General features: G+C 43.4%; 43 protein-coding genes, 1 tRNA gene and 1 pseudogene (1 of these 45 only partly in view). 33 read left to right on the top strand and 12 right to left on the bottom strand.

Annotated elements, in window-relative coordinates; translation table 11 throughout:
- Window positions 1-759: 759 nt before the first annotated feature.
- The gene (locus LQV63_RS07360; protein WP_233696202.1) at window positions 760-1,446 is read right to left on the bottom strand and encodes a DUF1266 domain-containing protein; all 687 of its coding nucleotides are present in this window, start codon (window positions 1,444-1,446) and stop codon (window positions 760-762) included.
- Window positions 1,447-1,910: 464 nt separating this feature from the next.
- On the bottom strand, window positions 1,911-2,192 hold the full coding sequence (locus LQV63_RS07355; RefSeq protein WP_233696201.1) for a hypothetical protein: 282 nt from the start codon (window positions 2,190-2,192) through the stop codon (window positions 1,911-1,913).
- A gap of 351 nt (window positions 2,193-2,543) precedes the next feature.
- Here LQV63_RS07355 and rsgA point away from each other — a divergent pair, with 351 nt between their 5' ends.
- The 3 genes and pseudogenes from rsgA to LQV63_RS31995 form a co-directional block, all read left to right on the top strand.
- Complete coding sequence (rsgA, locus tag LQV63_RS07350) at window positions 2,544-3,617, top strand: ribosome small subunit-dependent GTPase A (RefSeq protein WP_233696200.1); 1,074 nt, start codon at window positions 2,544-2,546, stop codon at window positions 3,615-3,617.
- Window positions 3,614-4,630 (top strand): aminoglycoside phosphotransferase family protein, encoded by a 1,017-nt coding sequence (locus LQV63_RS07345; protein ID WP_233696199.1) that lies wholly within the window; start codon window positions 3,614-3,616, stop codon window positions 4,628-4,630. The genes rsgA and LQV63_RS07345 overlap by 4 nt, the downstream gene beginning before the upstream one ends.
- Window positions 4,631-5,206: 576 nt before the next feature.
- Window positions 5,207-5,329, top strand: a pseudogene (locus tag LQV63_RS31995) (IS66 family transposase); the annotation flags it as partial.
- Between the two features lie 262 nt (window positions 5,330-5,591).
- On the opposite strand, the gene LQV63_RS07335 reads toward LQV63_RS31995, so the two are convergent.
- Window positions 5,592-7,793 (bottom strand): NPCBM/NEW2 domain-containing protein, encoded by a 2,202-nt coding sequence (locus tag LQV63_RS07335; protein ID WP_233696198.1) that lies wholly within the window; start codon window positions 7,791-7,793, stop codon window positions 5,592-5,594.
- 1,127 nt (window positions 7,794-8,920) lie between these two features.
- Here LQV63_RS07335 and LQV63_RS07330 point away from each other — a divergent pair.
- The 3 genes from LQV63_RS07330 to LQV63_RS07320 all read left to right on the top strand — a co-directional run bounded on the left by LQV63_RS07330 (window position 8,921) and on the right by LQV63_RS07320 (window position 12,733).
- Window positions 8,921-10,564: a sensor histidine kinase gene (locus tag LQV63_RS07330; RefSeq protein WP_267933923.1), complete on the top strand. Its 1,644-nt coding sequence runs from the start codon at window positions 8,921-8,923 to the stop codon at window positions 10,562-10,564.
- Window positions 10,561-11,307, top strand: a complete 747-nt coding sequence (locus LQV63_RS07325; RefSeq protein ID WP_019423390.1) for a LytR/AlgR family response regulator transcription factor — start codon at window positions 10,561-10,563, stop codon at window positions 11,305-11,307. Before LQV63_RS07330 ends, LQV63_RS07325 begins: the two co-directional genes overlap by 4 nt.
- 160 nt (window positions 11,308-11,467) lie before the next feature.
- Window positions 11,468-12,733, top strand: coding sequence for an L-lactate MFS transporter (locus tag LQV63_RS07320; RefSeq protein WP_233696197.1), 1,266 nt, complete (start codon window positions 11,468-11,470; stop codon window positions 12,731-12,733).
- A gap of 330 nt (window positions 12,734-13,063) precedes the next feature.
- On the opposite strand, the gene LQV63_RS07315 is transcribed toward LQV63_RS07320, so the two are convergent.
- Entirely contained in the window at window positions 13,064-13,846 is a 783-nt protein-coding gene (locus LQV63_RS07315) for a copper amine oxidase N-terminal domain-containing protein (RefSeq protein ID WP_233696196.1), read from the bottom strand.
- A gap of 899 nt (window positions 13,847-14,745) precedes the next feature.
- Between LQV63_RS07315 and LQV63_RS07310 the strand changes: the two genes are divergently transcribed.
- Window positions 14,746-15,540, top strand: a complete 795-nt coding sequence (locus LQV63_RS07310) for a MerR family transcriptional regulator (RefSeq protein ID WP_233696195.1) — start codon at window positions 14,746-14,748, stop codon at window positions 15,538-15,540.
- 110 nt (window positions 15,541-15,650) lie between these two features.
- Complete coding sequence (locus LQV63_RS07305; RefSeq protein ID WP_233696194.1) at window positions 15,651-16,478, top strand: CPBP family intramembrane glutamic endopeptidase; 828 nt, start codon at window positions 15,651-15,653, stop codon at window positions 16,476-16,478.
- Between the two features lie 316 nt (window positions 16,479-16,794).
- On the opposite strand, the gene LQV63_RS07300 is transcribed toward LQV63_RS07305, so the two are convergent.
- The 3 genes from LQV63_RS07300 to LQV63_RS31990 all read right to left on the bottom strand — a co-directional run bounded on the left by LQV63_RS07300 (window position 16,795) and on the right by LQV63_RS31990 (window position 18,485).
- Entirely contained in the window at window positions 16,795-17,724 is a 930-nt protein-coding gene (locus tag LQV63_RS07300) for an MBL fold metallo-hydrolase (RefSeq protein WP_233696193.1), read from the bottom strand.
- Between the two features lie 178 nt (window positions 17,725-17,902).
- Window positions 17,903-18,148 (bottom strand): DsbA family protein, encoded by a 246-nt coding sequence (locus tag LQV63_RS07295; RefSeq protein ID WP_233696192.1) that lies wholly within the window; start codon window positions 18,146-18,148, stop codon window positions 17,903-17,905.
- Between the two features lie 175 nt (window positions 18,149-18,323).
- A complete protein-coding gene (locus LQV63_RS31990; RefSeq protein WP_407672896.1) occupies window positions 18,324-18,485 on the bottom strand; it encodes an Rrf2 family transcriptional regulator in 162 nt (53 codons plus the stop codon).
- A gap of 209 nt (window positions 18,486-18,694) precedes the next feature.
- Here LQV63_RS31990 and LQV63_RS07285 point away from each other — a divergent pair, with 209 nt between their 5' ends.
- From LQV63_RS07285 to LQV63_RS07245, 9 genes are all read left to right on the top strand, one after another.
- A complete protein-coding gene (locus LQV63_RS07285; protein WP_233696191.1) occupies window positions 18,695-19,345 on the top strand; it encodes a TetR/AcrR family transcriptional regulator in 651 nt (216 codons plus the stop codon).
- Window positions 19,338-20,636: an MFS transporter gene (locus tag LQV63_RS07280; RefSeq protein ID WP_233696190.1), complete on the top strand. Its 1,299-nt coding sequence runs from the start codon at window positions 19,338-19,340 to the stop codon at window positions 20,634-20,636. The genes LQV63_RS07285 and LQV63_RS07280 overlap by 8 nt, the downstream gene beginning before the upstream one ends.
- Window positions 20,621-22,939 (top strand): ABC transporter permease, encoded by a 2,319-nt coding sequence (locus LQV63_RS07275; protein WP_233696189.1) that lies wholly within the window; start codon window positions 20,621-20,623, stop codon window positions 22,937-22,939. The genes LQV63_RS07280 and LQV63_RS07275 overlap by 16 nt, the downstream gene beginning before the upstream one ends.
- Window positions 22,940-22,943: 4 nt before the next feature.
- Complete coding sequence (locus LQV63_RS07270; protein WP_233696188.1) at window positions 22,944-23,702, top strand: ABC transporter ATP-binding protein; 759 nt, start codon at window positions 22,944-22,946, stop codon at window positions 23,700-23,702.
- A gap of 997 nt (window positions 23,703-24,699) precedes the next feature.
- Complete coding sequence (locus tag LQV63_RS07265) at window positions 24,700-27,168, top strand: S-layer homology domain-containing protein (RefSeq protein WP_233696187.1); 2,469 nt, start codon at window positions 24,700-24,702, stop codon at window positions 27,166-27,168.
- A 371-nt stretch (window positions 27,169-27,539) separates the two neighbouring features.
- Window positions 27,540-27,615 (top strand) — tRNA-Lys (locus LQV63_RS07260).
- 238 nt (window positions 27,616-27,853) lie between these two features.
- Window positions 27,854-29,857, top strand: coding sequence for a beta-lactamase family protein (locus tag LQV63_RS07255; protein WP_233696186.1), 2,004 nt, complete (start codon window positions 27,854-27,856; stop codon window positions 29,855-29,857).
- Window positions 29,858-29,937: 80 nt separating this feature from the next.
- Complete coding sequence (locus LQV63_RS07250) at window positions 29,938-30,633, top strand: response regulator transcription factor (protein ID WP_233696185.1); 696 nt, start codon at window positions 29,938-29,940, stop codon at window positions 30,631-30,633.
- Window positions 30,617-32,005 (top strand): HAMP domain-containing sensor histidine kinase, encoded by a 1,389-nt coding sequence (locus LQV63_RS07245; RefSeq protein ID WP_233696184.1) that lies wholly within the window; start codon window positions 30,617-30,619, stop codon window positions 32,003-32,005. The genes LQV63_RS07250 and LQV63_RS07245 overlap by 17 nt, the downstream gene beginning before the upstream one ends.
- 137 nt (window positions 32,006-32,142) lie before the next feature.
- Here the strand turns inward: LQV63_RS07245 and LQV63_RS31985 are convergent, their stop codons facing one another.
- On the bottom strand, window positions 32,143-32,310 hold the full coding sequence (locus LQV63_RS31985) for a transposase (protein ID WP_369011145.1): 168 nt from the start codon (window positions 32,308-32,310) through the stop codon (window positions 32,143-32,145).
- A gap of 327 nt (window positions 32,311-32,637) precedes the next feature.
- Between LQV63_RS31985 and LQV63_RS07240 the strand changes: the two genes are divergently transcribed.
- From LQV63_RS07240 to LQV63_RS07195, 10 genes are all read left to right on the top strand, one after another.
- On the top strand, window positions 32,638-34,182 hold the full coding sequence (locus LQV63_RS07240) for an extracellular solute-binding protein (protein WP_233696183.1): 1,545 nt from the start codon (window positions 32,638-32,640) through the stop codon (window positions 34,180-34,182).
- Window positions 34,179-35,963 carry a sensor histidine kinase gene (locus LQV63_RS07235; RefSeq protein WP_233696182.1) on the top strand — a complete coding sequence of 595 codons (1,785 nt, stop codon included), beginning with the start codon at window positions 34,179-34,181 and terminating at the stop codon, window positions 35,961-35,963. Before LQV63_RS07240 ends, LQV63_RS07235 begins: the two co-directional genes overlap by 4 nt.
- 16 nt (window positions 35,964-35,979) lie before the next feature.
- Window positions 35,980-37,563: a response regulator gene (locus LQV63_RS07230; RefSeq protein WP_233696181.1), complete on the top strand. Its 1,584-nt coding sequence runs from the start codon at window positions 35,980-35,982 to the stop codon at window positions 37,561-37,563.
- A 198-nt stretch (window positions 37,564-37,761) separates the two neighbouring features.
- Window positions 37,762-38,508 (top strand): metal ABC transporter ATP-binding protein, encoded by a 747-nt coding sequence (locus tag LQV63_RS07225; RefSeq protein ID WP_019423409.1) that lies wholly within the window; start codon window positions 37,762-37,764, stop codon window positions 38,506-38,508.
- Window positions 38,505-39,365 (top strand): metal ABC transporter permease, encoded by an 861-nt coding sequence (locus LQV63_RS07220; protein ID WP_019423410.1) that lies wholly within the window; start codon window positions 38,505-38,507, stop codon window positions 39,363-39,365. Before LQV63_RS07225 ends, LQV63_RS07220 begins: the two co-directional genes overlap by 4 nt.
- Window positions 39,366-39,431: 66 nt before the next feature.
- Window positions 39,432-40,388, top strand: coding sequence for a metal ABC transporter substrate-binding protein (locus LQV63_RS07215; protein ID WP_233696219.1), 957 nt, complete (start codon window positions 39,432-39,434; stop codon window positions 40,386-40,388).
- A gap of 156 nt (window positions 40,389-40,544) precedes the next feature.
- Complete coding sequence (locus LQV63_RS07210) at window positions 40,545-41,543, top strand: LacI family DNA-binding transcriptional regulator (RefSeq protein ID WP_233696180.1); 999 nt, start codon at window positions 40,545-40,547, stop codon at window positions 41,541-41,543.
- Between the two features lie 184 nt (window positions 41,544-41,727).
- Window positions 41,728-42,951, top strand: a complete 1,224-nt coding sequence (locus tag LQV63_RS07205; protein WP_051004537.1) for an ABC transporter substrate-binding protein — start codon at window positions 41,728-41,730, stop codon at window positions 42,949-42,951.
- A gap of 158 nt (window positions 42,952-43,109) precedes the next feature.
- Window positions 43,110-43,985, top strand: coding sequence for a carbohydrate ABC transporter permease (locus LQV63_RS07200; RefSeq protein WP_233696179.1), 876 nt, complete (start codon window positions 43,110-43,112; stop codon window positions 43,983-43,985).
- Window positions 43,985-44,821, top strand: coding sequence for a carbohydrate ABC transporter permease (locus LQV63_RS07195; protein WP_019423415.1), 837 nt, complete (start codon window positions 43,985-43,987; stop codon window positions 44,819-44,821). The genes LQV63_RS07200 and LQV63_RS07195 overlap by 1 nt, the downstream gene beginning before the upstream one ends.
- A gap of 204 nt (window positions 44,822-45,025) precedes the next feature.
- On the opposite strand, the gene LQV63_RS07190 is transcribed toward LQV63_RS07195, so the two are convergent.
- On the bottom strand, window positions 45,026-46,075 hold the full coding sequence (locus LQV63_RS07190) for a 2,3-butanediol dehydrogenase (protein WP_233696178.1): 1,050 nt from the start codon (window positions 46,073-46,075) through the stop codon (window positions 45,026-45,028).
- 235 nt (window positions 46,076-46,310) lie between these two features.
- On the opposite strand from LQV63_RS07190, the gene LQV63_RS07185 reads away from it, so the two are divergent.
- Both LQV63_RS07185 and LQV63_RS07180 read left to right on the top strand, forming a co-directional pair.
- Window positions 46,311-47,348 carry a LacI family DNA-binding transcriptional regulator gene (locus LQV63_RS07185; protein WP_019423417.1) on the top strand — a complete coding sequence of 346 codons (1,038 nt, stop codon included), beginning with the start codon at window positions 46,311-46,313 and terminating at the stop codon, window positions 47,346-47,348.
- A gap of 176 nt (window positions 47,349-47,524) precedes the next feature.
- A complete protein-coding gene (locus LQV63_RS07180) occupies window positions 47,525-48,178 on the top strand; it encodes a carboxylesterase family protein (protein WP_233696176.1) in 654 nt (217 codons plus the stop codon).
- A gap of 62 nt (window positions 48,179-48,240) precedes the next feature.
- On the opposite strand, the gene LQV63_RS07175 is transcribed toward LQV63_RS07180, so the two are convergent.
- Window positions 48,241-49,158 carry a LysR family transcriptional regulator gene (locus LQV63_RS07175; RefSeq protein WP_233696175.1) on the bottom strand — a complete coding sequence of 306 codons (918 nt, stop codon included), beginning with the start codon at window positions 49,156-49,158 and terminating at the stop codon, window positions 48,241-48,243.
- 115 nt (window positions 49,159-49,273) lie between these two features.
- Between LQV63_RS07175 and LQV63_RS07170 the strand changes: the two genes are divergently transcribed.
- The 4 genes from LQV63_RS07170 (at window position 49,274) to LQV63_RS07155 (ending at window position 52,391) form a co-directional block, all read left to right on the top strand.
- Complete coding sequence (locus LQV63_RS07170; protein WP_233696174.1) at window positions 49,274-49,696, top strand: tautomerase family protein; 423 nt, start codon at window positions 49,274-49,276, stop codon at window positions 49,694-49,696.
- On the top strand, window positions 49,693-50,433 hold the full coding sequence (locus tag LQV63_RS07165) for an SDR family NAD(P)-dependent oxidoreductase (protein ID WP_233696173.1): 741 nt from the start codon (window positions 49,693-49,695) through the stop codon (window positions 50,431-50,433). The genes LQV63_RS07170 and LQV63_RS07165 overlap by 4 nt, the downstream gene beginning before the upstream one ends.
- A 152-nt stretch (window positions 50,434-50,585) precedes the next feature.
- Window positions 50,586-51,311, top strand: a complete 726-nt coding sequence (locus LQV63_RS07160) for a thioesterase II family protein (RefSeq protein WP_267933922.1) — start codon at window positions 50,586-50,588, stop codon at window positions 51,309-51,311.
- Between the two features lie 69 nt (window positions 51,312-51,380).
- Complete coding sequence (locus tag LQV63_RS07155) at window positions 51,381-52,391, top strand: phosphotransferase family protein (protein ID WP_233696171.1); 1,011 nt, start codon at window positions 51,381-51,383, stop codon at window positions 52,389-52,391.
- Between the two features lie 58 nt (window positions 52,392-52,449).
- Here LQV63_RS07155 and LQV63_RS07150 read toward each other — a convergent pair whose 3' ends face one another.
- Window positions 52,450-53,601, bottom strand: a complete 1,152-nt coding sequence (locus LQV63_RS07150; RefSeq protein ID WP_233696170.1) for a DUF418 domain-containing protein — start codon at window positions 53,599-53,601, stop codon at window positions 52,450-52,452.
- 62 nt (window positions 53,602-53,663) lie between these two features.
- A protein-coding gene (locus LQV63_RS07145) for a hypothetical protein (protein WP_233696169.1) crosses the window boundary here: on the bottom strand, window positions 53,664-54,163 show its 3' portion. It continues 34 nt past the right edge of the window; 500 of the gene's 534 nt are visible here — the last part of the coding sequence; its start codon lies beyond the right edge, outside the window; it ends in the stop codon at window positions 53,664-53,666.

Here is a 54,163-nt window from a genome sequence, read left to right as displayed (position 1 = left end):
CCAAGGAGTCTTTTTGTTTCTCAAATCTCATATTTCTTCATTATAGGAATGCTGCCCGTTAACTTAGTCAGTAAGTTTAGATTACAACTTTTGTGTTTATCGATCTTACCTTCTCCATGCCATCTGTCAGGACTGGGATAAAGTTCTTGTCATTGGGTTTTGACAAGATCCTTATCCCATAAAATTAAAAAGCCGCGATTCCCGCGGTAATTAATGAGTTAATATTCTTGTCGCCCGACAGTTATGTCTCTGCGTCATTTTTACATTTTTCTTTCGTACTCTACTATGATTAAAGAATGGGTTATCGGAGCATAGAGAGAACTGTAAATAAGCTAATCTATGCGATAAATTGTAGGATAATTCTTCACGGTGAATCGTATCATAAGTAAGCACAAAGTCATTGTTAATTGAGGCGTCAAAGAACAATTCAATGTCCTTGACGCTTCTCTGGTCGGGATTGTCTCCAAGGAAGTGTTCACTTACACCGTTGCACCAACCGAATCAAATTACATATGGGAGTGGTTAATATTCCATCCCATTTAAGCGTCCTCTTTGACGGTAAAAAGGTGGAATTATTGTATTGGATTTTTACGGAGATTGATTCATCAAAGAAGAGACCTTTTAACGGTCTCTTCTTTGATGGCAATTCTACTACGGAGCGCCAATTAAGAAATTTCAACTCTACAGCAAATGGTCGGGTCTTGTATACCACTTGTAGACCTCATTTATAAATTAGGTGAATTTACGAAAATATCAAGATTAAAACGTATTTAATGGATACTTGTTCAAAACATATTTTTTCCCTTTTATCAATTCCTCTGCACTCAAAGCTAGTCCGTATATATCGCTTGAAAATGACACACTTCTCCCCAATAAGAAACCTACCATATAAGCTTCCCAATCAGGATAAGCTTTGCTTGACAGTTTTGCAACAGTTTGCAAATATGACATCGCTTCTTCTCTAGTAATGTAGTTAAGAAAGCAACAAGTTCTTGCTAGGAACCCAACACGCTCATAATCCCATGCTTCCATAGTCTTAAAGTTGACAATATCCTCTGGTGAGGTGAATTTAACTTTTCCTTTAGAGACGCTAAATAAAGTTTTACAACCTTCATTAAAACTATCTACGATTTCTTGTTCAATTCCTTCTGGTCTTCCTTTACTCTTAATGATTTCTAAAATAATATCATTATACTTTGTACGATGCCCTTCATTGAGTAACCATTCTATTGTTTCTTTTGCAGTTGCAGAATCTACAATTTCCCACATTTCAGCAAGACCATTTATATAAGTCTCTCTGTATTTCTCTTCAAAATTTAAAATGCTTGCTTGCGAATAAACATGATTATTGGAAACTAGCACGCTTCCAAAACACATCAATTTCTCTTCATTTTCTGGTAATTTGTTCATTTCATAGAAACTAGGTTTTCTAGAGAACCAACCCAAAATACTCACTCCTATTTACTCTTTTATAAGGATAACATTTCTTTTGCTACCAATTATTCTCTCGTAATACTTTTCATACCCAAGTAAAATTCTAACAAATTAAATTATAATACATATTTTAATTAATGCAATAAATTATAAATTTCCGTTGACTAAAATTAAACTTACACAGACCTTTATCGTATTATGTGAGCTTGTTTTTAAGTTCTAATTTTGTGCTTGATGGATGGGAAGGACCCAGTTTCCAAAAAGATGAAGATAGCAACAATCGATTTGATTGCTACTAACTCCCTCCTGCGGTAATATTCCGTTTTAGAAAGCTATAAAGTTATCGGCACAGATTGCCAAACTACAATAAGAGAAGTTCTATAAAGAAACCACTCCATTGCATTTGAAGGAATGGCTTTGTTTTTTATATGGATATATATATCATGTGGTCAAATGATGCTTTGTGTTTAGATACATTACGGTGAACCGTACCACAAGTAGGGCAAGCTTTTTGGGGTAACAAAATGTGAGGTACCTGGAGGGGGAACGGACTCCGTCATGCTGTCCTCCAGTTGGCGCTCGACCTCGTTCCTCCGGGACAACAGCCGATCCTGACGGTCTTTCAACTCGCCGAGTCGTTCGAAGAACAGGTCGTCATCGACGCCGTTTCCTTCAAACAACTTGAGGAAGCGCTCACGCTGACTTTTGATGCTCGCGAGTTCTTTATCAACGGCAGACTCGATGGAGCAGGCCGACATAATCTGCGCTGTTAGGCATTGATTTTTTTGCCAAAATAGGTTATTTTATAGACAGCTTAGCGATAAGCAAGTTCCTGACACGAAGGGAGATGTGTTTTAATGGCAACTACTTATATGGTGGTTTGGTCTTAAAACTGAATAGCAGGCATACGCGAAAAAAACGGGAAAACGCCCGTATTATTTGGTATGCCATTCAAAGTAACCTTTCGTGAATATTGCTGTTTGCAGGATACGATGAAGGTCGTATCCTTTTTGCGTCCTGATGCCGCGCGACAGCAGCTTCTTTAGAGGCTGCTTGTCCGTGGCATTTTTGCGTCCAAAAAACAACATTAAAGGAGCTAACAAAAAACCATGATGGATTTGAAAACCTATGGCTACACAGAAATAGAAGCAATTCCCGACGGATTATTGCCCGGCAGGGTGACGGAGCTTCGGCGCGAGCGCTTCACGGTCATGACCGAGCGCGGCGAAGTAACGGCGGTGCTCAAAGGAGCGTTCTATCACAGCGCGGAAACGCGCGTAGACTTTCCGTGCGTCGGTGATTTTGTCTTGCTGCACTACAACGAGAGCGGAGATTCTCTCATCGTTACGGTACTGCCCCGCCGCTCCAAGTTCTCACGCGCGGATTACTCAGGGCATGCCGCAGGCTATGCCAAAACCGTGCGGGAACAGGTCGTTGCAACCAACTTCGACTATGTGTTTATCCTTTCTTCTCTGAATTGGGATTTCAACGTTACCCGCATCATGCGGTACCTGACACAAGCCAGGCAGAGCGGCGGCCAACCGGTCGTCATTCTGACCAAGGCTGATCTCGTTGAAGATTATAATCTCCCGCTCGCAGAAGTCATGCAAACCATCCCTGATGTGCCGGTTCACGCGATCTGCAGTCATTCAGGCCTGGGGCTGAACGAACTCGATCCCTATTTGATGCCTGGTAAAACAGTCGTCTTTCTCGGCATGTCCGGCGTCGGTAAATCGTCTCTGCTCAATGCGTTGATAGAACAGGACGTAATGAAGGTTCAGGCGATCCGGGAGGTCGACAGCCGGGGGCGGCATACGACAACGCACCGTCAGCTGTTCATGCTCCCCTCCGGTACGATGGTCATCGATACGCCGGGTATGCGTGAGCTTGGGCTTTTTGATGCCGACGAAGGCATACGCGCAAGCTTTACCGATGTGGAGGAATGGTTCCCGCATTGCCGATTTACGGATTGCCGCCATCAGGCCGAGCCGGGCTGTGCCGTTCTCGCCGCGCTTGTCGACGGTTCGTTGCCGCGTGAACGGTGGGAGCATTATGTTGCCCAGCAGTATGAGAACAAGTATGTCCAGGATAAAACGAGCTACCTCATTGACATGAGGGTTCGAAACAAAACGATTGCCATGTGGAGCAAGCAAACGAAGAAAAACGGAGGATGGAAGAAATGAATATTAAATTCGAAACGCTGATCTATGCCTTAAGCCGACGGTTTAAGAAGGATATCATCTCGGCCGACTATCAAACCATGCCGTTACAGGGCGGAACTGTGGGAAATGTGTACCTGGTAACGGGGATCGCCGAAACCGCGGATGGCGAAAAACTGCCGTACCGTATTGTACTGAAAATCCAGAAGAAATGGGAGCGTTACGACGATCCGGGTTCATGGCGCCGGGAATATGATCTCTATGCGTCTGACTTGGGAGCGACGTTCTCGGATGCCCTCCGCTGGCCGACATGTTATCACGCCGAGATCAATGCCGAAGAAAATAAATTCCAGCTGTGGCTGGAATATATCGATGGCGTAACCGGTTTAGACTTGACCGGTGACATGTATGAACAGGCCGCGCTGGAGTTAGGACGCTATCAAGGCAAGCTGTATGCGGAGCAGCCCGCTGTGCTGCAGAGCCTGACCAACCTGAGCCATCCGGATCTCATGAAGAATACGTATCTGCATTACCGGTCATGGCCGGTCGTCTACGATTATATACGCTCGGAGGACTGCGAATTCCCGCAGCACGTGCGGCAAATGCTCATCGACATCGATGAGCACGCAGACGAGATACTCGCCCGCATCGAAAAATTGCCCCTCGTGCTATGCCACCGGGACTTCTGGGTGACCAACCTGATCTATGCCGACGGGAAAATCGCGCTCATCGACTGGGATACATCCGGATGGGGCTACCTGGGCGAGGATCTCGCAAGCCTGATTGCGGATGAAGCGGATATCGATCACATGGTCAAATACTACCAGCGATGTGTCCCCGCGTATTACAAAGGCTTTTCGGAGTATGCGGATGTATCCCCTATCGCCGATCATTGCGTCTACGAGCTGATCCTTCTCGTATTCGGCTACAGGCTTGTGGAGTGGTATCTTCACACAGAGGACGATGACGAGAAGACAAAGCATGTCCATACGCTCCAAAAAATCTATGAAATAAAGACCAGCCCTGCGCAGGGTTGACTCTAAAAAAGAACTCCGAAAACCCTTGAATGTAGTGGGTTTTCGGAGTTTCTTTCATTACTCCCATTCGATCGTCGCCGGCGGCTCGCTCGTGATGTCGCAGACGACGCGGGGCATTCCAGTCGGTGAATCGACAGTGAAATTGACAAACGTTTACGGCGTCACATCGGAAGCTCAGATGTACGTCATCGTTGCTGGATACTTCCTGGATTCCTTCCGACATTTTGCCTTAACTTCTTCGACTTGAGCTTCAAGGCTGCACCCCTGCAATGCTTGCTCCTCAGTGCTCACTCTGATGTGGATGACAACTCATGGCTGCGCTATCCTGCCCGTTAGCTCAATGAAGTATACATTGTAAACAATAACTTCGATGTTTTTATAATGAATCTATCATATATAAAAATAGTGGATATATACTCATAAATTGAATATAGTATCCACTATTAATAATAGTCTAATTAAAGAAAAATAAAGTATTAGACTGAGAAAATAAAGTTGTAGACTGATTGACCGTATTCCGGAAGCCCGGTTCGGCGCGATCGGCATGCCGGCGGCGGCCAGCTGCACGGCGAAGCTGCGGCTCCACAAGGGCTTCAGTTTTGCAATAAGCTCTTTGCGATTGAGTGCGAGCTGAAGGAAGCCTCGCCCGAAGAGTGTTTTACCATTCGTCAGGAACGAAGTCGCCCTGTTTTGGATGCTATTTATTGTATCTATTCGAGCAGTTCCCGCAGCTTCTCGATCCCAAAGATCCAGAAGCGCTAGACAAACTGCTGCCATGGTCATCTTCGCTACCACTAACTTGTAGGTATTTAAGGCCGATTAAAAGCAAAATAGCCCTCATCTTGATAACAAGCTGTGGACTATTTGACGTTTACTGTTAAAGTTACATATTGTCAATCAACCCTAAAACTAAAGAGAGGGAATGACCCCTCTCTTTTTGACGTGCTTTAACCTGACAATACTATTTGATAAGACGAGCATTTACCCAATCGGCATGGTCACTATTTATACCATCTCCACCATCTGTGACAATAAGTTTTAGCTCATTCTTTCCAGAAAGATTAACGTTTACCTCTTTTGGCTCTGTATTGTTATGCATTACACCACTAGAGAATACAACTTGATTGTCTACTTTAACTTGGAACTCCACAGAACCTACAAAACCTACCTCACCATCTACCCCAACTAGCGCGGCAAAGGATGTGTACTGCCCATCCAGTTTGTAGACAATTTCACTGTTAGCATGTGTGCTCAAACCTTTTGTATAGGTCTTGTTATTTAACTTTAGTGCATTTCCATCAAGACTACGATCTTTTTGGATGGTTCCCCAACCTGTTGTGGCAGAAAACCAATTAATATCGCTGAGATACGTTGTAACAGGTTGTGTTATTGGATCGGTTTCAAAGATTTTAATCTCACTTGCAGATGCAAAACCATTTGTTCCACCACCTTGAGGTACTTCAAGTCGAACATATTTAGCAAGAGTAGGTGTGAAAGTTACTGTCTTTTCTGTTTTGTCCTTTGCCCAAGTGCCTGTAGCAACCTCAGTGAAGGATACCCCATCAAGACTTGTGAGGATTTTATAATTTGTAATAATACCATTTTCTTCGCTTTGACGTGGTAAATATGTCAGCTTGTTGAAAGTTAGCGGATTTGCATATTTTGCTGTAATATTGTAAGGAAATTGATTTTGTTTATTCCATTCACTGTGCCAGATACTACTTGTATTTCCATCAAATGCATTTACTGCGGCATTATAAGCACTTGAAGTCTCTTGGCTATTTGTTGTTACCCCAATGATCCCTTTTACCTTATCCATTCCATCAGTCGGTTTAATGATGTTATAATCTGACCCAAACCAAATTGGTGCAGTTAGAAGAGGTAAACTCAATGAATTAATCTTGTTTCGTGTTTCACTTGTTGCAGACAAACCCCATTTATCAAAGAAAGGCGTCAAGTCATAGTGAGCTACTTTTGAAGTGCTTAGAATAAATGCCTGTTTTTTCTGATCATCAGTAGTTGGCAGATCAGTTTTTGCCATCTCACGATATAATCGATGTAAATCTGGGTAGAAGTTATCCCCAAAAGCAAGATTAAGTTGCCACAACATTTCTAATTTTGAATTAGAGTCTGTAAAATTCTTGGTTGGCTGATCTACAAACGTGAAAGCAGCTAAGTACTCGCCTTGTGACCTTGCAGGCTCAGTAGGTTTAAGAACCTTCTTAGCAGCTATAGAATATAGATTTACTGTCACCTCAGTCATCTCACCCCAAGTCCAAGGTTCTTGTTGTCTCAAATGACCTGCCTCATGATACTGCCCCCAACCCATTCTTGTAAGGTCTAAAGCATCGGCACTTGCTCCAGTTTCTTTAGGCATAATTGCCCCATCCCAAATTGCATATGCATACGCTCCTGGTATGGTTTTTTCTGATTCAACAAAGGCAATCAAATGCTTATCTAACCGATGTCTAGGATCAGAATCAGAATTAGATAGTCCAGATATTTTATCCTGTGCTGCAATAAACTTATCATAAGTCTGTAAAACAGGAATTGGGTCTTGATTCAAGATATGATCTTTAGCGGTAGCATAATAGAAGACAAAGAGAGCTCTTTCTGATTGAAGAACAACAGAAGGTGCATTAGGATAAGCATTCATCATTGCCTGCCAATCCTCTTTTGTATTCTTGCCTAATACAAAGAATGGAACCGGACTCCCCCCACTCACTACATTTACATTAATACTACCTTCATTGTTACTGTTATCAAAAGACAACAAACCGCCATTTGGTGAGGAAATTGTGTTTATGCCTGGTTGTAATGGATAACTAAGCGCCCATTCTTTATCATGACGATGTACCCCAATAACTGCTGTAATTGGTTTGTTACCTGAAACTTCAATCTTAATTTGTTCATTGGGTTTTGCATATAAACCTGTTGGCTGAAATATTTTTCGAGCATTTATCGCTCTACGCTCTCGATCGCCTTCCGCCCATATATCTCCAAGGGCTTTTACTTCAAAATTTCGCTGAACAACAAGATTACTTTGCTGTGTAATGGCTGCCTCTGAAGTTTGGGCTAGTGCCCCAGATGGCGAGACAGCTACTACAACGGCTGTTACCACCATTAGGGATAAAATCTGAAGTGACTTCTTAAGTTTTCTCATCAAATCCTCCTAAAACAAATTAAATTTATGCATAGCTAGCATTTAAATGCTGGCATATCCATCTTGGTATGTATTAAATAAATTTCAGACTAATATGACACTATTTCATTCCGCTTTTTACCATTAGTTTAATAACACCATTTATCTCTATTGCTTCAATACCATCTTTATTCTTCTTTTAATAATAAAAAGAAACTCACAATATTAGCTGTGGGTTTCTTTCAGAGGTATTCAAGGATAAAATTAAATAATTACTAAACATAATCTCTAAACCGTTTGAAGTGTAGTAGTCCTTTGATTTATCTTTAGATACAAATGTTGGATTCTCTTTATTTGACGCTTACGCGGCGGCAAAGCTGCAGCTCGCTCCTGGTTGTTCTTCAGGAAGCGTCGGTTCAGCGCGATCGGCACGACGGCAACGGCCAACTGCAGTTGGCATGCCAGTCTAATACTTTATTTTCTTTTGACAACATTTCTAGCTTTAAAATAAAGATTGATAACTAGAGACTAAAATTGATTAATTATATTCAAGTTTGATAAAAGTATCTCTTAAGGATATCTTATCCTTTAGAGATACTTTTTTATTTTGTATTGTAGTGTGATCCATGGCTAGGCGAAAAAGAACAGAGTCGATATCTTAGAAGAAGTAGAGTTCTATCGAGAGTGGTTTCAGGGGGAATCCGGTAGTCGCATTGAACGTAATTGTATTCTTTATTTACTTCACTACTACATAGAATAAGGGGACGCGCTAGGCTTATCGCCCTGACGCTCCCTTTGGTATTAGCGTACAAAACCATCCATTTTGTGCATCACAGGGGAAAGCAGAAATTCGGCAGGTGTCCATATGCTTATTGTAGTCGTAAGACGATGCTTATAAAGCCTTGAAAAACTTTGGTTCAATATGTTATTCTCTAGTACTTCATTATGTATTTTAATGCCATTTTCCTTCAAAAAACTGCAGCGGCGCTAGATTCAAGGCGAATGAACGGTTTCATAGATTTCTATACGAAGTGTATGTTAAATGTTTTGTATGGATTTGGAACGTGAAAACAGAGCAAACTTTGATAAAATAAACAAACAACAGCTTGTGATAACGGGAGGTAGTTTCCATAGACGGAGATTTCACGATGCTGCTTCAGCTCTTTGAGCGGGCAGCATTATTGCTAATTATTTTGTTTTTCTTAACTCGTATTCCGAGCTTTAAGCAGATTCTGCAAAAAGAATCGCTGGCAACGAAGGAGTTCGCCGTTGTTACGATTGTGTTCTGTACCTTTGCACTATTCGGTACCTACTCAGGCATCGATGTGGAAGGCTCGCTCGTCAACGTACGGATCATCGTGATTATGGCAGGAGGCATCTTATTCGGACCTTGGGTCGGTCTTGTCGTGGGCGTGGTGTCCGGAATCCATCGTTATTTGATCGATATCGGCGGGGTGACCTCGATTCCATGTCTCATCACGAGTATTATTGCGGGGCTGGTATCTGGCTATATTCATCTTCGAACACCTAAAGCGAAACGCTGGTTTATCGGGATTCTTGCTGGGATGGCTTGCGAGGCATTAACGATGCTGTTGATCATATTCATGGCGCAGCCTACAACATTAGGTATCGAGATTGTATCCAAAATTGCAACGCCGATGATTCTAGGGCAATTGAATGTAGGATTGATCATTTTGTTAATTCAGAATGTAGAAAGTGAGCGGGAAGGAATCGCTGCGCAGCAAGCGAAGTTAGCTTTGGACATTGCGAATAAGACATTACCCTATTTCCGCTCCATCAATACCGAATCATTGCACAAGATCTGTTCTATTATTAAAGAAGATATTCAAGCCGATGCAGTGGCGATTACGGATGCCTCGAACGTGCTCGCTTATGTCGGTTTTGGGGAAGACCGCTATCAATTCCGCCATGAGATCATAAGTGATATGACCAAACAGACGATACGGAGCGGGGAGTTCATGATAAGCAACCATGCGTTGGACGATGCGCTGCCCGGCATGCAATCCTTACTCATTATTCCGCTGAAAGAGCGAGAAGAAGTTACGGGGACCTTGAAGATTTATTATCGGAAAGCGCATAAAATTACCTATCCGCTGCAGACTATGGCCGTCGGTTTATCCCAGATCATTTCGACATTAATGGAAGTTTCCCGTGTGGAAGAGATTAAGGAGATGGCGAATAGAGCTGAGCTCAAAGCGCTGCAGACAACCATTCAGCCTCACTTTTTGTTCAATGCGTTGAACGCGATTGGATCCTCGATCCGGACTAGACCGGATCAAGCGAGGGAGCTGATCGTCAATTTATCAGGATATTTACGTTATAATTTGGAGCTAACGGATGAATTGATCGATATCCATAAGGAGCTGGAGCAGGTTCGGAATTACGTCGAAATTGAAAAAGCACGCTTTGGAAATCGGTTGCAGGTTGTTTATGATGTGGATGAAGTCGCCGTGAAGATTCCCAGTCTCATCATTCAACCATTAGTGGAGAATGCGATTGTCCACGGTATATTGAAGGTGAAAGGGCCTGGAACGGTCACCATCTATGTCAAAGATACAGAAGATTACATTCGGATTGGTGTGCAGGATACTGGCGTGGGTATCCGTGAAGGTATGATTAAACAGGTGATGGAGGAGCGTGTTCCACCGAACCATATTGGTCTTTTTAATGTGCATAAGCGTGTGAAGCTCATTTTCGGGCATGGTGTTACAGTGCAGCGACTAGATCAAGGAACGAATATCTTTTTTGACATACAAAAGGAGACACGATGAGAGCGATAATTGTGGAAGATGAAGTTTTGGCCAGTGAAGAGCTGGAATATCTGATAACAAAACATAGCCGCATTGAAATCGTGGAGCGATTTGAGGATGGCCTTGATGTGCTGAAATTTTTGCAGGAGAAGGAAGTCGATGCGATTTTTCTCGATATCAACATTCCATCTCTAGATGGGATGCTGCTAGCGACGAATATCAGTAAGTTCGCGCAAAAACCGTATGTTATTTTTACAACAGCTTATAAGGAGCATGCTGCTCAAGCTTTTGAACTGGAAGCTTTTGATTATATTTTGAAGCCCTATGACGAGAACCGGATTGCCGCGATGCTGCGTAAGCTGGAGACCGCCTTCGAACGGGAGCTGCAGCAAGGAGGAAGTTCAAATCCTGTGGACAGCAGGCAAAGATCTGAGGAGAAACGCATTAATCTGCTGAAAAATGATAAATATATCGTAACGGATAGCGATGACATCTACTATGCGGAAGCACAAGAGAAGGTGACGAACGTATTCACGAAGAGCGGTATCTATACGATGCCGATGAGTATTTCGGACTTTCAAGCTATGCTGCCTCAAGATCGATTCTATCGTTGTCATCGTTCCTATACGGTCAATTTGTCCCAAATCCATGAAATCGTTCCATGGTTCAACAATACCTACCTGCTGCGTCTACGTGATATGGATGCCAAAGTGCCCGTCAGTCGAAGTAAAGTCAAAGAATTTAGGCAGTTGATGCATATATAAATGCAGTTCATTCCGTAATCCCGTCATTCCATGGCGATCTTGGCTCAAGAAAGCGTTTTATCTTGTAAGATAAAGGTGTGAAAGCAAGGCGTAAGAAGCTTTCACTTCCCTGCAGATAACGCACAACTTGATCATAGCTGAATGGAAAGAGGGATCTATCATGAGAACGCATCAAGCAACCCAATCGCAGGTAAATCGATGGATGATCGTCCTTGGAACAATCATTGTACAAATGGGATTAGGAACCATATATACGTGGAGTTTATTTAATCAGCCGTTAGCTGACAAATTTGGATGGGAGCTTAGCTCCGTATCGATTACGTTTTCCATCACCAGTTTTGCACTGGCTTTTGCGACACTGTTCGCCGGTAAAATTCAGGATCGTATCGGAATTCGGCGTTTGACGATGATTGCAGGTGCTGTTCTCGGTGCTGGGCTAATCGCTAGCTCACAGGTTTCATCGTTGTGGATGTTGTACTTACTTGCTGGTGTGGTTGTTGGTTTTGCGGATGGTACAGCATATATTACATCGCTATCGAATTTAATTAAATGGTTTCCTGAACGCAAAGGATTAATATCGGGGATCTCGGTGGGAGCTTTTGGGACAGGCAGCTTGGTTTTTAAATATATCAATGCGAATTTCATCAATACCATGGGGGTCTCCTATGCATTTCTGGTCTGGGGATTGATCGTGATGGTGATGGTGATTGCCGGTTCGTTCTTAATTAAAGAAGCCGTAATTACGGAAACACCTGCAAACGCAAATACGCAATTGCACAGTCAACGGAACTACACAGCCAAAGAAATGCTGCGTACAAAAGAAGCATATATGCTCTTCATTATTTTATTCACAGCTTGTATGAGTGGATTGTATCTGATTGGTATCGTCAAAGACATTGGTGTGCAGCTTGCCGGACTTGATATCAGCACAGCAGCGAATGCGGTAGCTATGGTAGCGATTTTTAATACGGCCGGCCGAATCATTCTCGGCGCATTGTCCGATAAAGTAGGACGTATGAAAGTTGTAGCTGGAGCGCTTTTCTCAACGGCATTGTCTGTCATGACTTTAAACTTCGTACCTTTGAACCTGAGCATCTTCTTCATATGTGTGGCGGTGATCGCATTCTGTTTCGGTGGTAATATAACAGTCTTCCCAGCAATTGTGGCTGACTATTTCGGCTTGAAGAACCAAAGCAAGAACTACGGAATCATTTATCAAGGATTCGGTTTAGGTGCCTTGGCTGGTTCGTTCCTTAGTGCTTTGTTCGGTGGCTTCCATATTACCTTTACAGTCATCGCGGTCTTGTGTATGCTCTCTTTCTTGATCGCGATCTTTATCTCAGTACCTAGCCAACGTAATCAGTCGACCAAGAACAAAGAAGTGAAGCATGAAGTTGCGCTGAAGCCGCATTACAATGTGGGATAATTGTAGTGGAACCTCCTATCGATAAGAGAGGGCACTGCAAGATTGTCAGAAAATCAAACAGGTGTCTTTCGCACATATAAGCTGTGCAAAGGACGCCTGTTTTTTGTTGAATAAGGAAATCTATTGGAATGAGTGTTCGCGGCAATAATCTCAAACCAACAATTTTTTATTCTAAGTCCACATATGGCGATTTACGATATATTTATCTGCGGTCAGGAAGTTTCTGTATGATATCAGAATATAGATTGATTTTTGTTTTAATATCTACCGGTTTATTTTTATCATCGTTGTAACCTGTGGTAGCCGTACCATCATTGTTCTCAAAAAAGATTACACTACGATGATATAAGCCTCCATGATCGGGTCTGTATCTAAACTCATTTCGGGTGAAACATTCCCTGCTGCTTGAGATGGCACTCTTCGTTCCCGAAATAATTGTCCAATTGCATTTGCTTTGCCGTCTTTGACTTGTACAAATGTATAAATTCCATCTTCAAAATAGTAAGTGTCTGCTCTTCCTGCAGGGAACGTATAGTGGTGTAAACGATAACCATCTAATGTACCAAGTGTTTTGAAATCCGCGTTGATTGGTAATGCGATAGCGGCTTTACGTGCTGCTTGAAGGTCATCTTGATACAGTAATTTCGAATCAAACGAATAGTCTTTGGAGTTAACGAAAACAAATTTGCGAATGGATTCAAATTGAACGTTGTACCCCAAGGATTCAGAGACAAATCGTATAGGAACAAGAATACGGCCATTTCTATTTTGAGCAGGTATATCCATTTGTATAACTTTTTCATTTTTATAGGCAGTTCTGCTATTTTCACTTATTTTCAAGTAATCTCCATCTTTATTTTGAACTGTGGTAACTTTAGTCGTAGGGTTAAAACTGTAGGAAAGGCCAAGAGATGCAAGCGCACGGATGGGGACGAATAGACGGTTATTATCCATCAGAGGATGTACATCCATCTTTATAAATTCACCATTAGCAACAACTTCTATTGGTCTAACATCCTCTTCTGATTTAACTAGTGGTGCTGCGATTGCATGTGAATAATTGAATAACCCTAAACTTAACGCCAGTATTAATCCTGATATAATTTTTTTCATTTTGTATCTCCCCATCTTTTATTAATGTATATAGAAGGTAATAAATGGTTCAATTTTGTCAATTCAGAAAACGAACAATAATCATAACACTTTACAATAGATAAAAACATACATATTTAATTGATAGTAAAAGAATAACCGAAAAAGGAATATAATCCTAGATTAGGGCCATAATATTTAACAACTTTATTGTTTATAAAATAGGCATTTAATTAATCAGTCCGGTAATTTTTTATAACTTTAGTAACTACCTATCTATAAGTTTGATAGGTAGTTGTTGTATGTCTAGGCTCAAAATTAAACGATTTTATAATCTTTACACATTTGTTGTGCAATGCAAATAAAGTCCTTTACCAGCAAATGAAACTCGTTTTGAGCAAATAAAAATCATATCAGAGTCGAGCAGATCCAGGATGATTTCCTGACATTTGCTCGGCTTTTCTTTTGTTGCAGGTGATAGGAATTAGGGGAGAGCGAAGGAGAAAGCAGGGTTCTTCTCGAATCATATCTCAGAGGCTTTTCTCAGGCGTTTCAAGGCTTCTCATGCTTTGGTCTGGTTCTTATCCAGGCTTTGCTCTTGCTTTTACTCAGGCAATTTCTGTGCCTTTTCGGGACATAGATTTGAATGCGTTAAATATTGTATGTTACCGAACAATAAACTGTTGCACTAATCTGGGCAGGATAGCTCAATAAGGAAAATATATCCAATGGTAGATTGCGTGTCTGCCAATTGAAATGGTTTGAATTTCTGTATCAATAATTGTATATTTCCGTTTTGGTTGACCAATATATCTTCCTGTTTCTTTTCAAAATTCATCATTACATTTGGTATTATTTTTCGACGTACTGATAATATGAAATATGATAAAGAATATGTAGCAATGATAAAGGAGAGTATAATGTACACAATTGGACAAGTAGCTAAATTTTTAGGTGTATCTAGAGATACCTTGAAATTTTATGAAGAAAAGGAATTAGTAAAGCCTAAGCAAAATATGGAGAATGGATATAGAAAATATAATCATTTTGATATATATGATATAACAACAGTAAATTTCTATAGAGAAATTGATATTGAAATTAAAAAAATCCAGGAATTAAGAAAAAGTAAGAGTATAGAGGGAATAAAATCATTATTAGAAGAGAAAGAACAAGATGTTTTAGAGGAAATAGAATATAAAAAGCTTCTTTTAAAAAAGCTTCAGATAGTAAAAGAAGATTGCGAAAAAATTAAACAATTCTTAGGAGAATACACAGTAAAAGAAATGAAGCCTTTAGAAATAAAAGGAGAAATAGAACATTTTACTGCGTATGATGAATATGAAACTCTAAAAGAGAACACAGACAGCTTAAAAAAAGCAGTTACTCTAACATCTTTAAGAAGAGTCATAAGTTTCAATGAAGAAGGTATTATAGAAGATAAGTTTATAATTGTAAGAAAAGTAGAAGACTTTGATAAAGAAATAGAAGGTGAAATTCTATCTCATCCAAAATGTATGTATACCGTTATTGAAGATGGAAGATGGTCAACTGGTGGAAAAAGTATTGATCATAACGTGGAAGCTAGTTTAAGAAAAGTAGCAAGAGAAAAAGGGTATAAACTTTTGGGGCTAGTTTATATAAATCTATTACTTACCACTTATGAAGATGGACTTGAACGTATATTTTTAGAAATTTATGCACCTATAAAATAATGCAGACAATGTATTGACCTGTGAGTAACCCCTAGGTTTAAGCTGAAGGTATTAGTAAATATGAGCGTTATTATATTTACGAAATACTTAGTTTGAAGCGGGGATTATACATGAATAGAGAAAAGAAACTAAAAAAACCAGTAGCAAGTTTTATTCTACTAACCAATATCATTTTTTTGCCACTTTTTTTTCTTGTAGGAGCCATAAGCATGTTAGGATTTCCTGCATGGGTCTTTGATGTCATGTTCTGTATATCATCTTGGTCCTCAACCTTTGCTTTTGCAGCGCTATTTAAAAAAATCTATCCTGGGCAAAGTTTTATACAATTTGTAAAAGATAAATTCAAGAATAAACTTAAATTTTCTGTGATTCTTATTGTGAGTATGATTCAAGCCTTCATATTTTTGATGACTTTGTTTCTCGTATCTAATAATAGTGAAGTAGACTCTATTTTTACTATACCTTCATGGGGAATGCTGATCTATTTCTTTTTTAAAAACCTTCTTGCAGGGCCACTAGGAGAAGAAATAGGGTGGAGAGGTTTCGCTCAAATTGAGCTCCAAAAGAAGCATTCGCCATTAAAAGCTTCGATAATCATAGGATTTTGGTGGGGGATGTGGCATCTACCCATATGGTTTACTACAGGGTTTGTGGGCATTGATTTAATCAAATATATTCTATTCTTTATGATTTCACTCATATCCACTAAGATCGTCATGACAGCATTTTATAACTTAAATCAGAATTTAATCATTCCAATCATCATCCACCAATTCTTTAATTTTTTTATTGGCTTAATAAACGGAAACTTAATCGATTTAATCATGTATAACGCAATTTTTTATTTAGTAGTAGCAGTTTTAATCATCGTTATAAATCCGAAGAAAGTATTGTATGGAAAGGAAAATACAAACATTATTAATGAAAGCATCACATGATTTAGTGATCGTTTGTACAGCTATACACCGCAGCACCCTGTAAAGCGAGCAAGGGCCGAACATTCAGGGGGCGAGCTTTGCATACGACAGCCGCAACCGCCTCACGCAGGTTACGACCGAAAAGGGAAAGGCCGTCAGCTACCGCTACAATGGAGATAACCTGATGGTGGAACGCTCCAAAGGCGGTGTGACGACCCGCTATATTATTATGACGACCGAGCGAAAATCATAGCGGAAGGAAAGGTCGAAGCAGGTGAAAGTGTCACCATTATGGCTTAACCATCTCCGCATCTAACGCGTGGCGTCATGCGTTAGATCATGGCCAGGAACGCTCACCCTTGATCACTTGGGCGCCCATTTCCAGATCACTTGTGTTCTTGAAGTCCGGATGGGACTTCTGCATCGCTGCAATCAGCTCAGCGGAATTCTTGGCCTGCTTTGCCGCAGCTTCAAATTTTGCAATGTAGTCACGGGTAAAGGTGACGCTGGATGTATCTTCGGAGCTCTTGCCCAGGTAATGGCCCGGGATAACCCGTTCCGGCTTCAGGGCAAGAATCCGATCCAGAATCTCCCGCCAGTGGTCACGGCTCTCTGGGGTCTGGTTGTCTGCCATCCAGACATGCAGGTTCTCGTAGATCGGCACGCCGCCCAGGATGGTCTTTTTCGACGGAACCCAAAGGACGGTATGAGACGGATCTGAACCGTCGAGACCGATCACCTGCACGGTTTCGCCATCGACCGTCAGTTTATCCCCGTCAAGGACATCAGGGACGATCAGCGCGGTCGGGGCGTTTTCTTTCAGGATCGGACTCCAGAAATCACTCTTGATCTGAATGGTTGCCTTAATCCCTTCCACAGTGGCCGGGGTGGCAACGATTTTTACGTCAGGAAATGCCTCGCGTATCGCCGACAGGCCGAAGTAGAAATCCGGATCCTTGTGGCTGATATACACCGTAGTCAGCTTCTTTCCAGTGTCGCGGATCATCTTGACCAGTTGCTCGGCGTTGCTTTTTTCGAACTGAGCATCGACGAGCAGTACCTCGTTCGGTCCTTCGATCAGGCTCGAGGAGACGGAGAAGAGGCCGTTATCTCCAGGGTTGAACGGTGTGATCTTAAGGTCCACCGCCGGCGTCTTAGTTCCTTCGCTCGCGGTATCCGCCGTATTCGCCTTGCCGGAGCATGCGCTCAGCAATAACGTGAAACAAAGCAACAAAATAACTCCCATCGATAATTTCTTACTAAACATCGTCAAATCTCCCTCTTCCTTATATTGATAACGATTATTGAAACAGTAACGTAATGCTGCCAGCACAAGCTGCTCACCCAGATTCGCTGCCGGCATCGTCCAACAGATTCAACGACTGCGATTCCTTCCAAGCCTTCTGCAAAGCGCTGAAAAACATGTCGGTTGACTGCGCCGCGCCCTAATTCCAGGAGTAGGTAAAGTATGCCCGGAACAGTCCCTGTGCATTAGGGTTCATTTTACCTTGATTGAATGCGTACTTCGCCAACCTATGGGCATCGAATGTGTTCGTCAGAATCAAGGTGGCAAATTGGAGTGTAAGCCCGATTTCCTTCGCTTTACCGCTAAGATTTTCGTTTATCGCAATCGCTTGATCCCGGCTCATACCGTACTTGGCGACCAGCATGTTATGCACGTCGTAATCCACGTCTCTCCTTTCCATGTATTTCGAGATTCGGTGTTGTAACCAACTTCATTACAACCATTCCAAAAAAAATGGGTTCACTTTTTCATGTTGATATGTTCGGCAAGTTCGGAAAGTAACTCATGCATCGTTATGTCAGACAGGATCGCTTCCATGGCAACTTGGGCCCGTCTTACGCTCAGTTCCAGAACGACGCTCGAACGCCCGCCAATCCTGCTTTCTTTAGCTGCCCAAGTATTTTCCGAATGATAACCGAATTCGTTCCGACGCTACCAGCAATCCATTCCGACGTGCAGTGCGCATCCTTGGCTGGAGCAAGCAATGAAAGAATGTGAACCACTATGGAAAATCTGCTGCTTATTTTCATTACTGACACCCTCGCGATGTAACCATTATAGTTACAACACATAATAAGTGTCAAGAGGGCTTTTGATGGAGTAATTTCAAAATCAGTTTTTGACGAGATTTTGCACACTCTCTTGACAACTCTAAATAGTATGTTATTGTATTACCGACAGGCAGTCGGTCGGTTGAAAGGGAGGTATAAAAATGAGAGTTGTAAAAAAGGCGGATGAACGCAGGAACGAAATACTTGACGCGGCGGATGAGCTTTTCGGCCAGAAGGGCTTTGACGGTACAAGTACAAACGATATTCTCGAAAGGGTCGGAATTGCGCGGGGAACATTGTATCATCACTTCAAGTCGAAGGAGGATATTATGGACGCGCTGATTGAGCGGTATAATGTCCGTCTTTTAGGTGCGGCGCAGGAAATTGCCGCAGACAAGAGCATACCCGTAGTTGAGCGCATTATCCGTGTTGTTATGGCACTGAACATAAGCGGTGAAAGCAGCAGCAAGGAAATTATGGAGCATATTCACAAGCCTCAGAACGCGCTTATGCATCAGAAAATACAAAGGGTCATCATCAATGGCGTTACGCCGATACTGACGGGAATCATCCGCGAGGGCATTGAGCAGGGACTGTTCAGCACGCCGTTCCCGTATGAATGCATGGAAATGGTTGTGACCTATGCGAATACCGTTTTTGATGATGATATTGTTACAATGACGAACGAGGAGCGCGGTTCACGAATACTGGCCTTTGTTTGCAACGTGGAAAGGCTGCTCGGTGCAGAAAGCGGAAGTCTTATGGACGCTATGCAGATGTTTGGTAGAGGAGATGGAAGCAGCTATGAATAAATCGGGAAAATCCTTCAGAAAATTTCTTCTATTGTGGTCGGGACAGCTTATTTCAGCAATAGGAAGCGGGCTTACGTCGTTCGGACTTGGGATTTATGTTTTCCAGCAGACGGGAAAGGCATCGGCTATGGCGCTTGTAACCTTGCTTGCATTTATGCCGTCGCTTCTTTTAAGCGCCTTTGCGGGAGTGCTTGCAGATCGTTATGACCGCAGGCTTTTAATGGTTCTGGGCGATGGTCTTTCTGCATTGGGACTTGTATTTATTTTGATTTGTATGCTTAGCGGAGAAGCGCAGCTATGGCAGATTTGCGTGGGAGTTACAATAAGCTCGGTGTTTTCATCGCTGCTTGCTCCTGCATACAAGGCTACGGTTACGGATTTGCTTACCGAGGAGGAGTACATAAGGGCAGGTGGTTTTGTTCAGGTTGCAGGCTCGGCAAAATATCTGATTTCTCCTATCATTGCGGGATTTCTGCTCACCGTTTCGGATATAAAGCTGCTGCTTGTAATCGATATCTGTACATTTTTTGTAACGGTTGCTTCAACTCTTGCTGTACGTAAAGGTCTTGCTTCAAAGAAATGCGAACAGGCAAAATCGTTTACCCGGGAATTCAAAGACGGCTGGGGTGCCATTTCTGACAACAGGGGTGTGCTTGTTCTTGTGATCATGTCATCGGTAATGACTTTTTTCCTTGGCTTCATAGAAACACTTTCCACGCCGATGATACTTGCTTTTTCGGACAGTTCCGTAGTAGGAACACTTGCAACAATTGTGGCTACTGGAATGCTTGTATCAAGTGTGATAATAGGGTTTCTTCCAATAAAAAGAGATTATGTAAAAATTCTTTCGATTGCGCTGTTTTGCGAAGGAATATTTATGGCGGTATTCGGACTTCGCGAAAATATTGTACTTCTCTGTATTTCGGGATTTCTCTTTTTTGCAATGATGCCATTTGCAAACACAACTCTGGATTTTCTTGTTCGTACCAACATTGATAATTCCGTTCAGGGCAGAGCATGGTCACTTATAGGGTTAATTTCACAGCTTGGATTTGTTGCCGCTTATGCGCTTTCGGGTGTGCTTGCGGATTATGTGTTCACTCCTTTGTTAGTTGACGGCGGAGTGCTTGCTGACAGTGTGGGAAAGATCATTGGCACGGGCAGAGGCAGAGGAACGGGATTACTCATTATTATCGCTGGGATTTTGTTATGTGTTACTTCAGTAATTCTGTACAACTTGAAATCGGTTAAAAAGCTTGAAAACAGAGGTGGCTTATGTATTACAGGATAATCCGCAATGACATTTTAAAGAGCAAAGCAATTACGCTGACAACCATGATATTTGTCGCTGCTGCGGCTATGCTTGTTTCGCTTGCGGCGATACTCGTCGTCAATCTTTCGGGCGCGCTGGATACGCTTATGACACAAGCTAAAACTCCGCATTTTATGCAGATGCATTCGGGTGATATTGATACTGCACGGCTTACATCTTTTGCGGGGCAAAATAGCAATGTCGATGAATTTCAGGTGCTTGAATTTCTCAACATGGACGGCGCGCAGATTATTTTGGGCGATAGTTCGCTTGCGAATAATGTTCAGGATAACGGTTTCAGCATACAGAGCAAAAAATTCGATTATCTTCTTGATCTTGACGGAAACATCATAAACGTATCCGACGGCGAGCTTTATGTTCCAATAAGCTATATGAGGGACAACACTACAAAGGTCGGTGACAAGGCAGTAATAAGCGGAAAGGAATTTACCGTTGCGGGATTTCTCCGCGATTCGCAGATGAATTCCACGCTCTCCTCCTCAAAGAGATTTCTAGTCAGTGAAAAAGATTACGCGGAAATAAAAAACCTTGGAGGTATGGAGTATCTGATTGAGTTCAGATTAAAGGATTTGTCGGCGCTCGGCGCATTTGAAGCTGCTTATGCCTCCGCAGAACTTGAAGCGAACGGACCAACGATTACATATCCGCTTTTTAAAACGATTAACGCACTTTCCGATGGGATGATGATTGCGGTTATACTTCTTGTAAGCGCACTTGTCGTTGCCATCGCATTTATGTGCATACGCTTTACGCTGCTTGCGAAAATCGAAGACGACTACCGCGAAATTGGCGTTATGAAGGCAATAGGGCTGCGTGTTTCCGACATAAAGAAGATTTATCTTGCGAAATACGCAGCGATTGCGGCGGCAGGCAGTATTCTCGGTTTTGCACTTTCGGTTATGCTCAAAGGCATGCTTCTTGAAAATATACGGCTTTATATGGGGGAAAGCGAAAATTCTTCTTTTGCCGTAGCTTTAGGAATAATCGGCATACTGCTTGTATTCCTTGCAATTATTTCCTATGTAAGCGGAGTGCTGAAACGCTTTCGGAAAATATCCGCTGCGGAAGCAATACGCTTTGGCGCTTCACAGGAAAAAAACGCGGGCGCAAATCGTTTTTGTCTGAACGGAAACAGGTTGTTTAACACGAATATTTTTCTCGGTATCAAAGATGTTCTGGCAAGGAAAAGACTTTACGCCACAATGCTTGCGGTGCTGGTGATTTCGGCATTTATCATTATTGTTCCGCAGAACCTGTACAACACGATTTCCTCAAAAAGCTTCATCAAATATATGGGGATTGGAAATTACGATATGCGCATTGACATTCAGCAGATCGACAATATCTCTGAAAAAGCCGCTGAAATTTTAAAGACTATGAACAGCGACAGTACCATTTCAAAGTATGCCGTGCTTACAACAAAAACATTCAAAGCAAAAATGGAGGACGGATCGGAGGAAAATATAAAAATTGAGCTCGGCGACCATTCGATATTCCCTATAGAATACTCCCAGGGCAGAGCACCCGCCGCAGAAGACGAAATTGCGCTTTCGGCTTTGAACGCCGATGAGTTGAGCAAAAAGGTCGGCGAAGTCATCACTCTGGTAATTGAGGGGAAGGAGAAAAATCTCACGGTAAGCGGAATTTATTCCGACATTACCAACGGCGGCAAAACCGCAAAGGCTGTTTTCACCGACAATTCGAACGACATTATGTGGTTCGTTATCTGCGCGGAGCTTTCGGATCAATCTCTTGTCGACGAAAAAACTTCGGAATATGCGGACAGATTTGTTTTTGCCACGATTTCGGACATTGATGAATTTATTACTCAGACATACGGCTCGACAATAAGCTCCGTCAAAAAGGCCTCCAATGCCGCAATTGCCGTTGCGCTGATTATAACGGTGCTGGTTACACTGTTGTTTATGAAAATGCTTGTCGTAAAAGACAGATATTCCATTGCCGTAATGAAAGCGTTCGGTTTTACTAACTCGGATATTACGGCGCAGTATGTTTCGCGTTCGGTATTCGTTCTGATTGTCGGAATTGTTCTCGGCACTCTTCTGGCGAACACTCTCGGAGAGGTACTTGCGGGCGCGGTCATCTCCACGTTTGGAGCGTCGACGTTTCATTTTGCGGTCAATCCGCTTTCGGCGTATCTGCTTAGTCCGCTGATGATGATAGGCTCGGTACTTATCGCAACAATGATCGGCACATCGGGCGCAGGACAAATTAAAATTTCCGAAAGTATAAAGGAGTAGGCATATGAAGAAGATTATTATCGGTGACCATATCATAAAATCTTTCGGCGAGGGCGATGAGAAGCGCAATGTTCTCGACGGAGTGTCCGTTGAAATGAACGAGGGGGAGTTCGTTGCGATTATGGGACCTTCGGGCTCGGGAAAATCGACGCTGATGTTTGCGCTGAGCGGAACGGATGGCGTTAATGGCGGAAAGGTCGTTTTTGACGGCAGGGATCTATCGGCGGTCGGGGAGAATGAGCTTGCAGATATACGCAGAACAAAAATGGGATTTGTTTTTCAGCAGCCGACTATGCTAAAAAATCTGAATATCCTCGACAACATCATTCTTCCGTCCATGCGCGGCAACAGAAAAAACGCCGCAAAAATTACGGAGAAGGCAAGAGCACTTATGAAAAGGACAGGCATTGCGGAGCTTGAAAAGCGCAACATTACACAGGTGTCGGGAGGTCAGCTTCAGCGTGCGGGAATATGCCGTGCACTTATGAGCAATCCGAAAATTATTTTCGGTGACGAGCCGACTGGCGCGCTTAACTCAAAATCTGCGCAGGAGATCATGGACATCTTTTCCGGAATCAACGCGGAAGGTACTGCGGTTATGCTTGTAACTCACGACGCAAAGATTGCGGCGCGGACAGAGCGTATTATGTTTATGCGCGACGGAAAAATCGTGAGCGAAATGCGACTTCAGAAATTCAGCGGCACAGATATTGACGACAGGATGGAAAAAGTTACGGCGAAAATGCGGGAAATAGGAATATAATTTGTTATTTCACCATCACCATTTTTACTGATGTATGAAACAGCATTCAAAATAAGGGCATGTAGTAGGAGAAGAACAGCTTGATAAGAAGCCTACAGGGCTCTGACCATCCGATCATGCCGGAGTTTGGGGATTTTATTCTATTCCGTGAGTTTCTCCCTATATACCTTCAAGTAAAGTAGAAATACCCTTTCATTCGTTTTCTGAGCACACTATTCACCTAATAATGGTAGCTTTGAAAGAAATGCTAATAAAAACAAGTTGTGATTATAACATGCTTTTTAATTGATTTTGATCAAACTTTATTCCAAACCAACAACTGCTTTGTAATCACATACAAGGACAGCGGCAATATTGCAGATCAGACAAAGCACTTCAAAAATGGATTCGTTTTGGATTCTGAGCAAAAACTGGTTGCATTGTTTAGCGATACGAAAAAACTAAAAGAGTGCATCGCTAGGCACCAAAATTCGGATGTGATTTACCGGGTAGTTGTGAATAACCAGTTGGCAGACAAACTTATGGATCTAAGAGTTTTTTAGGCTCGTCAACTAACTCGCATCCTTTAACAGGTTGCTTTTTTAGTTATTCAGCACATATTTGCTTAAAGTCCGTCTGCTTGTTGATAAACCTACTTATATGGATTCGATTACTCTCTCCTAAAATTTTCTTCTGGTGCATTGGATATATTCGCATCACAACTTATTACCCGGCTCTTGTGCACAATTAATCTAACTACCTTTTTTGTGGGAAAACTTATTTTAGTTTTATATAACATTATAAGAAAATGGATCTTTTTTCTAATAAAAAGGTTATGGAAAGCCGATAAAATGAAAGTAATAAAATCTAGGTCCTAAGGAGTGGTTATCATTACAGATTGGCGTATACTCAATCACTACTTATTACCCAAATACGATTCCAAGCGTGAATCCAGAAGGGGCTGGTTAACTCCTGTTTTGAGCACCATAGAAAAATATAGTTAAAGTGGAGGTTTCAAATGATCGCTAGAAAAATTGCCCGTAAAGTTTTGACCATCGTTCTAATGATAAGTTTAATGTTTGCCTCAATCGGAGTTGCGTTCGGTCAAACGATTTATTCGGATATTGAAGGACATTGGGCGGAAAACCAATTAAGAAACTGGATTGCTCAAGGTCTGATCAAGGGATACCCCGACGGTTCTCTCAAACCGAACAACACCATTACGCGTGGAGAATTCATGGCTCTAGTTAATCGTTTGTTTCAATTCAATCAAACTACTAACATAAGCTTCACTGATATGAAAGAATCAAATTGGGAATACACAGAAGTTCAGAAAGCAGTAAAGGAAGGCTACATACAAGGCTATGAAGATAAGTCTATACGCAGTTCCAAATTCCTAAGCCGCCAAGAAGCGGCAGTTCTTGTAGCAAATTTGTTGAATATGACTAACGAGGAACAGACAGCACATGTATTTAAAGATGCTTCGTCGATAGCGTCTTGGAGCAAAGGCGCAGTTGGTGCTACAGCATCCAAAAACATTATTATAGGGTATTCAGACCATACTTTTAAACCGAAAGTATACATTACTCGAGCAGAGGCCGTTGTGATGCTGGATAGAGCGAAAAGCTCAACTCCAGAGACACCTACAAACAATAACGGCAAGACTCCTACACCAGAAACAAAACCAGAAGTTAATTCTAAAACTGAACTAGAATCTAAATCTGAATCTAAAACTAAAACTGAAATTGAAATAGTATATATATCTGAATCTAAGTCCGAATCTGAATCTGAATCAAAGCCAGAATCAAAACCAGAACCAGAACCAGCGTTACCTACTGTTACCGGTGTGACATATACGACTACCATAGAAAATTCATCGACTACGGGTGTCGCTCAAGTTGCAACACTAACGATAATGAATGATGCAGTAACAGCAGGAACACTTCGTGCAACGTTCACGGATGGAATGACACCTGTGTCTGTAAATGTAACACTGACCGGTGCAGAGACTACGGCTAATGTAGCAACAGAAATTGCTACGGCATTTGGTTCCACTATTAAGGGGTGGAATGTAACTGCAAATGGTGAAAATGTACTCTTTACAGCTGACGCCCCTGCAGCGAATAATGCGAATGTGAAAGCTACAGTAGAGGATATCGCAACAGGAGTGGGTACGTTAAGTAGTGCGATTACTACCTCAGGCGTTGCGGCAATTGCAGGCACTGCGCAAGTCGCAACATTATCGATAACTAACGGTGCAAAAGTGAAAGATTCGTTCTATGCGGAGTTCACGGACGGCACACCCCCTGTTCGTGTAAAAATCGACTTAGCAGGAACAGAAACGGCTGAGGAGGTAGCTGAGAAAATTGCTGCCGCATTCGGCAGCTCTATTCCGGGCTGGAAGGTGACGACGAGCGGTTCAGATGTCCAGTTCACAGCCCAAACACCAGCGACGAATAATGAAAATGTTTCAGTAATTGTCTTTGAGGCGTCGGGAGTAGGCGCACCAAGAAGCACAATAACTGCTCCTGGTGACTTAGGCTCAAACACATCACAGGTTGTAACATTGACGCTTCCCAGAACTATAGCACGCGGAGGACCTGTTGGCGTTAAATTTACAGACGGTGTAGCATCTGTAACTGTAAATGTAATGACGCTGGACACAGAAACAGTGGCTCAGCTAGCGGATAAAATTGCTGCCGCATTCGGCAGCTCTATTCCGGGTTGGAACGTATCTACAAACAGTTCGAGAGTACTATTTACAGCCAATGCTCCCGCTGCTAATAATACGAAGGCTGTAGCAAGACTATCGGGAGATTTCATAGGAATAGGAATGCCAGATAGTACGATTACTACCTTAGGTGATGCTACAGCTAGTACGGGTATTGAGCAAGTTGTAACATTAGCGGTGCTCAACGGAGCAACAGATCCAGGATCGCTTTATGTGAATTATACCGACGGTACAACTCCCGTCTCTGAAAATGTACCTATAGTAGGAACAGAAACGACTGAGGAGGTAGCCAACGCTATCGCTATGGCGTTTGGCACATCGATTAGCGGATGGGATGTAACAGCAAGCGGTGCGAATGTAAAGTTCACAGCCCAAGCATCAGCGGCGAATAATGATAATGTTGCCGTAACGGTAGAAGAAATGTTAACAGGAGTAGGAACGCCGAGTAGTACGATTACCACTGCAGGGGCTGCAACGACTGTAGGTGGCACGAAAGTTGCAACATTAACGATTACTAATGGTGCTAAAGCAGCAGGAAAACTTCATGTAACGTTTACGGATGGGTCGGAACCTATCTCTGTAAATGTGACACTCACGGGTACAGAGTCAGCAGCTAATGTAGCAACGAAAATTGCAGAAGCATTTGGAAATACGATTACAGGATGGAACGTAGCTACAAGTGATACGAGGGTACTCTTTACAGCCAACACTCCAGATGCTACTCATACGAATGTCAAAATAATGATTCAAGAATAATAAAGGAATCGAAGTTATGGTTATTTGTTCTATTAATTTCATGCATTAGGTACTTTAATCCCCATAGTGGGAGATTTCGTCAATGATAGTGATGAGGTCTCCCACTACATAAAAAGCATTCAAAACCCTTGATACACACGGGTTTTTCTTATATCTGCGTATATTACACCCTAAAATTGTGCCCATCTGAGGTTCCAAAATAGGAAAACTCACCAAGAATTAGTCAGTATAAATAAGTTTACAAATCCGCTGAAAAGGTTTAGAATAAAGAAGTGGCCAGTTACGGAGATTATCACTTAATGGTGCCACTCACCATAATAGCTTCGTTCAATCGGGATGTAGCGATCCCCCTTGAACCCAGTATTGAATATGGGTTCTTAGCTCAGTTGGTAGAGCAGTTGACTCTTAATCATCAGGTCGAGGGTTCGAACCCCTCAGAACCCACCAGTTATGTAATCAAAACGGCAGAGATGCCGTTTTTTTGCTATATTCTTTTAAGTTCCCCGCTAATCAATTATATTGATCCTGCCTAATCAGAATCTCATGTTCCCAGTGTCCCCTGCCCTATGAAGTATCTGTTATTCTTCGACAATTTCACATTACATTAAGATTACATAGAATCTAGATTAAGTTTGCTCATGTACTCTGATAATGTAGGGAAATGATACAGAGGAGAGAACAGAGAATGAACATGTTTTCAAAGCGTGTGACGGCCATTGCACTGACCTTCACCATAGTAACTGGCTTCCTAAGCGGTACTGGTTCACTATCGAAAGTATCGGCGACGCCCGTGAAGATAGGTCCGCAAGATCCAAAAGAAGTAGAACAATTTGCCGATGAATTTTTTAACCGTCCGGATATTAAGGACAGTATGGCTGGCGTTGCGTTTGTCGTCGTCAAAGGCGACAAGGTGCTATTAAATAAAGGTTACGGCTATGCAGATGTTGAAAAGAAGCGGCCAGTCGATCCAAATCGAACGGTGTTCCGTGTCGCCTCCATTTCCAAGGTGATCACCGCCACAGCCGTGATGCAATTAGCGGAGCAAGGAAAAATCGATTTAAACAAAGATCTATCAGCTTACCTGGGGGACGTTCGAATCCCGAATCGGATGGACTCTCCCCTAACCATGAAACATTTATTGACAAATTCAACTGGATTTGAATATGGGGATGGATCAGAATTAGAAACAGGCGACTTATCTCGGGAAGTATCCATAAAGCAATACGTGTCGGACAATACGCCTACGGTGATCCGCAAGCCTGGCGAGTATTACAGATATGATAACTTAGGATTTACGATTCAAGGTTATGTCATGGAGCAAGTGACTGGAAAGCCATTCGGCACATATGTACAGGATCATATTTTTAAACCTCTAGGTATGGTAAACAGTGATTTTCGTTTAACCCCGGAAATAACGAAAGAGCTCGCTGTGCCTTATAACCTGATGGGCGAAGCTATTTCCACGTACGCAACTGTTCCAACAGAGCTTCCGGGTGGTGGAATGCTCTCTACGGGTTCTGATATGGCAAAATTCATGATGGCTCATCTGGGTGGCGGGAAGCTGGGAGACGCAACGATCATAAAAAAAGAAACGGCGGCGGAAATGCATAAGCCTCAGCTAGCCGTACATGAGAAGCTACCGAACATGGCCTATGGCTTCGAATACGCCAATCAGCAGCACTACAACGGACATTATATGATTGAGAAAGCTGGGGACATGGCAGGGTATCATAGCAACATGTGGTTGATTCCTGATGAAAAAGTCGGCTTTTTCGTTACCGTAAATAAAGATATTGAGTTTCGCAAGCAATTGTTGGAAGCATTTATGAATCATTATTACCCGAGTAAAGACGGATCACAAGCTACTCTTGAGCGCTCGAAACACTCCTTGGCAAATCTCGAAGGTACATACAGCGACTTACGAAATCGGATGTGGACCTCTCACATTCGTTCAGAGGACGGCAAGCTTATCGTGAAAGATCCGCTTGGAGAGCACGTACTGTATGAAATTGAACCACTGCTCTTTCAAGATGATCAAGGCGCAAGAGCTGCTTTCAAACTGAATGGCAGCGGCGATGTGCAGGCATTTTATTATGATCTGAAGTCAGATAGCTGGACCGAAAGAATGCCGAAGCCGCAGCATTATCAGGATGTTAGTATAAACCATCCGTATGCTCCATCGATCTATCACATGCGACAATTGAAGGTCATCGATGAGGGCAGCGGCGACAACCGCTTTGAGCCTGAACAAGCAATTACGCGAGAACAGTTTATCGGATGGTTTATCCGGTGGGCTGGGGTAGCACCATCCAAGAATAAATCGGTTTTCAATGACATTTCTGACAGTGCTTACGCCAAGGAAATACAAGCAGCTTATGAGCTTGGATTAATTCAAGCCCCCGCGAGTGGTAAATTTCATCCACGTCAACTGTTGACGCGGCAGGAAGCGGCAACTATTATATGGCGTATGGCATTCAATCACTTAGGCACCGCACCGAAGAAAGCCGCGCTTAGCGGGCACACCGATGCTTGGGCGCTGGAAGGCGTTCGCTTCGTAATCGCGAAACAATTATATGGGCCTGAAGTTGTCGAAGGTAATGACGGAACGTTCAATTATAACTCGAAACAGCCGATGCTGAAGCAAGAAGCAGCCGCAATGCTATCACGGTTCGCCGACAATTTATTCTAATGCAGAAACAACTCCCCGTTGCTTGCGCTAAGCTGCAAGTCAATTGGGAGTTGTTCTTGCGCAATCGGGGGTAGAGACAAATGAAGACCATACTTATCATAGATGATGAAGCCGAAATTCAAGAGCTGCTGACCATCTATTTAACCAACCATGGCTATGCTACGGTTGCAGCCGGAAACGGAGTTGAAGCTCTGGCAATATTGCAGGAGGAGTCCATCGATCTGATTATTGCCGATATTATGATGCCCCAGATGGATGGATTGGAATTACTCAAGAAAATGCGACAGAGCTCACAGATTCCTTTCCTCTTTATTTCCGCGAAGTCTGACGATATGGACAAAATTTATGGCTTGCAGCTTGGGGCAGATGATTACGTAGGCAAGCCCTTCAACCCGCTTGAAGTCATCAGCCGAGTTCAAGCACTGTTCAGACGAATTGATGCCTTTGCGAAGCCAGATAAGCAGGAGCAGGAGTGTATTGAAATCGGAGATGTTAAGCTGGATTTGAAGAGCTGCCAACTTTACAAGTCCGGAATAGAAAAAGAAATGACATCGTACGAATTTAGGATTCTGGAATTGCTGATGGGTCAGGCAGGCAGGGTGTTGACAAAAGCACATATTTACGAGCAGGTGTGGGGCGAGGAATACATCGGAGATGAAAACTTGATTATGGTGTACATAAGCAAAATCCGTGAGAAAATTGAGGATAACCCAAGAAAGCCTGTTCATCTCATTACGATTAGGGGGTTAGGCTACCGGTTTGAAAAAAGCAAATAGCTCCTCTGGCAGACGTCCATTGAAAAGGCTGTTTTTTCGAAATTATGCAGTGATCAGCGCACTGATGATAGCGGCTATAGTCGTATCGCTCCTTAGCACAAACCTGTTTATGAAGAGGTATATAGATGAGCTGGATGTCACTCAAATTAATGGCGCGGATATTTACCAATACCCTTTTGATAACATCAGCGGGCATTTGCTAGACAAGTACGGCGGTTGGTTTGAAATTGTGAATGAGTTGGGCGAGATCATTTATGTCAAAGGAAATAAAGAAGATGATATCGTCCGTTACCAAGATGGTCAAATGTATGCCAAAATGGATGTAGAAAGAAACGATGATTCGATTTCCTATCATGCCTATCATGCAGAGGGGCCGCACGGCGAATCCTATGTATTACTGTGGAAAATTCCTGAACGATTGTTGAAATTATCTACTGCGACATCTATCTTCGCTGCATTGTTTGCTGTTTTTTTGTTCATCTTGCTTTACTTTTATGCCCGTTATTCTGTCAGACAAGTTAAAAAGCCACTAAGGCAAATCGTTGAAGGCATCAAAGAGATGGAACACTTCAATTACACGAAGCGGCTTCATTATTCTGCCGAACAGGAATTCGCGGAAATACAGGACGCCTTTAACGGCATGGCAGAACGCTTGCAACGCACATCTGCAGAGAAAGAGGCAGCTGAGAACAACAAAAGAAACATGCTGCTGCATCTGTCGCATGACTTGAAAACACCCATTACCTCGATTTATGGATATTCGCAGCTTCTGTTGGACAATCAGGCATTAGAAGATAAGGATACCCGCAAATATATTCAATACATTTACGATAAATCATCTTATATGGCCAACTTGATCCAAGACTTATTCGAACTAGCGAAGCTGGATGACAAGCATACGGAATTGAATAAAGAGAAAGTGAACATAACGAAGTGGTTTCAGCAGCTTGTGGTGGAATTTTATCCCGAAATTGAAGAGAAGGGGTTCGGACTTGAAGCTCATATCCCGGAAGAACCACTCCTTGTCAAGATGGACAAAGTACATATGAGCCGCGTCATCACCAACTTGATTAGCAATACACTGCGATATAATCCAGCGGAAACTGTTCTCTATGTGTCATGTGAACGAAAAGAAGGAAACGTTATTCTGTTGATTGGAGACGACGGAATTGGCGTTCAGGAACCAATCAGGGAACATATTTTTGAAGAATTCATACGTGGTGATGATCCAATTAAAGACAGTACGGGCTTAGGTCTCGCCATTTGCAAAAAAATTATTACGCTGCATGAAGGCACAATTGAACTGGAAAAGGATCAGCGGTATTCCACCTTGTTTCGAATCAGCTTGCCTAATTCGGATAAAAATAAATAAAGGAAACAAGAGAGACTCTTCTCTGGAAAATAGGATTCACAAGAAACGGGAAACGGCAGAAATGCCGTTTTTTTATTTTCATACCATCCGTTCTCCCTAGCCCCTATCCTATACGACGCACAAGAACATTTGCATTTTTAGTTGTATACCCGTTGTATTATTCCCTCTGTAATTTTCCATTGATATAAGGTTGCCTCTGATAATCCTGTTTCTCTAGCTATTGTATTTACGGACTCATTCTGGGGTGGCATCATTCTTCTTACGATTGAGTATTTAAATTCTTCGCTGTATTGCCATAGTACCATGCCTCTCTACTGCCTATTAACTAACTATACTTTTACTAGAGGACTATGACGACTATCCTAGCCTAGGGGACGGATTAATCTAGGAATATATAGAATTGAAAAAAAAGACGACTATAATACCCTATATTTCAACAAATTGATTAAATAGTATTGTAAGCGATTGAGAACGTATATTATACTTTGAGATGTCATCTGGTATCGAATCAAGTCGGGGAGCCTCTCGCCAATATGTGTCATTTTCACGTCTAACACGCTCATTTATATCTGTATTACACATGTCGAATGGGTGTCGGAGGGAACATAAAAATTGAAAGGGCGATCCTTACTATGTTATGGATCAGTAAAATCTTAAATACACTATTTTTTGTTATTTACATTCTTGCTTTTATGTTCTTGAGTTTCTTGTTGGTTCCTGAGACTGCCTCCAACATTACCGGAAATTCCAAAGAAGCGAGTTCACAAGAGAAGAATACGATTTCCATCGTTATCAATGATTTGAGTTTTCCTTTTCCGGACGGCTTGGACGAAAATCATAATCCTTACTTAACCTACATAGAAAAACAGAACGGTTTAAATGTAGACGTGTACATACCACCCGTAACAAGTTATGAAAATACGGTGCACAATATCCTCTCTTCTGATACGAACCTCCCAGATATGCTCAGTATTTATTCTAAAATTCAGTTCTTTCGCTATGTCGATCAGAATAAGTTAATGCCGCTTGAGGGTTGGATTGAAAAATATGGATCTGGCTTAAAGCGCGTCATACCTAAAGAGGTATGGGATCAAGTAACAATCGGCGGACATATTTATGCGATCCCGAGTGTTAATTTAGTTCATGGAAACGAACTTATGTACATCCGAAAAGATTGGTTGGACAATTTGAAGCTGCCGCAGCCAGTAACGCTTGAAGATTACAAGAAGGTGATTCAAGCGTTTACAGAGCGCGATCCGGATGGCAACGGCAAGAACGACACCTTTGGCTTTACGATGATGGCAAATCTTGAGCATTCTTCTCCTTTCTTTGGCGCACATGGAGTTCAATTGAATCAATGGACCGAGCGTCGGGGAGAGCTCGTCTATGCAGACATTTTGCCGGAAACGAAAGAAGCGTTGTCCTTTTTGGCGGAATTATATAAACAGAAATGGATCGATCCAGATTTCCCGCTCCACACAAATAGACAGACCATGTTAGAGAAAATCGTGGAGGGGAAAGTCGGCCTGTTCTCCGCCGCTTGGTATGATACGCGCGGCGCGATAGCCCAAAATATGAAAAAAGACCCGAAAGCCAAATGGATTCCTCTGGAAAATCCAATTGGAAAAAATGGTGAGCAGGGAGTGAACGGAAGGACTATTTACGGATATCAGGTGGTTCCCAAGGAAAGCCTTCATGCCGGTGATGTGATTCGCTTTTTGAATTTTATCGCAGGCAAGGGACTGACATCCTTAGTCTTTGGATTCGAGCAGCAGGTCTGGAAGCGAAAAGGCGGAGAAATCATTAGTGATTTTGCCGAGCATGATAAGCATTTATATAGAGGGATCTATTCTGCGTTAGTGAATGTGGACGATCGGAAGATGCTTCGAGCCCGCGTCGACTCCTATGGAAAGCAGTATCGTTTGTATGACAACATCCAAAGGGTTGAAAGGCATGCTATACACGACGCATTTTTGGGTTCGCCTACGCCTACGATGCTGAAAAAATGGGGTGGACTTGCCGGGTCACGAGAATTGTTTGTAAAAATCGTACTCGGTGTAGCTCCTATAGAATCATTTGATGCCTATGCGCAGCAATGGAAACAAAATGGAGGGAGCCAGGTTACAAAAGAAGTGAATGAATGGTACAAAGCCCATCCGCATGAGGGCGAACAATGAAATTGTTCATACGCTTATACAATAAGTTCCTGCAAAGCTCGCATATTCGCCTAACCACCTATTTCTTCATCGTGCTTCTTCCTTTAGTTATCGTTAGCTTATACGTGAACAACCGGGCGAATCAAATTATTGTGAAACAAGCAACAGAGCAGACCCGGCAAAAGCTGGAGTCCGTAATGAATAATCTTGAATTGACCTTGCATAATAGTGAAGTGCTAACCAACCTGATCGCAACGAATAAAAAGATAATCGAAAGATTGGAAGTAAACGAAAATGAATTGTCTCCGCAAACCATCGTACAGTATAGTGAATTGCTTGAGGAGCTATGGAACGTTACAGCGGTCAGCCAGATGGTCTCCCAAATATCCATTTACCATGCAGGGACCCATACGATGCTATCCACGAAGTTCGGGGGTCGTCGCATCGGGGGAGCAGAGGAACGGAAATGGCTTGCAAGTTTGGCAGCTCATTTAGATAACGGTACTGAGCTAATGATGCCCGAGCAAAAAAAAGGGGAAAACCATTCATTTGGGCAGCTGATTGATAGCGATACGATCTCGTTCACACGGACCATGGATCTGTACAACAGCGAGAGGAAACCAAATTTATTGATTGTGACTTTAAATAAAAACAAACTCACAGCTATTCTGAAACCTTTATTAGCTTCTAATCACACTAGCGTTGTGTTGCGGGGCAGGGATGGTCAGACAATTCTATCACCCTCAGACCGTATTCAAAGTGTATCTATTAAGGAGGCTGACAGGCTGGGAGCGAGTGTAGAATCTGCCCGGTATCCATGGACGCTAGATTTCTTTCTGCCAATTGATGAGATTTATGCGGAAACGAAGACGATGCGTCAATATACTTATTTAATTATAGCGAGCAGCTTTATGCTTGCCTTATTTATCTCGTGGGGAATTTACAATCGGATCGCATCGCCTTTAGGGCAATTAAAAGATGCAATGAAAGGACTTATCGGAGGAAATTACAACATTCAGTTGGACACCGGAAGAAAAGACGAATTCGGATATCTCATGAACGCTTACAATCAAATGGTCAAACATCAAAAGCATCTGATTCAAAATCACTATGAACAACAGCTTCGTATTGCGCGAACGGAGCTTACCTTTCTTCAATCTCAAATTAACCCGCATTTCCTGTACAATACATTGGATTCAATATATTGGACGGCCCAGAACTACGAGGCTGAGGAGATAAGTGAGATGGTATTGAATCTATCCCACTTCTTCCGGCTAAGTCTTCATAAAGGTCAGGATACATTCACGGTAGATGAAACGATGACACATCTGGATTACTACATTCGTATCCAGCAGATTCGGTTCTTGAACAGCTTCCAAGTTATATATGAGGTACAAGAAGAATCCAAATCAATTCCCGTGCTCAAGCTGCTCTTGCAACCGTTAGTGGAAAATGCAGTTATTCATGGGCTGGAACAAAAACGACGCGGGGGAGTGTTAACCATTTCGAGTTTTATTGAGTCAGGGAAGTTAATTCTTTCTGTACAAGATAACGGAGCAGGCATAAGCGAAGAACGAGTTCAATCTATTCATCAAGTCCTGAGCGAAATCGCCAACAAAACAGCACCCCTGTCTTTTTTGGAAACGACAGATAAAGGATTATATGGCTTAAGCAACGTCTTCTCCCGGGTCAAGATGTTCTATGGCAATCTTGCGGAGGTTATATTCAAAAGTGAATTGGGCGTCGGAACAACGGTGACGCTTCTATTGCCTATTGAGAATTGCACGAACCAAAACAATTGAATAAGGGGAGAGCGATGTGAATCTTCTTATTGCGGAAGACGAAACCAGATTGCTGGAAAATTTATCACATATGCCCTGGGACAAGCATGCTATTGAAATGGTGGGAACGGCGTGTAATGGAACGGAGGCTTTAATCCAAATTAAGCAAAAGCAACCAGACATCTTGCTGATGGATATCCAAATGCCTGAAATGGATGGACTCACCTTGGCGCGAGAAGTTACCCGTGAACATCCGCATATCAAGATCATTATTTTGAGCGGTCATGATAATTTTAAATATGCTCAGGCGGCGATCGAACTAGGAGTATATAAATATTTGCTCAAGCCAGCCGGCGAAAGCCTCATCCTTCAGTCCGTGCGTGACGCGGCACAATGCATACATGCCGAGTTCATCGAACGGAGCAACCGTGTCATGCTTCAGGAGCAATGGACACATTACCTGCCTATCCTTCATCAACATTTTTATAAGAACTTGGTGCATGGACATTATCGGCTTGAAGAGATTGAACATTACAGAAAGTCGTTAAAGCTAGAGATGGACTTGCATTCCAGCTATGCTTTAATCATTATAGATGTAGACGAACATGCTAGCCGAATTGCTGAAGGCAGCTTGGATTCGAACAAGCTAATCCATTTGATTCGTGAATTACTGTCTGACTCCGATTATTATCTATGTAAGGACGAGAACGGCTCGACCATTGTCATAGGAAAGATCCCGGGTAAGGAAGATGTGCGCCAAGAGTTGTTTGCCATTCACACCACGATGGAAAAGCTGCTTAGAAATATCAAACAATGCCTCGATATATCTGTAAGTGCAGGAATCAGCGGGGATGCTGGCAGGCTCCATGAATTGCATCCGTTATATGTTCAAGCGAAAAAAGCGCTGCAAAATCGCGCAGTCTACGGCGGAGGAATCGCAATCCCTTATCACGAGCCGCATCAGATCGATGGCATGCTTCATACTCATCATGCACATGATGACAAGCAGCTCGAGATGGCTTTGGAAACAGCAGACGAAGAGCTTGCCATGCATATCATTACAAATATGTGGGAGGCTTCGAAGAACAACTCTGCTTCCTACGAGTCAATCATGGAGCAAATGTTATATATTACGGGTGTGCTGGCGCTTTTTATACGTAAACGCGGATGGTCCATTCAAGAAGTCACCGGCACGGATTTTGCATATCTTTATAATTTGCAATCGCTCACAATCCCGGACCGCATGTATGATGTTTTGCGCAGCGCCGTGAAAAGCATTGTGTCCTACTCTCATTGTCACGACAGAAAAGTGACTCACAAAACCGTAGAAGCCATTTTGGAGCTGTTGGAGACGGAAGTGGAACAAGAATTCACCTTGCATACACTTGCCGATCGCTTTTACGTGAACGCTTCTTATTTAAGCCGTTTATTCAAGCAAGAAACAGGCATGTCCTTTACCTCGTATGTGCTAGAACGGAAGATGGAGCGGGCGAAGGCCGCTTTGATGAACGGGGCTAGAGTGTATGATGCGGCCTCTATGATAGGATACCGGGATATCAGCTACTTCACTAAAATGTTCCGCAGATATTGGGGGGTAACACCGGGCAGCATCAAGAAATAGATTCAACCATCCACTTTCTTTATAGCTAACAAAAATTAGCAAGCTGATTTCCTGTACTCAACAGGAGTCAGCTTGTTTTGTGCTGAAAAAGTTCAGCTCTTCATTTTATTTTTCCCTCACGCAACAAAATTTATCTTGATAAAAATATTTTCCTTAGGTAAAATGTGAGTAACGGATTAGGAGGAAGGAGAAACAGACATGACTTGTGCTTTAACAGTGAATGATCTTTATGTGTCTTACTACGGCAATGAAGCGTTAAGAGATATTAGCTTTTCTATTGAGAAGCAGAGCCTTGTCGGCATTATCGGACCGAATGGAGCGGGAAAATCTACTCTTTTAAAATCATTATTGAAATTGATTCCGCGCGACAAAGGAGAAGTAACGATTTTAGGCAAAGAAGTGGAACAGGTTCGCAAGCAGATTGCTTATGTGCCGCAGCGAAGCAATATTGATTGGGACTTCCCAATTTCGGTATTGGAAACGGTGCTGCTGGGCACTTATCCTAAGCTTGGAGTCTTCCATCGGCCGAAGAAAAGGGAAAGGATGTGGGCTCATGAGTGCTTAGAGAAAGTCGGGATGGAACCTTTTGCAGAGCGGCAAATTGGTGAGCTCTCCGGCGGACAGCAGCAGCGTGTTTTCTTGGCTCGGGCGCTTGCTCAGGAAACGGAAATCTTTTTTCTCGACGAGCCGTTCGTCGGGATTGATATATCAAGCGAAGAAACCATTATTCAGATTCTGAAAGAACTGCGTGATAGCGGTAAAACCGTACTCGTGGTGCATCATGATTTGAGCAAGTCGGACGAGTATTTTGATGAATTGGTGCTGTTGAATAAAGAGCTTGTTCGTTACGGTACGGTAGAAGAAGTAATGAATCCGAAGATGATCGCTCAGGCTTACGGAGGACAGCTTTCATTTTTAAAAGATATGGTGGTGACGGGCGCATGAATTTCTTCGAGGCAGTTATGCAGTATGGCTTCTTACAAAAGGCGCTAGTCACATCGATTATGGTCGGCGTCATCTGTGGCGTCATCGGTTGCTTTATTATTTTGCGAGGCATGGCGCTCATGGGGGATGCCATTTCTCATGCCGTTCTTCCCGGCGTCGCTTTATCGTACCTTTTTGGCGTCAACTTTTTTTTCGGCGCGGTGCTGACCGGCATCTTGACAGCGATTGGTATCGGCTATATTAGTCAGAACAGTAAAATCAAGAATGACTCTTCCATTGGCATTATGTTCACGTCGGCGTTTGCTTTAGGTATTATATTGATAACAATTCTCAAGAGCAGCACTGACTTATACGACATTTTGTTCGGCAATGTGCTGGCCGTAAGGCCTTCGGATATGTGGATGACTTTTGGCATCGGAATTCTTGTGTTGGCAGCTGTATATATTTTTTATAAAGAACTGCTCGTCAGTTCCTTTGACCCGACAATGTCCCAATCATATGGCCTGCCCAACAAGCTGATTCATTATTTCTTAATGACGCTGCTGACCATGGTGACGGTAGCTTCATTGCAAACGGTCGGGATTGTGCTCGTTGTGGCCATGCTGATAACACCGGCGTCCACCGCTTATTTATTATCGGACCGGCTGTGGAAAATGTTGTTTATCGCTGCAGGCTGTGGCGCGCTATCCGCAGTACTTGGACTGTATATCAGCTTCCGGTACAACTTGGCTTCTGGAGCAACGATCGTCCTGGTCGCAACGGTTCTGTTTATTACGGCATTCATGTTTTCACCGAAACAAGGCGTGGTATGGCGCTCGTTAAAAAGCAGGAAACAAAAGTCCGCAGTCAACTATTAATAATGTATTAGGAGAAGGAGGGAGCGCAGATCAGCAAATTGAGAGAGCGATCTGCGCGTAAAGATGATGAAAAAAAGAAATTTACTTATTACTGTGATTATGGCAATTTCGATGCTTGTGCTTGCCGCATGCGGTGGAAAAGAGCCTGCAGCTGGCGAGGCTTCGCAATCGAAGGATAAAGAGAAGCTGCAAGTTATTACGACTTATTCTGTTATATATGACATCGTCAAGAATGTAGGTGGAGACCGGTTGGACGTTCATAGTCTGGCACCTATCGGATCTGACCCCCACCAATACGATCCGCTGCCTGATGATGTGAAGAAGACGACGGATGCCGATATTGTATTCTATAATGGGCTGAACCTAGAAACGGGGGACGGCTGGTTTGAGAAAATGATTGAGACGGCAGGGAAAACGGGAGAAAACGCCCCGGTCTTCAAAGTAAGCGAAGGAGTCAAACCGATGTACTTGAAATCGGGTGGACACGAAGGCGAGGAAGATCCGCACGCGTGGCTGGATGTAGAAAATGGAATCATCTATACCGAAAATGTAAAGAAAGCGTTGATTCAAGTCGATCCCGAACATAAGGAAACCTATGAAAAAAATGCAGATGCTTATATCGAACAATTGAAAAAATTGCATGATTCTGTGCAGCAAAAAATGAATGAACTGCCTAAAGAAAAGCGAATTCTGGTAAGCAGCGAAGGGGCCTTTAAATATTTCTCCAACGCTTACGGCTTCGATGCTTACTATATTTGGGAGATCAATTCCCACGATGAAGGGACTCCGGAACAATTAAAGTCGATCATTGAAATCATTCGCAGTCATGATGTCAAAGCGTTGTTCGTCGAGACGAGCGTCGACTCGAGAAGTATGGAGACCGTTTCTGCAGAAACGGGCGTTTCGATTGCCGGCACGATATTCACGGACTCGCTTGGCAAACCGGGCGAAGATGGGGACACATACATTAAGATGGTTGAATGGAATGCTGATGTTATCTACAACGGACTAAAAAGTAAATAGATCGATCGTCTTTCAGAATAGACCGGATGGAACAGATTGTTCCTCCGGTTTTTTTTGCGGGATTTGCTGTTTCCAACAATCACGTACGGATATAATATAGACTTTTTATTTTTCATGCTATATTAAGATTATATCCATCACTGAAGGAGGATCGACATGATCAGTGGGTTAAAGGAAATAGCTAAGCTCGCAGATGTCTCGGTTTCAACCGTGTCCAATGTACTAAACGGTCGCAAAAATGTAGGACAAGCGACAAGGGAACGAGTTTTGAAGATTTGCAGTGAAAAGGGGTACTATCCAAATTCATCGAACAAAGCAAGTAAAAGCAATACGATCATGTTTATATTCAGTGACTTTGACCGTGACTACTATTTGCAAATCATAAAAGGGATTAACCATTGTCTTTCAGAAAATGGATATGATTTAGTAATATGCACGAATAAGTCCAGCGCTAATTTGATACGAAGCAATATTGCGAGCGGAATCATCAGCTTAGATCGCAATATGACCGATGATGATTTAATTTCTTTTGCAACGCCTCAGTTTCCTATTGTCCTGATGGACAGAATGATTGAAGAAGAATACGCCAATACCAAAAGCGTAATCGTTGATAACTATCCCGTAATGTGTGAGATGGTACAGGCTTTGGTTGACAATGGATATAAACAGTTTGGATTCATTGGCGGTGTGGAATTTACCTTGGATCATAAAGAACGCTTTGCCGGCTTTGTGGATACCTTGGCAAAGAATGACATAACATTTGACAGAAGGAACTATTTCCACGGTGATTATAGTGAGAACAGCGGCTATCAGGCAGCCAAGATTATGATCTTAAGCAATGTGATGCCTGAGGTGCTGGTGTGTGCGAATGATAATATGGCCATTGGGGCGATTAAAGCATTTGAGGAAAACAAAATCAGAGTGCCGGAAGATATTTCGGTTACAGGGTTCGACAATTCGGATGCAGCGGTAATGGCGGGATTAACCACCATTTCGATCCCTCGCTATGAAAGCGGGTATCTGGCGGCGAAAGAGCTGTTGGCCATGATAAAGGGTGCAACGAGCAGGGAACCAGTTAAGCTAAGCGCAACTATTCAGTGGAGAAAATCCGTGAAGCAAGTAAAAAAATACGGATTTTTATTAAAAAACAAGTGAAATTTTATGATGTTTTTTATCAATAATTTATGAAAACGTATTCATTTTTTGTTGACATGTGAATAAAAACCCAATAAGATAGCTTTGAAAGCGCTTTACTATATAAATGAATATTCTTATTGGGGAGGCGTGAAAATTGAGAAAAGGTAAAAAAGGTAAACATGTGTTAAGTCTATTGACCGTGATGGCTCTGATCGCAACCTTGATCGGCTGTGGCAGTTCTGAAAGCAGCAGTTCCAGTTCTTCTACCGATTCAGCAGGTCAAGAAAAATTAAAGAAAATTACTATCTTCCAATCGAAGGTTGAAATCACGGAGAAGTTGGAAAATGTAGTGAAGAAATATACGGAGGAAACCGGTAATGAAGCTGAAGTATGGGGAGCTGCTGGAGACAACTACGGGACTCAATTGCAAATGAAGCTTACCAGCAATCAAGGACCATCTATTTTCAGCATCGGAACGGGTACGGAAGCAGAAAAGTTTAAATCCTACTTTTATGATATGAGCAATGAGGAATATGTGAAGAACATTGCTCCTAATATGGCGCTGGAGATCAACGGAAAAATTGTAGGCGTTCCTTATGGTGTAGAGGGATATGGTTTGGTCTATAGCAAGGAGATGGTTGATCCATCAGAAGTGAAAGACCTTGACTCTTTCAGCAAGACACTTGAGAAGTTCAAAGCTGAAGGTATAAATGGTCTTGCTCTATCACAAGAGGGGTACTTCTTAATTGGACATATTATCAATACTCCTTTTGCATTACAGCCAGATTATCAAGACTATATTGAGAAATTGAACAACGGCGAAGTGAAGATGTCGGAGACAAAAGAGTTCCAGGAGTTCGCGAAATTTATGGATGCCATCAAATCGTATGTGAAAAATCCGCTGGAAATCAAATATGATACCCAGATGGGGGATTTTGCTACAGGTAAAACAGCGATGGTTCATCAAGGAAACTGGAGCTACTCCATGCTGAAGGATTACGGGGATTTTGGTTCGAAAATCGGCCTGATGCCGTTCCCGTTGGCAGGCAACGATAAGCTCACAGTCGGTGTAGCAAGCAACTGGGTGATTAATGGAACAGCGGATGCAGATGAAATCAAAGCGGCTAATGCCTTCCTAGACTGGCTGTTCAACAGTGAAACAGGTAAAAGCACAATTGTTAACGACTTCCAATTCATTCCGGCGATGACAAATATCGAAGCAGGTGATCTCGACCCATTGTCTGAAGCGGTGTATGAAGCAACAAAGAGCGGCAAAACACTTCCAACAGCTAACAATTATTTCCCAGCTGGCATCATTATGAACGATTTGGCTCCTGCTGCACAGGAGTACTTCCTGAGCAAGGACATGACGGGTGAACAGTTCCTGCAGAAGCTCGACGAAGTGTGGGCAAAAGCGTCAAAATAAAATATATCTTTCTAAGTAAAAAAACAAAAGCCTAACCTTTGAGGTTGCATGCATTAGAGCGCTAGGCTTTTTGTTTTTCTCTTGAACGTAATCGTTTTCAGGTGAAATCAAAGGTTTATTGTGGTTACATGAACCTTACTGGAAAGAAGGGGATGGGTATGAAGAAGAGAAAGGATAAGCTTTGGTTCGTATTATTTACGTTCCCCTTGCTCTTTATCTTCACAACGGTTGTCATCATGCCGTTTATATTCGGTATTGCATATTCCTTCGTGAAATGGGATGGCATTCCTGCTAATCCGAAAGTGTTTGTTGGTCTTGACAACTTTATTCAGTTGTTTAAAGACGAGCGATTTCTCTCATCCGCATGGCACACCGTAAAATTTACCGTGATGGCCGTGATATCCGTCAATGTGCTGGGACTTGCATTTTCGCTGTTCGTGACTACCAAGCTGCGTGTAAGAAATGTAGCGAGAACGTTGTTCTTTATGCCTAACCTTATCGGCGGCTTAATACTTGGATATATATGGCAATTTATTTTTACCGATGTGTTTGGTTATTTAGGGCAGTCAACAGGGCTGGACGGCATATTCTTCAACTGGCTGCTTGATCCTCAGTATGCCTTATATGCAATCGTAATCGTCTTTACCTGGCAGGTGGCTGGATATACGATGATTATATATATTGCTGGCCTCCAAGGGATTCCAGACGAGCTTGTTGAAGCGGCCAAGGTGGATGGAGCGAATGTGTGGCATAGATTGACCAAGATTACCTTACCGCTGCTTATGCCTGCTTTCACCATTTGTCTCTTTTTGACGCTATCTGGTGCATTCAAAATTTACGACGTCAACTTGTCTATGACTAGAGGGGGACCTAATAACGCTACAGAAATGTTTGCAATGAATATTTACAATGAAATATTCGCCTATGGCAATTACGGGCTGGGTCAAGCTAAGGCCGTTATATTCTTCCTCGTGGTAGCTGCATTCACCTTGACTCAAGTTGTTATGACGAAAAAGAGAGAGGTGCAATATTAATGAGGAAAACAAGCATGCTATTACTCGAAATATTGCTTCTCGTCCTTGCCGTTATATTCCTGTCGCCGATATATATGATGGTGGTCAACTCTTTCAAAAACCGTGCGGAATTATATGAAAATGCACTGGCATTACCTACTTCCTTCAGCTTTCAATTCTATAAAGAAGCCATGCAAAAGATGAACTTCTTCACTGCTATTGGCAACTCTTTATATGTAACGATTGTTTCTGTCCTGATCGTTATCGTATTGGCTTCGATGACGGCATGGATGCTCGTAAGAACCGACAATAAGCTAAGTAAAATCATCTTTATGACGTTGGTTGCGACGATGCTGATTCCTTTCCAAACCTTGATGATGCCTTTGATGCAGGTGATGGACTGGATTCGCACCAATCTGCATCTTCCGATGCTGAATACGCATGAAGGCTTGATCTATATGAACGTGGGATTTGCTTCGGGTATGGCCGTTTTCCTTTATCACGGCTTTATCAAATCGATTCCGATTGATTTGGAGGAGGCAGCGACGATCGACGGCTGCAGCAAATTCGGCGTCTTTTGGCGAATCGTATTTCCAATGCTGACAAACATTACGATTACGGTTGCCATATTGAATGTGATCTCGCTCTGGAATGACTACCTCCTTCCGTCATTAACATTAGCCGACAAAGGTCTGCGCACGATTCCATTGTCGACCTTCTATTTCTTTGGAGAGTTCACCATTGTATGGAATCAGGCGATGGCGGGATTAACGTTAACAATTATCCCAGTTGTCATTTTTTATATGTTAGCACAAAAATACATTATTAAAGGAATTGCGTCAGGCGCAGTCAAATAAGAACGAAAGAGAGGGATCAGAGCATGGCATGAAACGAATACGCTCGCTTGTGCACACGATCCGGTATGTGGAGACGCCGTTCTATCTAACGCACGAATGTACTTTTAATGAGGAAAGCCTGCGGCTAGTTGTCTCGATCAATATAGAACTTGCGAGATAAGGAAAGTCGGATTTCCGCTCTTACAGAAATCCGACTTTACCTTCTTATTCTGCTTTGACAAGAATTTTGACTTGATTTTTTTCTTTTAAGAGGGTTTCAAAGCCTTCTTCCACAACCTCATCAAGCTTGATTCGTTTCGTAACGAGCTTATCGGCGGGGAAATACCCCTTTTCCATCAAGCTGATAACTGCAGGGAATACATCACGGTAACCGATAATTCCTTTAATTGTGCGTTCCTTCGTTACAATTGTGTTGGGCTTAATAGCAGCCTCTCTTTCGAAAATACTTACAATCATAACTTCGCCGCCAATTCTTGTGGAATCAATGGCGTCCGTTAATACACGGGGAACACCGGTGACTTCATAAGCGACGTCTACTCCGCCATTTGTCCGTTCATGAAGTTCTTTCACAACATCAAGCTTGGAAGGGTCTAGTACAATGGCGCCCAGCTCTTCTGCTTTTTGTTTGCGTTGTTCGGATAGCTCGACGGCATAGATTTCCGCTGCGCCAGATGCTTTTAATGCCTCAATCACTAGCAGGCCGATAGGGCCGGTACCGAACACGACTGCACGATCCCCGACTTTCAGCTTGCTCTGACGGACTGCATGAAGGGCAACCGCAGAGGGCTCCACTAGAGCGCCTTGCTCATAAGACACACGCTCAGGGATTTTGTGCACCATATATTCTTCTGCAGCCACGAACTCAGAAAATCCACCGCCGCCGCCAGCAAGGCCCAGGAAGCCCATTGTGCTGCAAAGATTATATTTTCCTTGTTTGCAGGCTTCACATTCACCGCAAGCGTAGATCGGCTCCACCACAACCCGATCACCTGGTTGAACCTTCGTTACACCTTCACCAACTTCTATGACTTGCCCGGAAAATTCATGTCCCATGACAATGGGAGCCATCTCTCCCGTTATGGGGTGAGGGCTGCCTTCTGGAATAAAGATAGGTCCTGCTGTATATTCATGTAAGTCGCTGCCGCACATCCCGCACCATTCGACTTTAATTTTCACTTTTCCTTTTAGAACTGCCGGTTCTTCAATGTTCTCCAAGCGTAAATCCTTTACACCATGCCATCTCAATGCTTTCATTACTATCATCTCCCCAGAAGTGTAGAAAAAATGTTGTAAGGATATCATAAAATCATGGAAATAGATAGAGCATATCGGAAACGTTTCCGATATTAAATATGTCACACTATCGCCATGATGTCAAATATGATAAACACCCGCGGGAAATTATAATGAATAATGTATATACTAAGGAATGATGTGTTTCATTTGTTCTAAACGTAAATTGGAAGCAATTCCATCATTGGCAGGAGGGATGTTCGAAGTGGTTAATAAAAAGGTTACGATTGAAGATGTAGCTGAAAAAGCGGGTGTCGGCATCGCGACTGTATCCAGAGCTATTAATAATGCGGATGGAATTAGTCCAAAAACAAAAGCTAAAGTCATGGAAGCCATAGAAGAGCTTGGATTTATACCTAACGCCTTTGCCCAGAGCTTAAAAGTGCGTCAAACCAAGCAAATTGCGCTAGCCGTTCCTGATATTCGCAACGCATTTGTTCCGGAAATTGCATATGCTGTCGAACAAGCTGCCAAACACTATGGCTATCGCGTCGTTCAAATCAATACGTTAGGAAATGCAAGAGCAGAGCTGGAAATTTTAAAGGAAGTAAAGAAGCTTCATGTTGATGGACTCCTTTTATTGCCGCTTGCCTATCCGAAAACACTAAAAGACTGGATTAATAAATCCAGTATTCCTATATCCATCATCAATTACGGGAAAAAATTAGACTCGGATGTCAAGGCGGATATCGTAAGTATGTCCGCTCAGGAAGGCAGACTAGTCATGGAGCATTTGCTTAACATTGGCAGAACTAGAATCGCTTATGCAGGCGCTCCCAAAGATATTATCGAGGAGAGGTTTTTCGCTTATGAAGATGCCTTGCATCATGTCGATATATCATTGGTCTATTTCGGTGATGATTTCTCGTTGCAGACAGGAATGAAGGCAGCCGATTACTTTACTGGGCTTACGAATATGCCTGACGCTATCTATGCGGGAAACGATATGATCGCAATTGGTTTGGTTAATCGGTTCAAAGAATTAGGTATCCGCGTGCCTGAAGATATCGCTGTCGTTGGCATCGATAATATACTGTGGGGCACGATTACGACGCCGAAACTCAGCTCCGTCTCGATTATGGGGGCTGAAGTGGCAAGAGTGGCAACGGAATTGTTGTTGAATCGGATTATAGAGCAAAAAAAGGGAGTTTACGAGCGGGTTCAATTCGAACCTCGCCTCATCGTGAGAGAGTCAAGTGTATCCATGACTCGAACTTCTCAGCAGCTGGATTGATTCAGGATTGGATGCGGGGGTATCTTTGGTCCTGTTTATCATTCAAATAGGAAAATAAAGAGCATTAATTTCATAATCATTGCAAAAGGGCTTGTGGGGCTTAATCCTGCGGGCCTTTTTGTGTAAAATAAGTTAGAGGGAAATAAATGTTAGTCGAAAGGAGGGGAATGAGTCTTATGAGTCAAACTGTTTTGCGGATGGAAAAAGAATTGAAAAAGAAGGTGCAATTAAACTACCTTTTGCATTTGCCAGATGGATATGAAAAAGGATCTCCAAAGAAATGGCCTCTGATCCTGTTTCTTCATGGGGCAGGCGAATGCGGCGATGATATTGAATTGGTAAAAATACATGGTATCCCAAAGATTGTGGAACAGAAGCCAGACTTTCCATTTGTTGCGGTGTCTCCCCAATGCCCGGCGGATTCTTCTTGGAATGTTGAACAAGATGCTGTCATGGCTTTAGTGGATGAGATCACGGCACACCACAACGTAGATTCAAAGCGAATATACTTGACGGGGCTAAGCATGGGTGGTTATGGAACCTGGCACTTGGCAGCCGAATATCCGGGAAGGTTCGCGGCAATCGCTCCGATTTGCGGTGGCGGCAATCCCAAACGTATCAATGAATTAAAAGGAACACCCGTCTGGGTTTTTCACGGCGCAAAGGATAATGTGGTGCCACTTGCTAAATCAGAAGAAATGGTATCAACGCTTCAAGCAAATGGCGGGGACGTCAAATTCACGGTATATCCTGACTTGAAACATAACTCTTGGACGACAACGTATGATAATCCGGAGTTGTATACTTGGTTTCTCAGCCATTCTATATAATGCAACCGGGAGCGGCAGTCTAGAGCTTTATTTTCAAGATCTTGGCTGCCGTTTTATCTAAATCAACTACGAGAGGAGTCATCATCCAACGTATCTCCGGGTCCAGCCAGTTCTTGCTTGAGATATTGATAAAGCTTTGCACAAGCCAGCTTCAATGGATAATCGGCAGCTTTGCAGAGCATGCCAAAAGTGATGCTGATCCGGGTGCCATTTATTTTGCGAGCGACAGTACCCGATAGCTGCGGGGATGCGATACTTTTGGGAACTAGCGCAATGCCGAGCCCGCCCTCTACATAGTGTTTCATGGCAGCCATACTGCTGATTTCCATCGTTTCCACTTGATTTTCGCATCGTTCTTGCAGCGCGATTTCGATTTTTTTGCGATATAAACAATTTTTGGATGTAAGAAGCATGCGATGATGTTTAATATCCTCGAAAGAGAGCGTCGGGTTGCTTGCAAGCGGGTGCCGCTCTGGAACTAGAAATACAAGATCCTCTGAAAATAACGGTTCGAAGTAAAGAGCGGTTCCGATGTCCTGTCTCGAACAGAGAGCCAAGTCAAGCTCTCCTTTTAGAAGCCGCTCGCTTAAGGCGGCTGTATTCGCAATGTCCACCGAGATGCGGATCTTCGGATATTTGGATAAGAATCTGTCTAATATGCCGGGCAACTGGCAGCTGGCGATAGGTTCTACCGCCCCCATACGAATATTTCCTGCCTCTCCCACTAACATATCGGACATTGTGGCTTCCAGATGTTCTATATCCTTTACAATATGCGTACTTTGTTGATGGAACACTCGGCCTGCTTCGGTGAGCTGAAATAGTTTACCCCGTTCGATCAATAGAATACCCAACTCCGCTTCGAGCTTTTTAATTTGCATCGTCACGGTGGACTGGGCATAATTCAGTTCCTCGGCCGCTCGGTTAAAGCCCCCGAGTGACACGATCCTATGAAAGGTCTTTAATGCTTTCAGATCCATTTCAACCTCCGTTGTTCAATAATATTGAATTACCGATTCAATTAATTCAATTATACAAAACGATTGGAGAGATATACAATATCGTTACAAGAATACTGCAGAGGGGGAAACGCACATGCCGTTTGTTCGAATTGACCTGCGCACGGGAAGATCGGAGGCAGAACTCCGCAATATAAGCCAGAACATACATCGCGCCATGATCGAGACCATCGACGTGCCTGAAGATGATTACTTTCAAGTGATTACCCAGCATGGAGAAAATGAATTTTTTTATGACCCGAACTACTTGAATATGAACCGCACGGCAGACATGATCTATATTCAAATAACGATGAAAGGCCGAACGCTTGCGAAGAAGCGGGCTTTATATGCGCGCATCGCCGAACGGCTGCATGCAGCCGCAGGAATTCGGACGCAGGATGTCATGATTATTGTAACGGAGACTGACGTAGAGAATTGGTCGTTCGGGAACGGTATTGCCCAACTCGCGCCACATGGGGAAATTGGCGTAACAATGGAAAAGGAGTGGATGAGATGAATTTAAAAAACAAAGTGGTTCTCGTTACCGGCGGCGGAACAGGGATCGGCAAGGCTGCGTGCATCGAATTGGCTCGGCGGGGAGCAACTGTAGCCGTGAACTATTCGCGATCAAAAGCAGAGGCGGAGGAGACGGCGCAAATGATTGAAAACGAAGGCGGACGCGCTATAGCCATACAAGCCGATGTGTCCCGTGACGGGGAAGTGCGGAGCATGGTCGATCTAATTGTCCATCAATTCGGAACTGTCGATTTGCTCGTCAACAATGCCAGTATTACCCGGCACATTCCGCTGGACGATCTGGAAGCGGCGACAGAAGAAGTATGGGATGAGTTGTACGCGGTTAATGTTAAAGGCATGTTTTACTGCGCAAGGGCCGTTGCTCCCTTCATGAAGGAAAATAAACGCGGCGCCATTGTCAACGTGGGCAGCATTGCGGGATTGGCCGGGGCAGGCTCCTCGCTTCCATATGCCGTATCCAAGGCGGCGGCGCATGGGCTGACAAAATCGCTGGCACGCGCTTTGGCACCGGAAATCACAGTGTGCAGCGTGGCGCCGGGAGCCGTCGCGACAAGATGGTGGGCAGGACGGGAAGAGAAGATGAACCGATTGAGCAGCAATCTGCTGCTGCAGCGCATTTCGACACCAGAGGATATCGCCCATCTCATCTGTTCGGTGCTGGAACAAGAATCGATGACAGGTCAAATCATTGCCGTGGACAGCGGGCAAACCCTGTAATCAAAATCGCGGGGCGCATAAATGTTTGTAAATTTACAAATTCCACCTTACTTCGACATCCTATATTTAGTATAATTTAGGATACAGGCGAACCGGAACAAGAAGCCGTGCAGCTACGGCAAATATCATATCGGTATCGATAGGAGTGTGTCATGAGTAAAGTAAAACTATTTTGCGTTCCATATGCAGGAGGCTCCGCAATGATATACAACCCATGGAAAAATGTCATGGGTGATGCCATAGAGCTTATACCGTTGGAATTGGCGGGCAGGGGCAAACGTTTTGGCGGCCCCTTCTATAAGTCGATTCGTGATGCCGTCGAAGATATTGCAGAACAGATTGTTCCACATATCGATAACGGTTCATATGCTCTGTGGGGGCACAGCATGGGGGCAGTTATTGTGTATGAGCTGTGCCATTATATGCGGCAGCAGGGACATCCGCTGCCTGTTCATTTATTCTGCTCAGGCAGCACCGCTCCCCACCTGAGGAAGAAGGATAAGCCTATTCACGACCTGCCGGAAGAACAATTTCTGAAAGAAATTGAAGAGCTGGAAGGAACGCCGCAAGAGTTTTTCCAGAACAAAGAACTAATTAATTTGTTTTTGCCTATTTTGCGGCACGACTTCATGATTATTGAGCAGTACGAATATGAAGAGAAGGCGGACAAGTTGCACACGGATATGAGCATTTGGTATGGGAGCGGCGAATCCTTTGTCAATGAAGTGCAGGGATGGGGAACCCATACTTCCAAATCGTGCAGACTCCATGAATTTCAAGGAGGACACTTTTTTCTCTTTGATCATGTTCAAGCAATTGCAAATGAAGTCAACAACACCTTGGTGCCTTATGAAATTGCGCACGCCATAAAGAAGTGAGCATATGGGTGGACTCATGGGCATTCGTAGGCATCATAAGGCATCATATACAGACGGGGAGACAATAAATTGACTACGAAGGTATATTTTTCTTCTAATAAATTGGGAGATATCGAGGACCATCAATTACAGCTCATGCTTGACCGATTTCATCTCGGGAAGCTTATTTCTTCGGAAAAAACAGCACACGGCGTGATGGGCCAAACCATGTTTGTCACATCCTCTGCGGGTGAGTTTGTTTTGAAAGGGAATCCCATTTTTCAGGGGCAATTCAAAGAGGAAAAATTCTTTGTAGAGCACTTGGACAAACGGACGAATGTGGCTGTTCCTGCTCCCTATTTGATCGATGAATCGGATGACATTTTCGGCTGGAGCTATTCCTTGATGCCTCGTCTGCCCGGGACGCATCTGAACGCGCCGCAATTGCAAGCAAGTCTTCACGCAGAAGACAAAAAAGAAATAGCGCAATTGCTGGCCGCAACCTTAGTCGAGTTACATAGCTGGAAAGTGGAACAATACGGGGAGTTCAATCCCGATAATCACCTGGTGCGCCCCTTTGAAAGCTCCTACAAAACATGGTTGTACAACACCGTTCGATATTGGCTCGATGATGCTAAGAAGTATTCAGTAATTACTGGTAAAGACATGGAATGGGTTGAAGATGTATTGGCAAGCTCGGCTGCTGCATTTGATGAATTGCACTCTCCATGTTTCGTTATGGGCGATTTTAAACCAGAGAACTTCCTGTTGCAGCAAAATACGGATGGATGGCAAGTAAGCGGCGTGTTTGATTTTACCACCTCCTATTTTGGTGATGGAGTGGCGGACTTGGCCCGAATGACTGAATTGTATGTAGAGAACGGGGAAGAAGAGCTGGCAAGACAGTTCCTCACCGTTTATTTCGATGGCTCTGATACCAAAGAGGCCTTCATGGAACGATTCAAAGTCCATATGCTTCATCGCCGGATATTAGTCTGGGGATGTGCCAAAGCGACGAATCAGGTGACCTGGGATAAAGACCTCTCTTTTTCACGTTGGGCCGAAGGATTCATGGAATCAGCGGCGCGCCTCCTGTTATAAGATGGCTCCTGATTTCTCAGGAGTCATCTTATTAAGAAAGGGGCTGCAGCGCGGCCATTTAACCGGAAAGAGAGCGTTTCCGGTCAGCAGGCAGATCGGACAGCCGCCGCCAAGCCCATTCTATCGGACCGACGGTGAATTTACGAAGCCATAGATGAGCGAATACCATCATTAGAGCCGATATAAGCCCCCACATGAAAAAGGTGAATAACGACGAACCAGAGGTTGCTCCGACACCGAATCCCCAGCCATAGAAAATAACGGAAGCGAGAATGTTTTGCAGCATATAGCAGGATAGCGCCGTCTTCCCGACTTCCTCCAAGCGGGATAACAACCAGCCACACCGACTCAGCTCCATCACTTTCGCAATGGTCGCCATATAACCGAGTGACAGCACAGGCGCAAATAAATAGCGAACCGGAATATCAAATGAGAGCCCCGGAATAAATATGAGCATGTTCAGCGGAATTCCCAGCCCTAACCCCCAACGCAGCATCTTGCGGCGGATGGCTTGCCCGTTCGTGTCCGCAGCGAACGCGCCGGAACGGAACAATAGGACGCCGCACAAGAAGAGAAACACATTCATAGGCAGTATTGCGATCGACTCGAATCGGTACATCCAAAATGCTTCAAACCGATAACCGATTTGTTCGAACCATGTGCCTGTTTGGAATAGCGCTATGACACCCTTGAACGCGTCCCCCGTGGACACAGAGGCATTTGCCAAGGTAATTAACGCAAAAGCGGAGATTACCATGAACGAATGCACGATTCCGGTGAACAGCATGACACGAATAATTGTCTTCCGGGTTCGATTCACAACGAATGACACGATGATGGCTGTTACAGCGTAGCTCATCAAAATATCGAACTGCATGACAAGGAAATAATGCAGCAAGCCGTCCACAAGCAGCAAGAATGATGTCCATAAATATATGCCAGGCCAAGCTGTTCCGAGCCGTTCCGCCTTCCTCCGCTTCATTTCCAAACCTACGCCGAACATAATCGTCAGCATGCCGAGAAATTTGCCGTTAACGAGAAACATGACGATAGTTGAAATGATGCTGTTCAGTGACGACCACCAATGCAGGGATGGATCGGGGAAGATGGCTTCCAAATTACCGAGATGGGCGAACAGCCATATGTTCGTGCCGAGCGTGCCGATGATGGCGAACCCTCTCAATATGTCGAGCAATTGAATTCGGTTCATTGTGCGCATCCTTTCTTATTTGCATTGAACCTGCCGGAGCGACAGTCCTGAGCTTGCCATTTCTAGCTTCGGCGCGGCCACAGCGTATAGCTGAAGCTCCAAATAAAGTCGATGATTAAAATGGCCGTCCACAACTGCGCCGTTTTCAACAAGCTTTCTGTTTGATTTGCATTCCCCACGTTATATATGATGCCAAACAATAGTAAGAGGCCGATCGCCCATGCGAGAACATGCCGATACCAGCCGGCGCGTTCCTGTTTGGCGTGTTGTGCGCCATGCTTGACGGAAGAAGACAGGGGGCGGGGGCCGCCTGCGAACAAATGCGCGAATCGATCGTCTGCCCATTGGATCATTCGCTTCCCGAATGCGATGGACACGCCGACATATACGGCCGCCAAGCCGTGAAAGGTAGTGGCGGCTGCTCCGTTCTTCAGATCGATAATGGTAAATACGATGAGCAATATATCGATCAGCGGAGTGCAAAACAACAGCACAGATCCCAATGTTCGCTGACGCAGCCGGTATCTTGCGAATAACCCCAATAGGATAAACAGCCAAAAAC

This window comes from Paenibacillus profundus, from assembly GCF_021369635.1.
Taxonomy (GTDB): domain Bacteria; phylum Bacillota; class Bacilli; order Paenibacillales; family Paenibacillaceae; genus Paenibacillus_B; species Paenibacillus_B profundus.
The sequence above is the reverse complement of the archived record's forward strand: the minus strand, read 5'-3'. Positions and strand labels throughout refer to the sequence as shown.

Coding starts and splice junctions, on each gene's coding strand:
- LQV63_RS07315 (WP_233696196.1), bottom strand. CDS start 13,846: ATGAAAAAAATTATATCAGGATTAATACTGGCGTTAAGTTTAGGGTTA.
- LQV63_RS07250 (WP_233696185.1), top strand. CDS start 29,938: ATGAAGACCATACTTATCATAGATGATGAAGCCGAAATTCAAGAGCTG.
- LQV63_RS07210 (WP_233696180.1), top strand. CDS start 40,545: ATGATCAGTGGGTTAAAGGAAATAGCTAAGCTCGCAGATGTCTCGGTT.
- LQV63_RS07305 (WP_233696194.1), top strand. CDS start 15,651: ATGAATAGAGAAAAGAAACTAAAAAAACCAGTAGCAAGTTTTATTCTA.
- LQV63_RS07320 (WP_233696197.1), top strand. CDS start 11,468: ATGAGAACGCATCAAGCAACCCAATCGCAGGTAAATCGATGGATGATC.
- LQV63_RS07355 (WP_233696201.1), bottom strand. CDS start 2,192: ATGTCGGCCTGCTCCATCGAGTCTGCCGTTGATAAAGAACTCGCGAGC.
- LQV63_RS07225 (WP_019423409.1), top strand. CDS start 37,762: ATGACTTGTGCTTTAACAGTGAATGATCTTTATGTGTCTTACTACGGC.
- LQV63_RS31985 (WP_369011145.1), bottom strand. CDS start 32,310: ATGGTACTATGGCAATACAGCGAAGAATTTAAATACTCAATCGTAAGA.
- LQV63_RS07180 (WP_233696176.1), top strand. CDS start 47,525: ATGAGTCAAACTGTTTTGCGGATGGAAAAAGAATTGAAAAAGAAGGTG.
- LQV63_RS07215 (WP_233696219.1), top strand. CDS start 39,432: ATGAAAAAAAGAAATTTACTTATTACTGTGATTATGGCAATTTCGATG.
- LQV63_RS07300 (WP_233696193.1), bottom strand. CDS start 17,724: ATGTTTAGTAAGAAATTATCGATGGGAGTTATTTTGTTGCTTTGTTTC.
- LQV63_RS07220 (WP_019423410.1), top strand. CDS start 38,505: ATGAATTTCTTCGAGGCAGTTATGCAGTATGGCTTCTTACAAAAGGCG.
- LQV63_RS07255 (WP_233696186.1), top strand. CDS start 27,854: ATGAACATGTTTTCAAAGCGTGTGACGGCCATTGCACTGACCTTCACC.
- rsgA (WP_233696200.1), top strand. CDS start 2,544: ATGATGGATTTGAAAACCTATGGCTACACAGAAATAGAAGCAATTCCC.
- LQV63_RS07175 (WP_233696175.1), bottom strand. CDS start 49,158: ATGGATCTGAAAGCATTAAAGACCTTTCATAGGATCGTGTCACTCGGG.
- LQV63_RS07195 (WP_019423415.1), top strand. CDS start 43,985: ATGAGGAAAACAAGCATGCTATTACTCGAAATATTGCTTCTCGTCCTT.
- LQV63_RS07170 (WP_233696174.1), top strand. CDS start 49,274: ATGCCGTTTGTTCGAATTGACCTGCGCACGGGAAGATCGGAGGCAGAA.
- LQV63_RS07235 (WP_233696182.1), top strand. CDS start 34,179: ATGAAATTGTTCATACGCTTATACAATAAGTTCCTGCAAAGCTCGCAT.
- LQV63_RS07280 (WP_233696190.1), top strand. CDS start 19,338: ATGAATAAATCGGGAAAATCCTTCAGAAAATTTCTTCTATTGTGGTCG.
- LQV63_RS07330 (WP_267933923.1), top strand. CDS start 8,921: ATGCTGCTTCAGCTCTTTGAGCGGGCAGCATTATTGCTAATTATTTTG.
- LQV63_RS07205 (WP_051004537.1), top strand. CDS start 41,728: ATGGCTCTGATCGCAACCTTGATCGGCTGTGGCAGTTCTGAAAGCAGC.
- LQV63_RS07325 (WP_019423390.1), top strand. CDS start 10,561: ATGAGAGCGATAATTGTGGAAGATGAAGTTTTGGCCAGTGAAGAGCTG.
- LQV63_RS07275 (WP_233696189.1), top strand. CDS start 20,621: ATGTATTACAGGATAATCCGCAATGACATTTTAAAGAGCAAAGCAATT.
- LQV63_RS07150 (WP_233696170.1), bottom strand. CDS start 53,601: ATGAACCGAATTCAATTGCTCGACATATTGAGAGGGTTCGCCATCATC.
- LQV63_RS07335 (WP_233696198.1), bottom strand. CDS start 7,793: ATGAGAAAACTTAAGAAGTCACTTCAGATTTTATCCCTAATGGTGGTA.
- LQV63_RS07190 (WP_233696178.1), bottom strand. CDS start 46,075: ATGAAAGCATTGAGATGGCATGGTGTAAAGGATTTACGCTTGGAGAAC.
- LQV63_RS07185 (WP_019423417.1), top strand. CDS start 46,311: ATGTTCGAAGTGGTTAATAAAAAGGTTACGATTGAAGATGTAGCTGAA.
- LQV63_RS07270 (WP_233696188.1), top strand. CDS start 22,944: ATGAAGAAGATTATTATCGGTGACCATATCATAAAATCTTTCGGCGAG.
- LQV63_RS07265 (WP_233696187.1), top strand. CDS start 24,700: ATGATCGCTAGAAAAATTGCCCGTAAAGTTTTGACCATCGTTCTAATG.
- LQV63_RS07160 (WP_267933922.1), top strand. CDS start 50,586: ATGAGTAAAGTAAAACTATTTTGCGTTCCATATGCAGGAGGCTCCGCA.
- LQV63_RS07310 (WP_233696195.1), top strand. CDS start 14,746: ATGTACACAATTGGACAAGTAGCTAAATTTTTAGGTGTATCTAGAGAT.
- LQV63_RS07200 (WP_233696179.1), top strand. CDS start 43,110: ATGAAGAAGAGAAAGGATAAGCTTTGGTTCGTATTATTTACGTTCCCC.
- LQV63_RS07345 (WP_233696199.1), top strand. CDS start 3,614: ATGAATATTAAATTCGAAACGCTGATCTATGCCTTAAGCCGACGGTTT.
- LQV63_RS07165 (WP_233696173.1), top strand. CDS start 49,693: ATGAATTTAAAAAACAAAGTGGTTCTCGTTACCGGCGGCGGAACAGGG.
- LQV63_RS07240 (WP_233696183.1), top strand. CDS start 32,638: ATGTTATGGATCAGTAAAATCTTAAATACACTATTTTTTGTTATTTAC.
- LQV63_RS07285 (WP_233696191.1), top strand. CDS start 18,695: ATGAGAGTTGTAAAAAAGGCGGATGAACGCAGGAACGAAATACTTGAC.